This is a genomic window from Streptomyces showdoensis, assembly GCF_039535475.1.
In the GTDB taxonomy this organism is placed as follows: domain Bacteria; phylum Actinomycetota; class Actinomycetes; order Streptomycetales; family Streptomycetaceae; genus Streptomyces; species Streptomyces showdoensis.
This window is the reverse complement of the sequence record NZ_BAAAXG010000026.1, coordinates 2,084,552-2,141,405: the sequence shown is the minus strand read 5'-3', so window position 1 is coordinate 2,141,405 and position 56,854 is coordinate 2,084,552. Positions and strand designations below refer to the sequence as shown.

The following is a 56,854-nucleotide window of genomic DNA, read 5'->3' as shown; positions in this document are numbered from 1 at the left end:
TGTACCCACACGTCGGGGTTGACGCCTCGGGCCTGGCTACGCTGCGCGCAACGGTCCTCGACCACTTGCGCGGCTTCGTCCCCACCGCGTACGCCGGCCTCGCACCCGCCTTCGCCGGACCGGCACCCGTCGGTCCCTGCTATGCCCTGGCCGAGAGCGGTGCCGCTGTCGGCAGACGCGGCACCCGGGGCGGCGCCGGAACCTCGACCGCCGCCCGCCGGCCCACCGCCGACAGCGACAGCGCCCGCATGATGGACCTGGTCGAACGCGCCCAGGCCGGCGAGGCCGACGCCTTCGGACGGCTGTACGACCAGTACAGCGACACCGTCTACCGCTACATCTACTACCGCGTCGGCGGCAAGGCGACGGCGGAGGACCTCACCAGCGAGACGTTCCTGCGCGCCCTGCGCCGGATCTCCACCTTCACCTGGCAGGGCCGCGACTTCGGCGCCTGGCTCGTGACCATCGCCCGCAACCTCGTCGCCGACCACTTCAAGTCGAGCCGGTTCCGCCTCGAGGTGACCACCGGCGAGATGCTCGACGCCAACGAGGTGGAGCGCAGCCCGGAGGACTCGGTCCTCGAGTCGCTCTCCAACGCCGCCCTGCTGGACGCGGTCCGCCGCCTCAACCCCCAGCAGCAGGAGTGCGTGACCCTGCGCTTCCTCCAGGGGCTGTCGGTCGCCGAGACCGCCCGGGTCATGGGCAAGAACGAGGGCGCCATCAAGACCCTCCAGTACCGGGCCGTCCGCACCCTGGCCCGGCTCCTCCCGGAAGACGCCCGCTGAGCGCTGCGCGCCCCCCACACGCGCAGCGCCGCCCCGGCGGAACCCCTCCCCCCACGTCCCCACTACCCGAGACCAACTCACAGTCGGTGACACATCGATGACGCACTGGTCCGATCATCTTTCGCGCGTAACCCAAGTGCCGCGCCGCTCGTTGTGCGAAATGCAGACTCCCTGTGGTCACGCCGTGTCCGCTTCCACTCACTCTTTCGTGTGGATGCGCTCAAGGCGTGCAACCTCCCGAACCCCTCGGGGAGTCGACCGTCATGACGAGAGGAGGTGCCGCCAGTGATCGCGAACGTATCGGCGCACCGGCGGGCGAACGCCTTCGCCCAGGCCCTGCAGGACCGGACGTCCGAGGGCGCGGCGGCCGAGCAGTCCGAAGCTACGGCCGAACCGGCCGAGCAGGGACGGCTTTTGGCCCTGGCGAACGGCCTCGGCGAGCTGCCGAAGCCGGAGATGGACCCCGAGGTCAAGGTGGTGCAGCGGGCCCAGCTCGTCGCCGCCATGGAGGCGATGTTCGCGGAAGGGAGCGCGTCCGCGGGCCCTACCGTGCCCGAGCAGCGGACGGCCGGCGGCAAGGGGGCCCACCGGGCCTCCCCGCTCCGGAAGCTGCGCCCACGTTCCCGCTGGACCAAGGGCCTCGCGGCCGGCGGGCTCACCGTCGGTGTCGCCGCGGGAGCCTTCAGCGGAGTGGCCGCCGCCAGCTCCGACGCCCTCCCCGGTGACTCCCTGTACGGGCTGAAGCGCGGCATGGAGGACATCAAGCTGGGGATGGCCGACGACGACGCAGACCGCGGCGGGATCTACCTCGACCAGGCCTCCACCCGCCTGAGCGAGGCCCGCAGACTCATGGAGCGGGGCCGCGCCGGCGACCTCGACCACGAGTCGCTCGGCGAGATCCGCCGGGTGCTGAGCGGCATGGAGCACGACGCCTCCGAAGGGCACCGGCTGCTCCGCCAGGCCTACGAGCGGGACGGCGAGATCGGCCCGATGGCCCGGCTGAACTCCTTCGCCCAGTCCCACCGCGCCACCTGGGACGGACTGCGCGACCGGCTCCCCGTCCAGCTGGCCGACGTGGGCAACCAGGTCAACGACGTCTTCGACGCCATAGACGAAGAGGTCGAACCGCTCCAGTCCGTCCTCCCGCGCACCCCCGAGCGCGGGGGCCATCGGTTCCGGCGGCCCGAGCACGCCGCGACACACCCAGCCGGCCGACCCCCAGCACCCGCGGACCACACCCGCCACGCCCTCCACCGCGGGCGACGCCACCCAGCCCCACCCCTCGGGCTCCAGCACCGGCACCGGCGCGCCCAAGGACGACGGCCTCCTCGGCGGCAACACGGGCGGCCTGCTCAACCCGCCCCAGGGCGGTCAGAGCACCACCCCGTCCGGCGACGCCACGCCCCGCCCCCCGGACGTCACGATCCCGCCGATCCTCCCGGGCCTGCTGCCCGGCCTCGGCATCGACAGCGAGGACGTGAAGTAGCCCCGGCGGTACGGAGACGGGGGCGCCACCCGGTCCGGGTGGCGCCCCCGTCCTCGTACCCACGGCTCAGAAGAACACCGACCTCCGCTGCACCAGCAGCTTGTACAGCGTGTGCTGGATCTGCTCCCGCACCTGGTCGGTCAGGTTGAACATCAGCATCGGGTCCTCCGCCGCCTCCAACGGATATCCGTCCGTCGGGATCGGCTCGCCGAACTGGATGGTCCACTTCGTCGGCAGCGGCAGCGCCCCCACCGGCCCCAGCCAGGGGAAGGTCGGGGTCAGCGGGAAGTACGGCAGGCCGAGCACCCGCGCCAGCGTCTTGGCGTTGCCGACCATCGGGTATATCTCCTCGGCGCCCACGATCGAGCACGGCACGATCGGCACGCCCGCCCGCAGCGCCGTCGACACGAAGCCGCCCCGCCCGAAGCGCTGCAGCTTGTACCGCTCGGAGAACGGCTTCCCGATCCCCTTGAAGCCCTCCGGCATCACGCCGACGATCTCCCCGGCCCGCAACAGCCGCTCCGCGTCCTCCGCACAGGCCAGCGTGTGCCCGGCCTTGCGGGCCAGCTCGTTCACCACCGGCAGCATGAACACCAGGTCCGCGGCGAGCAGCCGCAGATGCCGCCCGGCCGGGTGGTGGTCGTGGACCGCCACCTGCATCATCAGGCCGTCCAGCGGCAGCGTCCCGGAGTGGTTGGACACCACCAGGGCCCCGCCGTCCTTCGGGATGTTCTCGACGCCCTTCACCTCCACCCGGAAGTACTTCTCGTACACCGGGCGCAGCAGCGACATCAGGACCTGGTCGGTGAGCTCCTGGTCGTAGCCGAACTCGTCGACCTCGTACTCCCCGGTCACCCGCCGCCGCAGGAACGCCAGGCCGCCCGCCAGCCGCCGCTCCCAGCCGCCCCCGGACCCGACGGCGGGCTCCGCGGCCCCGGACGGGGGCTGCTGCGCCGGCAGGGCCCGTACGGCCGCCTCGCCGCCGCTGCGGGCGGGGGGCCTGCGGCGGGCCCGCGACCGGTCGTCGTCGAACGGAATGACCTTGGCGTCCGCCATCGCGATCTGGGCTCCTATTCCGCGGGCTGGGAGGTCGAGGTGGGGGCGAGCCGCCCGGCGAGCCGGTCCACGGCCCCCGCGAGCAGCTCCGGCGGCAGCAGGCCGGGCCCCCGGGCGGCGGCGAAGTCCGCGAAGGCCTCCGCCGTCGAGTACTGGGGAGTGAAGCCGAGCGTCTCGCGCATCTGCACGGTGGAGACCACCCGGCCGTGGGTGAGCAGCCGGATCTGCTCCGGCGAGAAGTCGGTGATGCCGACCGTGCGCAGCGCCTGCCCGACCCAGGTGACCGCCGGCAGCAGCACCGGCACGGTCGGCCGGCCGAGCCGCCGCGCGCACTGGGAGAGCAACAGCACCCCGTCGCCGGCCACGTTGAACGTGCCGCTGTTGAGGGTGGCCCGGCGCGGCTCGCGCGCCGCGAGCTCCAGGACGTCCATGACGTCGTCCTCGTGGACGAACTGCAGCCGCGGGTCGTAGCCCAGGACGGTCGGCAGGACCGGCAGGTCCAGGTACTCGGCCAGCGGGGAGTCCACCCGCGGCCCGAGGATGTTCGCGAACCGCAGCACGCACACCGCGACGTCCGGGCGGCGCCGGGCGAAGCCCCGTACGTACCCCTCGACCTCGACCGCGTCCTTGGCGAAGCCCCCGCTCGGCAGGGACTTCGCCGGCGTCGTCTCGGTGAACACCGCCGGGTCGCGGGGCGCGGCCCCGTACACGCTGGTGCTGGACTTCACCACGAGCCGCTTGACCCGCGGCGACTTCTGGCAGGCGCCGAGCAGCTGCATGGTGCCGATGACGTTGGTCTCCTTGACCGACGTCCGGCCGCCGGAGCCGAGCGCCGTCCCGGTGACGTCCATGTGGACGACCGTGTCCACGTCGTGCTGGGCCAGCACCTTGGCGATCGCGGGCTGCCGGATGTCCGCGCGGACGAACTCGGCACCGCCGAGGGGATGCGGGGAGTCGACCGCGTCGACGGCGATCACCCGCCCGACCTCCGGGTCCCGCTGGACGCGCCGTACGAAACGGGCGCCGAGGTGCCGGGCCGCACCGGTGACGAGCACGACCTTGCCCAAGAGGAGCGCCTTCCGTCGGTCTTCCATCGGTGTTCCGCTGACCGCCACCGTAGCGCCTCCACATTTCGGCGCAATAAAAGCGTGGCCCCCCACCGGAAAACCGGTGGGGGGCCACGCCGACGCGAAACGCCGTCGTTACAGCGGTCGCTTACTTCTTGTTGCGACGCTGAACACGGGTGCGCTTGAGCAGCTTGCGGTGCTTCTTCTTAGCCATCCGCTTACGCCGCTTCTTGATAACAGAGCCCACGACTACCCTCGCTCACTACTCGGAACATCCCCGCGCCAGCGGGGATCGGTGCGGGGCGTCTGGGCCCACACGACCTACGAGGGGCTAGCCTACCGCCCCGAACGACCCGCTCGTAATCCGAGGGCGGAACCGGGCTCCGGCCGCGCGCTCGCTACGCGGTCGCCACCCCCACGAAGGACTCCCTGAGGTACTCGTGAACCGCCTGTTCCGGCACCCGGAAAGACCTCCCCACCCGGATCGCCGGCAGATGACCGCTGTGCACCAAGCGGTACACGGTCATCTTCGAGACGCGCATCACCGAGGCGACCTCCGCCACGGTCAGAAACTTCACCTCGTTGAGAGGCCTGTCGCCAGCAGCCATGACCCACCTGTACCTTCCGCACACGACGCACACCGGCTTCCCCTCCGGTGACTCTTCGTCGCTGAGCGCTCACGCCCAGACTAGGGGCGGGTGGTACGAGTGGGGAAGAGGAGCTACCACTGGCCGTTTACCGTGACAGACACGCTCGATTGAGTACATAGCGAGTGAGTGGACGGTAGTAGTCCGAGCGCACCGCGTCATCAAGCGGAACGGCCACGGACACCTGCCCCTCGGCCTCCCCGACGAACAGCGCGGGATCATCCGTATCGGCGAGACCGATGGCCTCGATACCCAGCTGACCTGCCCCGCAGACCCAGCCGTGATCCCCCACCACCAGCTCCGGCAGCGGCCAGCCACCCTCGACCGCGCCTTCCAGGACGGCCCTAACCGGCAGCGGCGAGTGGGTGTGCGCCCCGGTCTCACGCCCTGCGGCGGACAGGTCCCGTTCTCGCACCAGCGCGACACCCCGTACGTAGTCCACGAGGTACGTACGTACGCCGAACCGGGTCGTTATGTCGACACATCTCCCCTGCGCTGGGGTGAGAACAAGACATCCCGCCGCCGACAAAGCGTCTGCGAGCGTGGCGTAGAAACCGAGCAGTCGGTGCGGATGCCCGGTACCGAACAGCACCGGAGCCCGCCGCCCCGCCGCCTCCCCCAGGCGCGCCGCGAACGCCTCCAGGCCCCCCAGCGTCCGCTCCGGATCGATCACGTCCGGCCCCGAACGGTGCGCCGGATCCCCCGACACCCCGCACCGGTCCGCCATCAGCCGCAGCAGCTCGGCCTCGCCCCACCCGCACAGCGGATCGATCCCCAAGGTCACCCGAGGATCGCGCGCCGCGAAGAGCCGGTAGCTGCGCAGGCTCGTCTCCCGCGGCGTCGCCACCGTCCCCGCCAACCCCGCCGCCAACAGATGCGCCCGCAGCGCCCCGGTACTCAACACCCTCCCGATGCTGCCGGAACGCTCCTGCCAAAGAGCGAAAACCCCCCGCACACCGCACAGTCGGCGTAACAGCCACGCACCTGTGCGCGACCTGTTCAGGCCAGGTCCAGGCCAGGCTCAGACCAACAGCCCGCGCAGCGGGAACACCGCCCTGCGGGTCGCCAGGATCGCCTGGTCCAGCCGGTCCGCCGGGTCGTAACCCGCCGCCCAGTCCCGCAGGTCCACCGGCCACCGGCCGTCCGTCATCCGCGCCGGCCCCAACTGCCGGGTCCGCGCGTACACCTCGTCCCGCCACGAGGACGGGATCACCGACTCCGGCTCCACCGGAGCGTGCGCCGCGATCCCCACCAGATGCGTCCACGACCGCGGTACGACGTCCACCACCGCGTAACCACCCCCGCCGAGCGCCACCCACCGGCCCCCGTCCACATGAGCGTGCGCCAGCTCGTGGCAGGCCTCCTGCACCGCCCGCTGCGCGTCCAGCGACACCGCCAGGTGCGCCAGCGGATCCTCGAAGTGCGTGTCCGCCCCGTGCTGCGTCACCAGCACCTGCGGCCGGAAATCGGCGATCAGCTCCGGCACCACCGCGTGGAAGGCCCGCAGCCAGCCCGCGTCCCCGGTCCCCGCGGGCAGCGCCAGATTCACCGCCCCGCCCTCAGCCGCACCGGACGCGCCCGTCTCCTCCGGCCAGCCCGTCTGCGGGAACAGCGTCCGCGGATGCTCGTGCAGGGAGATCGTCAGGACCCGCGGATCGTCCCAGAACGCCGCCTGCACCCCGTCGCCGTGATGCACGTCCACATCCACGTACGCGACCCGCTCCGCGCCCAGTTCGAGCAGCCGGGCGATCGCCAGCGAGGCGTCGTTGTAGATGCAGAACCCCGAGGCCGCCCCGGGCATCGCGTGGTGCAGACCGCCCGCGAAGTTCACCGCGTGCGCCGCCTCCCCGCGCCACACCGCCTCCGCCGCGGCCACCGACTGCCCGGCGATCAGCGCCGACACCTCGTGCATGCCCGCGAACGCCGGATCGTCCACCGTCCCCAGCCCGTACGCCTGGTCGGCCGCCCTCGGATCCGCCGACGCCGCCCGCACCGCGGCGACGTAGTCCTCGCGGTGCACGAGCCGCAGCGTCGACTCCCCGGCCGGCTTCGCCGCCACCACGTCCACGGCCCGGTCCAGGCCGTACGCCCGCACCAACCCCATGGTCAGTGCCAGCCGCACCGGGTCCATCGGGTGCTCGGGCCCGAAGTCGTACCCGGTGACAGCTTCATCCCACATCAACAGTGCGCGGCCGCTCATGCGAGCCACCGTATCGGGCCTTCTCCGAGCCGAACGACGTGGCGTACACCACCGTCACCAGGACCAGCACCATCGGCACCACCATCGCCCCGCGATAGCTCCACGCGTCGCCCAGCGCGCCCACCAGCGGCGAGCCGACCAGGAAGCCCACGTAGTTGAAGACGTTCAGCCGCGCCACCGCCGCGTCGCTCGCCGCCGGGAACATCCGCCCCGCCGCCGCGAAGGTCTGCGGCACGATCACGCTCAGCCCGAGCCCCAGCACCGTGAACCCGGCCATGCCCGCCCACGGCCCCGGCGCCACCGCCACCACGGCGAAGCCCAGCGCCCCCAGCACCGCCCCGCACCGCACGACGAGCACCGCACCGAACCGCCGCACCCCGAAGTCCCCCACGGCCCGCCCGAGCAGCGTCGTCACCATGTACGCGTTGTACGGCACGGTCGCCAGCTCCTCCGAGGAGCCGAGCACGTCCTGGAGGTACTTCGCCGACCAGTTGGAGACCGTCGAGTCCCCGATGTACGCGAAGGTCATCACCAGGCACAGGGGCAGCAGCATCCGGAACACCACGCCACCGCCCCCGGCGGCCGCCTGCGCGCCCTCCTCGCCGTCCGCGGCGGCCGGCTCCCCGGCCACATACCAGCGGCTCCCGACCAGCACCACCGGCAGCAGCACGGCCACCACCGGCAGGTAGGACACGAACAGCGACAGGTGCCAGTGCGCCCCCGCCCAGGCGAGCGAGGCCCCCGCGATGCCGCCGAGGCTGTACGCGGCGTGGAAGCCGAGCATGATGCTCCGCCCGTACGCCCGCTGGAGGCTCACCCCCAGCATGTTCATGGAGGCGTCCAGGGCCCCTACCGACAGCCCGAACACCCCGAGGGCGACCGCCGCCTGCCACAGCTCGGAGCCGGCCCCCACGCCGAGCAGCGCCAGCAGCACCACCGGCTGGGCCCAGCGCAGGACCATGGCCGGCCCGACCCGGGCCACCACCTTCTCCGTGAGCACGCTGGACACCCCGGCGAGCACCGGAACGGCCGCCAGGAAGAGGGGCAGCAGCCCGTCGGAGATCCCGTACCGGTCCTGGATCGCCGGTATTCGGGTCACGAGCAGGGCGAAGGTGACCCCCTGCACGAAGAAGCCGACCGCCAGGGATCCCCGCCCACGCCGCAAACGCGCATCTGTCATGGCGGCACAGCGTAGGGCCGGGACCTACTCAGCGGTAGATGGATCACATGCCCAATGTCGCCGGCAGCTCGTCCATCGCCCCGAAGTACCCCGTGGCCCCCACCAGCCGCTCCCGCGGCGTCATCGCGGTGTACCCGTAGACGTCCATCCCGGCGGCCACCGCGGCCTGGACCCCGAGCGCGCTGTCCTCGACCACCGCGCACCGCTCGGGGGCCACACCCATGCGCTCGGCGGCGTGGAGGAAGAGGTCCGGGGAGGGCTTGCCCCGCCCGACGTCCTCGGAGCTGAAGACGGTCCCGTCGCGGAACCAGACGTCGAGCCCGGTCTTCCGGTGCCCGACCCGGATCCGCTCGTGGCTCCCGGACGACGCCACGCAGTACGGCACGCCCGCGTCGGCGAGCCGCTTGAGCACCTCGGCGGCCCCGGCGACGGGCTCCAACTCCCGCTGGAACCCGTCGAACACGCGCTGGTGGAAGACCCGGTCGAACTCCGCGGGCAGCCGCTGCCCGGACCGCTCCTCGACGAGCTCGTGGATGCGGTGCATGGCCGACCCCATGTAGTCGCGGATCGACTCCTCGTACGAGGTGGGGTGACCGAGCTCCGTGAGGTAGCCGGCCAGGATGGTGTTGGAGATCGGCTCGCTGTCCACGAGCACCCCGTCGTTGTCGAAGATGATCAGGTCATAGCCCATGGAGATCACCCTAAACGCAGAAAAGCCCCGCACCATAAGGTGCGGGGCTTTCCCACAATGATTGTTCGGCGGCGTCCTACTCTCCCACAGGGTCCCCCCTGCAGTACCATCGGCGCTGAAAGGCTTAGCTTCCGGGTTCGGAATGTAACCGGGCGTTTCCCTAACGCTATGACCACCGAAACACTATGAAGTTGAACTCAAGCCGCACCCCCACAGGAGGGGCGAGTTCGTTACTTCAGAACTAACACAGTGGACGCGAGCAACTGAGGACAAGCCCTCGGCCTATTAGTACCGGTCAGCTCCACCCATTACTGGGCTTCCACATCCGACCTATCAACCCAGTCGTCTACTGGGAGCCTTACCCTCTCAAGGAGGTGGGAATACTCATCTCGAAGCAGGCTTCCCGCTTAGATGCTTTCAGCGGTTATCCCTCCCGAACGTAGCCAACCAGCCATGCCCTTGGCAGGACAACTGGCACACCAGAGGTTCGTCCGTCCCGGTCCTCTCGTACTAGGGACAGCCCTTCTCAATATTCCTACGCGCACAGCGGATAGGGACCGAACTGTCTCACGACGTTCTAAACCCAGCTCGCGTACCGCTTTAATGGGCGAACAGCCCAACCCTTGGGACCGACTCCAGCCCCAGGATGCGACGAGCCGACATCGAGGTGCCAAACCATCCCGTCGATATGGACTCTTGGGGAAGATCAGCCTGTTATCCCCGGGGTACCTTTTATCCGTTGAGCGACGGCGCTTCCACAAGCCACCGCCGGATCACTAGTCCCGACTTTCGTCCCTGCTCGACCCGTCGGTCTCACAGTCAAGCTCCCTTGTGCACTTACACTCAACACCTGATTGCCAACCAGGCTGAGGGAACCTTTGGGCGCCTCCGTTACCCTTTGGGAGGCAACCGCCCCAGTTAAACTACCCATCAGACACTGTCCCTGATCCGGATCACGGACCGAGGTTAGACATCCAGCACGACCAGAGTGGTATTTCAACGGCGACTCCACCATGACTGGCGTCACGGCTTCAAAGTCTCCCACCTATCCTACACAAGCCGAACCGAACACCAATATCAAACTGTAGTAAAGGTCCCGGGGTCTTTCCGTCCTGCTGCGCGAAACGAGCATCTTTACTCGTAGTGCAATTTCACCGGGCCTATGGTTGAGACAGTCGAGAAGTCGTTACGCCATTCGTGCAGGTCGGAACTTACCCGACAAGGAATTTCGCTACCTTAGGATGGTTATAGTTACCACCGCCGTTTACTGGCGCTTAAGTTCTCAGCTTCGCCCTGTCGAAACAGAGCTAACCGGTCCCCTTAACGTTCCAGCACCGGGCAGGCGTCAGTCCGTATACATCGCCTTACGGCTTCGCACGGACCTGTGTTTTTAGTAAACAGTCGCTTCTCGCTGGTCTCTGCGGCCACCCCCAGCTCACGGAGTAAATCCGATCACCAGTGATGGCCCCCCTTCTCCCGAAGTTACGGGGGCATTTTGCCGAGTTCCTTAACCATAGTTCACCCGAACGCCTCGGTATTCTCTACCTGACCACCTGAGTCGGTTTAGGGTACGGGCCGCCATGAAACTCGCTAGAGGCTTTTCTCGACAGCATAGGATCATCCACTTCACCACAATCGGCTCGGCATCAGGTCTCAGCCTTAATGTGTGACGGATTTGCCTATCACACGGCCTACACCCTTACCCCGGGACAACCACCGCCCGGGCTGGACTACCTTCCTGCGTCACCCCATCGCTTACCTACTACCACCTTGGGTCAGCGGCTCCACCACTCCCCTTTGCCCGAAGGCTCCGGGGCGGCTTCACGGCCTTAGCATTAATGGGCTCGATATTGGGCGTTTCAAAGCGGGTACCGGAATATCAACCGGTTGTCCATCGACTACGCCTGTCGGCCTCGCCTTAGGTCCCGACTTACCCTGGGCAGATCAGCTTGACCCAGGAACCCTTAGTCAATCGGCGCACACGTTTCTCACGTGTGTATCGCTACTCATGCCTGCATTCTCACTCGTGAACCGTCCACAACTCGCTTCCGCGGCTGCTTCACCCGGCACACGACGCTCCCCTACCCATCACAGCACCCGTTGGGGCTTATTGCTGCAATGACACGACTTCGGCGGTACGCTTGAGCCCCGCTACATTGTCGGCGCGGAATCACTTGACCAGTGAGCTATTACGCACTCTTTCAAGGGTGGCTGCTTCTAAGCCAACCTCCTGGTTGTCTCTGCGACTCCACATCCTTTCCCACTTAGCGTACGCTTAGGGGCCTTAGTCGATGCTCTGGGCTGTTTCCCTCTCGACCATGGAGCTTATCCCCCACAGTCTCACTGCCGTGCTCTCACTTACCGGCATTCGGAGTTTGGCTAAGGTCAGTAACCCGGTAGGGCCCATCGCCTATCCAGTGCTCTACCTCCGGCAAGAAACACACGACGCTGCACCTAAATGCATTTCGGGGAGAACCAGCTATCACGGAGTTTGATTGGCCTTTCACCCCTAACCACAGGTCATCCCCCAGGTTTTCAACCCTGGTGGGTTCGGTCCTCCACGAAGTCTTACCTCCGCTTCAACCTGCCCATGGCTAGATCACTCCGCTTCGGGTCTTGAGCGTGCTACTGAACCGCCCTATTCGGACTCGCTTTCGCTACGGCTTCCCCACACGGGTTAACCTCGCAACACACCGCAAACTCGCAGGCTCATTCTTCAAAAGGCACGCAGTCACGAGACATAGCAAGCTATGTCCGACGCTCCCACGGCTTGTAGGCACACGGTTTCAGGTACTATTTCACTCCGCTCCCGCGGTACTTTTCACCATTCCCTCACGGTACTATCCGCTATCGGTCACCAGGGAATATTTAGGCTTAGCGGGTGGTCCCGCCAGATTCACACGGGATTTCTCGGGCCCCGTGCTACTTGGGTGTCTCTTAAACGAGCCGCATGAATTTCAGCTACGGGGGTCTTACCCTCTACGCCGGACCTTTCGCATGTCCTTCGCCTATCCATACGGTTTCTGACTCGTCTCACAGCCGGCAGACTGTGAAAAAGAGATCCCACAACCCCGCATGCGCAACCCCTGCCGGGTCTCACACGCATACGGTTTGGCCTCATCCGGTTTCGCTCGCCACTACTCCCGGAATCACGGTTGTTTTCTCTTCCTGAGGGTACTGAGATGTTTCACTTCCCCTCGTTCCCTCCACATGCCCTATGTGTTCAGGCATGGGTGACAGCCCATGACGACTGCCGGGTTTCCCCATTCGGAAACCCCCGGATCAAAGCCTGGTTGACGGCTCCCCGGGGACTATCGTGGCCTCCCACGTCCTTCATCGGTTCCTGGTGCCAAGGCATCCACCGTGCGCCCTTAAAAACTTGGCCACAGATGCTCGCGTCCACTGTGTAGTTCTCAAGCAACGACCAGCCACCCATCACCCTGACCCATACGGATCAAGTTCACTGGGGCCGGCATCGCGAAGGTTCGACCAACCGGCCGTACCCTCAGATACCCAACAACGTGCCAAGCACGATCCGTTGAAATCTCGTCACGTTCCACGCCGAAGCAGTACTGGTGAAGGATCCTCAAGATCGTGCCAACTAATCAACGTTCCACCCATGAGCTGACCGTGCAGAACGTTTGCCTGCAATCGGTGCTGTGCTCCTTAGAAAGGAGGTGATCCAGCCGCACCTTCCGGTACGGCTACCTTGTTACGACTTCGTCCCAATCGCCAGTCCCACCTTCGACAGCTCCCTCCCACAAGGGGTTGGGCCACCGGCTTCGGGTGTTACCGACTTTCGTGACGTGACGGGCGGTGTGTACAAGGCCCGGGAACGTATTCACCGCAGCAATGCTGATCTGCGATTACTAGCAACTCCGACTTCATGGGGTCGAGTTGCAGACCCCAATCCGAACTGAGACCGGCTTTTTGAGATTCGCTCCGCCTCGCGGCATCGCAGCTCTTTGTACCGGCCATTGTAGCACGTGTGCAGCCCAAGACATAAGGGGCATGATGACTTGACGTCGTCCCCACCTTCCTCCGAGTTGACCCCGGCGGTCTCCTGTGAGTCCCCATCACCCCGAAGGGCATGCTGGCAACACAGGACAAGGGTTGCGCTCGTTGCGGGACTTAACCCAACATCTCACGACACGAGCTGACGACAGCCATGCACCACCTGTATACCGACCACAAGGGGGGGCACTATCTCTAATGCTTTCCGGTATATGTCAAGCCTTGGTAAGGTTCTTCGCGTTGCGTCGAATTAAGCCACATGCTCCGCTGCTTGTGCGGGCCCCCGTCAATTCCTTTGAGTTTTAGCCTTGCGGCCGTACTCCCCAGGCGGGGAACTTAATGCGTTAGCTGCGGCACCGACGACGTGGAATGTCGCCAACACCTAGTTCCCAACGTTTACGGCGTGGACTACCAGGGTATCTAATCCTGTTCGCTCCCCACGCTTTCGCTCCTCAGCGTCAGTAATGGCCCAGAGATCCGCCTTCGCCACCGGTGTTCCTCCTGATATCTGCGCATTTCACCGCTACACCAGGAATTCCGATCTCCCCTACCACACTCTAGCCTGCCCGTATCGGATGCAGACCCGGGGTTAAGCCCCGGGCTTTCACACCCGACGTGACAAGCCGCCTACGAGCTCTTTACGCCCAATAATTCCGGACAACGCTTGCGCCCTACGTATTACCGCGGCTGCTGGCACGTAGTTAGCCGGCGCTTCTTCTGCAGGTACCGTCACTTTCGCTTCTTCCCTGCTGAAAGAGGTTTACAACCCGAAGGCCGTCATCCCTCACGCGGCGTCGCTGCATCAGGCTTTCGCCCATTGTGCAATATTCCCCACTGCTGCCTCCCGTAGGAGTCTGGGCCGTGTCTCAGTCCCAGTGTGGCCGGTCGCCCTCTCAGGCCGGCTACCCGTCGTCGCCTTGGTGAGCCGTTACCTCACCAACAAGCTGATAGGCCGCGGGCTCATCCTTCACCGCCGGAGCTTTCCACCCGCCGAGATGCCTCGGCAGGTCGTATCCGGTATTAGACCCCGTTTCCAGGGCTTGTCCCAGAGTGAAGGGCAGATTGCCCACGTGTTACTCACCCGTTCGCCACTAATCCACCCCGAAGGGCTTCATCGTTCGACTTGCATGTGTTAAGCACGCCGCCAGCGTTCGTCCTGAGCCAGGATCAAACTCTCCGTGAATGTTTGCCGGTAATCCGGCTAGACACTCGCGTTGAGCGGGACAGACAAGCCGGAATATGGCCTGCTGTCCACAGCGTCCTCGCTGTGTGCCACCCCGGAGGGTGGACTTTTTCAAAGGAACCTCGACCATCCGAAGATGGACGGGGTATCAACTAATCTGGCGTTGATTTTTGGCACGCTGTTGAGTTCTCAAGGTGCGGACGCTTCCTTTGTACTTACCCTCTCGGGCTTTCCTCCGGGCGCTTCCTTCGTTCTTGCGTTTCCGACTCTATCAGATCTTTCCGATCCGATTTCCTCGGTGCTTTCCGGTCCCTTTCGCTTTCGCTCCGGGCCCTTCCGGCGGTTCCGACTCTATCAGATCCTTTCGGGCCTGATTCCCAGTCAGCGGGAGTTGTCTTCGCGGCTGTTGGGCCGTTCCGACGAGTGAGACTTTAGCGGATTCCTTGCCCCCGAAGCCAATCGGGCGGCTCGCGTTCAATCCTTCGAACGCGGATTCCTCATTTCGCAAAAGCGCACGGAAAGCAATGACGGCGTCGACGAATCGACACCGTCTGGTGCTCATGTGGTTCTTGCGGAATGGCTGTCCGGGGCCGACCGGGGTCGGTGCTCACGTCGGACAACTCGGAGAACACTACGGACCGGGTAATCCCGTGTCAACCCCGGTCCTCGGGCGTACCCTCTGGGTATGACGACGCATGCGCACACCACCCAGTGGTGGGCCGCCTGACCCGGCGGCCCTGACCTGACGCATGCAGACAAACGGCCGCCGCCTCGGCGGCCGTTCGCGTATCCCCCTCCGGGAGCCCGGCCGACGGGTCGGCGGCGTTCCGGAGAGAGGGAGACGGACGCGATGACGCGGATCTTCAGTGGGGTCAAGCCGACCGGGCATCTGACGCTGGGCAACTACCTCGGGGCCGTGCGGCGGTGGGTCGAGGTGGACCAGCACCGGGCCGACGCGCTGTTCAGCGTGGTGGACCTGCACGCGCTGACCGTGGAGCACGACCCGGCGCGGGTGCGGCGGCTCAGCCGGCAGGCGGCGACGCTGCTGCTCGCCTCGGGGCTCGATCCCGAGCGCTGCACCCTCTTCGTACAGAGCCATGTGGACGAGCACGCGCGCCTGTCGTTCCTGATGGAGTGCACGGCCACGGACGGCGAGCTGCGGCGGATGATCCAGTACAAGGAGAAGAGCGTGCTGGCCCGGGAGGCCGGGCACGGGGTGCGGCTGTCCCTGCTGACGTATCCGGTGCTGATGGCGGCGGACATCCTGGCCTACGGGACGGACGAGGTGCCGGTGGGTGAGGACCAGACGCAGCACGTGGAGCTGACCCGGGACCTGGCGGTGCGGTTCAACCAGCGGTACGGGCAGGTGTTCACCGTGCCGAGGGCGACGCATCCGGAGGTGGCGGCGCGGGTCATGGACCTGCAGGACCCCACGTCGAAGATGGGGAAGTCGCACGAGAACGGGGCCGGGATCGTCTATCTGCTCGACGAGGCGGAGACGGTGCGGCGGAAGGTCATGCGGGCGGTGACGGACAGCGGGCGGGAGGTCGTGTACGACCGGGAGGCCGGTCCGGGGGTGGCCAATCTGCTCGATCTGCTGGCCGCGGCGACGGGCGGGGACCCGGTCGCGCTGGCCGGCGGGTACGACTCGTACGGCGCGCTGAAGAAGGACACGGCGGAGGCGGTCGTCGAGCTGTTGCGGCCGGTGCGGGAGCGGCATGCCGATCTGGCGGCGGATCCGGGGTACGTCGACGGGGTGCTGCGGGCGGGGGCCGAGCGGGCGCGGGGGATGGCGCGGCCGCTGGTGGACCGGGCCTACCGGGCGATCGGGCTGCTGCCGGCGGTGTGACGGAAGGCGTTGCGGTAGTCGCGCGGGCTGGTGCCGAGGTGCGAGGCGAAGTGCTGGCGCATCGTGACCTCGCTGCCGAAGCCCGCGCGGCGGGCCACCTCGGGGAGGGGGTGGTCGGTGCGTTCGAGGAGCTTCTGGGCGGCGGCCACCCGGCGGCCGATGAGCCAGTGGAGCGGGGTGGTGCCGGTGGTGGCCTGGAAGTGGCGGGCGAAGGAGCGCGGGGACATGCCGGCGCGGGCGGCGAGGCTCGTGACGGTGTGGGGCTGGTCGAGGTGGGCGAGGGCGTGGGCCCGGACGGCGGCGAGGGCGTCGGCGTCGCGGTCGGCGCGCGGGGTGGGGTGCTCGATGAACTGGGCCTGGGTGCCGGTGCGGAAGGGGGCGGTGACCATGGAGCGGGCGATGGTCGCGGCGGCTTCGGCGCCGTGGACGGTGCGGACGAGGTGGAGGCAGAGGTCGATGCCGGCGGCGGTGCCGGCCGAGGTCCAGATGCCGGTGTCCTCGACGTAGAGGGCCTCGGGTTCGACCCGGACGGCCGGGTGGCGGGCGGCCAGTTCGGGGGCGAGCTGCCAGTGGGTGACGGCCCGGCGGCCGTCGAGGAGGCCGGCCCGGGCGAGGACGAAGGCCCCGGCGCAGAGGGCGGCGACGGGGATGCCGCCGGTGTGGGCGGCGCGCAGGGCGTCGAGGACGGGGGCGGGGAGTTCGGCGTGCGGGTCCTCGATGCCGGGGACGACGACGAGGTCGGCGGGGGTGAGCCCGGTCAGCCAGTCGAGGGGGCGGTCGGGGGTGAGGGTGAGGCCGCCGCGCAGGGGGACGGGGGCGGCCGGGTCGGCGGCGGCGCGGTGGAGGGCGAAGGGCGGGACGCCGCGGGTGGTGCGGTCGGTGCCCCAGACCTCGGTGATGACGGAGACGTCGAAGGCCCGGATGCCGGGGAAGGCGAGGAGGGCGATGCGCTGGGGCGGCGACGCGGGCTGCGCGGGCGACGTGGGCGGCATGCCTGGCAGTTAACCATCGATCGCTGGCTTTTCTCCCTCTGGGGCGGGGAACGGGGGTGGGCCAGGATCGTGGGCATGGAGAGCTTGCAGATCGAAGAGAACGCGGCGCTGGTCGTCATCGACGTACAGAAGGGGTTCGAGGACGAGGGTTTCTGGGGGCGGCGGGACAACCCGGACGCGGAGGGGAACATCGCGGCCCTGATCGACCGGTGGCAGGAGACCGGGCGGCCGGTCGTGTTCGTGCGGCACGACTCGGTGCGGGACGGGTCGCCGCTGAAGGCGGGGACGGAGGGCAACGCCTTCAAGGACTTCGTCGAGGAGCGGCGGGGGAAGGGGCGGGGGCGCGAGCTGCTGGTGACGAAGCACGTGAACTCGGCGTTCTACGGGCAGCCCTCGCTGGACGTCTGGCTGACCGGGGAGGACGTCGCGCAGATCGTGGTCGTCGGGATCCAGACGAACATGTGCAATGAGACGACCGCGCGGATGGGCGGCAACCTGGGGTTCGACGTGGTGTTCGCGCTGGACGCGATGCACACCTTCGACCTGGCCGGGCCGTTCGGGTGGACGCAGACGGCGGAGGAGCTGACCCGGGCGACGGCGGTGTCGCTGCACGGCGGGCAGTTCGCCCGGGTCGTGAGCACGGAGGACGTGCTGAAGGGCACGTCGGCGGGGTAGCTCAGCCGTTGCCGGAGGCGAGCTCGCGGCTGCGGTCGCGGGCGGCCTCCAGGGCGGCGATGAGGGCGGCCCGTACGCCGTGGTTCTCCAGCTCGCGGATGGCGCTGATGGTGGTGCCGGCCGGGGAGGTGACGGCCTCGCGGAGCTTGACGGGGTGTTCGCCGCTGTCGCGGAGCATCACGGCGGCGCCGATCGCGGCCTGGACGATCAGGTCGTGGGCCTGGGCGCGGGGCAGGCCGAGGAGGATGCCGGCGTCGGTCATGGCCTCGACGAGGTAGTAGAAGTACGCCGGGCCGGAGCCGGAGAGCGCGGTGGCGGCGTCCTGCTGGGACTCCGGGACGCGCAGGGTCTTCCCGACGCCGCCGAAGATCTCCTCGGTGTGGACGAGGTGGGCGTGGGTGGCGTGGCTGCCGGCGGAGATCACGGACATGCCCTCGTCGACGAGGACGGGCGTGTTGGGCATGACCCGGACGACGGGGGTGCCGGTGGCCAGGCGCTCCTCGATGAAGGCGGTGGGGATGCCGGCCGCGGCGCTGATGACCAGGCGGTCGGCGGCGACGTGGGGGGGCGAGCTCGTCGAGGAGGCGGCCCATGTCCTGGGGCTTCACGGCGAGGATGAGGATGTCGGCGCGCTTGGCGGCGTCGGCGTTGCTGACGGCCTCGACGCCGTAGCGGGCGTGCAGTTCCTCGGCCCGTTCGGTGCGGCGGGCGGTGACGAGGAGGTGGGCGGGGCGCCAGCCGGCGCGGATCATGCCGCTGAGGAGTGCCTCGCCGATCTTGCCGGTGCCGAGGACTGCGACGGTCTGGGTCATGGGTCTTTCACCTCGCCGGAGGGGCCTGTGCGTGCGTCTGCGGGACATCCTCGCACCGGGGCGGGGGTCGGTGCGGTGCTTGTCCGAGGGGCGGTCACGCGGTGCGGCGGCGGAGGGTGGCGGCGCCGAGTCCGAGGACGAGCACGGCGCAGCCGGCGACGATCAGGGCGTCGCGGACGAAGGGGGCGGTGACGTCGGTGTGGTGCAGGACCTGGTTCATGCCGTCGACGGCGTACGACATGGGGAGCACGTCGGAGAGGGCTTCGAGGGCGGGGGCCATGCGGTCGCGCGGGGTGAACAGGCCGCAGAGCAGCAGCTGGGGGAAGATCACGGCCGGCATGAACTGGACGGCCTGGAACTCGGAGGCGGCGAAGGCCGAGACGAAGAGGCCGAGGGCGGTGCCCAGGAGGGCGTCGAGCAGGGCGACCAGGAGCAGCAGCCAGGGGGAGCCGACGACGTCGAGGCCGAGGAACCGGACGGCGAGGCCGGTGGCGAGGACGGACTGGACGACGGCGACCAGGCCGAAGGCGAGGGCGTAGCCGGCGATGAGGTCGCCCTTGCCGAGGGGCATGGCGAGGAGGCGTTCGAGGGTGCCGGAGGTGCGTTCGCGCAGGGTGGCGATGGAGGTCACCAGGAACATGGTGATGAGCGGGAAGATGCCGAGCAGCGAGGCGCCGATCCCGTCGAAGGTCCGTGGGCTGCCGTCGAAGACGTAACGCAGCAGGAAGAGCATCACGCACGGCACGAGGAGCATCAGGGCGATCGAGCGCGGGTCGTGGCGCAGCTGGCGCAGGACGCGGGCGGCGGTGGCGAGGGTGCGGGCGCTGCTCATGGGCGGGGCTCCTCGGCGGGGACGGCGGAGCCGTCGGGGGAGGTGGTCTCGGCGGAGGCGCTGGGGGCCGCGTTGGTGCCGGGGGCGGCGGGGGCCACGGAGGTGGCCGAGGCCACCGCCACCGCGGGGGCCGTCGCCACCCCGGGGGCCGCCGCCACCCCGGGGGCCGCCGCGCGGGCCGTTGCGGCGTCGACGAGGCGGAGGAAGGCGTCCTCGACGGTGGCGGTGTCGTTGCGGTGGCGGAGTGCTTCCGGGGTGTCCTCGGCGAGGAGTTCGCCGGCGCGGAGCAGGAGCAGCCGGTGGCAGCGCTCGGCCTCGTCCATGACGTGGGAGGAGACCAGGATCGTGGTGCCCCGGTCGGCGGCGATGCGGTGGAAGAGGTCCCACAGGTCGCGGCGGAGGACGGGGTCGAGGCCGACGGTGGGTTCGTCGAGGACGAGCAGCTCGGGCGTGCCGAGGAGGGCGACGGCGAGCGAGACGCGGCTGCGCTGGCCGCCGGAGAGGCGGCCGGCGAGCGAGTCGGCGTGGCTCGTCAGGTCGACGTCGGCGAGGGTGCGCTCGACGGCGGCGCGGCGGTCGGCGCGGCGGGCGCGGCCGGGCAGCAGGACGGCGGCGAAGTAGTCGAGGTTCTGGCGGACGGTGAGGTCGTCGTAGACGGACGGGGCCTGGGTGACGTAGCCGATGCGGGGGCGCAGGGCGGGGTCTCCGGCGGGGCGGCCGAGGACGTCGAGGGTGCCGGTGACCTTGGCCTGGGTGCCGACGATCGCGCGCATGAGCGTGGTCTTGCCGCAGCCGGAGGGGCCGAGGAGGCCGGTGATCCGGCCGGGCGGGACGGTGAAGTCGAGGCCGCGCAGGACGGTGCGGTCGCCTCGGACGACGGTGAGGCCGGAGGCGACGATGGCACCGGTGCCGGTGGGGTCGCCGGCACCACCCGTCTTATTCATCATGTGATGAATAATGCTCCGGGCCGATCCCTTTGGCTAGTCCCCGGGCGGTCAGCCCTTCTTCTTGCGCCCGCTCGGGTTGCCCGTGCTGCGCGCGCGGCGCTTCTCGAACCGGGCGAGGTCCGCCTCGTACTCCGTGCGGCGGAGCTTCTCGCCGGGGGCCTCGGTCAGGCAGCGGACGGCGTACGCGAGGAGGCTGCCGATGAAGCCGATGGCCTTCAGGCTGCGCAGCGAGTCCTCGCGGGCCTGGTCGGCGGGGCGGCGGCCGAAGCCCTCCCAGGTCTTGCGGAAGGCGATCGCGCTGCAGACCGCGAACATCACGACGACCAGCGTGTTGACGAAGCCGCCGACCTCCGCGATCACCAGTCCCTGGTACGCGAAGCGCAGCACGAAGCAGCCCGCGACGGCGGCGAGCAGCGCGCCGGCGGCGAGGCCGGCGCGGCGCAGCCCGTAGCCGTCGCTGTGGTCGACCCAGCTCGTGCCGAAGAAACGGATCTCCTCGGGCTGGGGTCCGGCGGGGGTGCGGTTCTCGTCGCTCACGGAATCGATTATCCCCGGCGGGTGACGGAAAGGGGTGAGCCCTTATGCCCCTCTTGTCCCGGGAGGGGCCGGGCCCGATCCGGACCGCACGGCCTAGCCGCAGCGGCGGGTCACGTAGCCGTCGCTGCCGGTGTGGATGTACGCGTCGGAGGCGTACTCGCCCGGCGCGATGTTGTCCCAGACGTTGGTGGTGCCGTACGGGCCGGTGACCCAGGTGCCGGGGCACTGGCAGTAGATCGCCACGGTGCTGCCCACCGCCAGCGAACGGACGACCGGGTACTGGGTGCCCGGGCCCGAACGGACGTTGAGCCGGGTGCCCGGGGCGACCGCGTACCGGACGGTGGTGGCCGAGGCCGATTCGGTGCTCATCGCAAACTCCCCCGTTGACGCAAAAGCGCTCCGCCGAGATTCACTCTCCGCGACGCGCAGGCTAGCAAGCCCCACCGACTTCGGCGCCACCATCGACTAGGCTCCGTGCGTCGCGCACGCGCGCGATTCGGACGGGGAACCCACGGGGGTCGGCGATGCCGCCGTTGCGCAGTACCGGTGCGGACCGGGAAGCGGAAGGGCCCGAGTACGCGGGCGAGTACCGGCTCCAAGCCACTCTCGGCGCCGGTGGAATGGGCGTGGTCCACCTCGCCACCTCCGCCTCCGGGCTGCGGCTCGCGGTCAAGGTGGTGCACGCACAGTACGCGGAGGACCCCGAGTTCAGAGCGCGTTTCCGCCAGGAGGTCGCCGCCGCGCGCCGGGTCAGCGGCGCCTTCACCGCCCCCGTCGTGGACGCCGACCCCGACGCCGTACGCCCCTGGATGGCGACCCTCTACGTCCCCGGGCCCACGCTCGCCGACCAGGTGAAGCGGAGCGGCCCGCTGTCCCCCGCCGAGCTGCGCCGGCTGACGGCCGGGCTCGCCGAGGCGCTGCGCGACATCCACCGGGCCGGGGTGGTGCACCGGGACCTGAAGCCGAGCAACGTCCTGCTCACCGACTCCGGCCCCAAGGTCATCGACTTCGGCATCTCGCGGCCCGTCGACAGCGACCTGCACACGGAGACCGGCAAGCTGATCGGCTCACCGCCCTTCATGGCGCCCGAGCAGTTCCAGCGCCCCCGCGAGGTCGGGCCCGCGGCGGACGTCTTCGCCCTCGGGTCGGTCCTCGTGCACGCGGCCACCGGCCACGGGCCCTTCGACTCGGACAGCCCGTACATCGTGGCGTACCAGGTCGTCCACGACGAGCCCGACCTGAGCGGCGTCCCCGAGGAGCTCGCGCCGCTGGTGGCCCGCTGCCTCGCCAAGGAGCCGGCCGAGCGGCCGGGACCCGCCGAGATCATGGCGGCGCTCAAGCCCCCCTCCTACGACGCCGCCGCCTTCATACCGGCCCAGCGCAGGCCCGCCGCCGCACCCGTGCCGTCCGGACCGGCCCCCTCCTGGGACGCCGCGACGCCCGTGCGGGCCCCCGCTCCCCCGCGCCGCCGGCGCAGGCGGCTGCCGCTCGCCCTCGGCGTCGCGCTGCTGCTCGCGACGGGCGGCACCGTCGCCGTCCTCGCCCAGCGGGAAGCGCCCGCGCCCCGGCCCCCGGCCGAGGCCACCGACACCTTCAGCGGCTGGCGGACCGTGCTGACGAAGGACGCCGACCCCGCGGCGCCGTCCTGCACCCACAGCGGCGGCGCCCTGTACTGCGCGGGCCGCGGCGTCGGCGCCGCCCGGCTCGACCCCGCCACCGGCAAGGTCGCCTGGTCGCACCCCGGACCGGCCGACCTGATCGGCCCGCAGGCCCCGGCGCCGCTCACCGGCGGCCCGCTCGCCGCCGCCACCGCCACCGGCGAGCTGCGCACCTACGCGCCCGCCGACGGCACTCCGGGCTGGCGCCGCAAGGCCGCCGCCCGTCCCGAACGGTTCACCGCCGCCGGCGACGCCCTGGTGCTCTCCGACGGCAGCCCGACCCTGCGCGGCCTCGACGGCATCACCGGACGCGAGCTGTGGCACCGCTCGCTGCCCGGCCACCACTTCCCCGTACCGGGCCCGTACGACCCCGCCACCGGCCTGCTCACCGTCTCCGAGGCGCTCACCGACGGCACCCACACCCGCGTCACCGCCGTCCGGCCGCGCTCCGGCGAGGTCGTCTGGCAGAAGCGCCTGACCGGGATGCTCACCGCCGTCGGCACCGCCCCCGGCGGCACCGTCGTGCTGCTCTCCGCCGACCGGACCGGACGCGCCGACGCCCTGGTGCGCTACGACCCCTCGGCCCGTGCCGTACGGCGGGTGCCGCTGGCGTACGTCGTCAACGAGCCGTACCTCGTCCTGCACGGCGACACCGCCTACGTGCTGACGCCCGCCGGACGGCTCACCGCCATGGACACCTCGGCCGCGCGCGGGCGGGTGCTGTGGGAACTGGAGACGGGCACCTCCAACGTCTCCCCGCCCGTCCTCGACACCGCGGCGCACCGGCTGTACCTGTCCTCCTCCGACGGGCGGCTGCTCGCCGTCGACACCGCGCGCGGCACCCTGCTCGGCGCCACCGCGCCCCGGCTGCGCGACGGGCGGCTCACCTACGCCCCGTCGGTGCCCGCGCCGGTCGCCGCCGAAGGCCGGGTCTTCGGGACGGCGCCCGACGGGTCGGTCTTCGCGGTCGACGCGAAGGACCCCGCGGCCTGGTGACCCGGTGCCGGGCACGAGGAAGGGCGGGACCCCGAGGGGTCCCGCCCTTCCTCATCCGGCCGTTCAGCCCAGCTTCGACACGTCCCGGACCGCGCCCTTGTCGGCGCTCGTCGCCATCGCCGCGTACGCGCGCAGCGCCGCGGAGACCTTGCGCTCGCGGTTCTTCGGCGCGTACACGCCGTTCATCGCCTCGCGGCGGGCGGCCAGGGTGGCCTCGTCGACGAGCAGGTCGATCGAACGGTTCGGGATGTCGATGCGGATCCGGTCGCCGTCCTCGACCAGGGCGATCGTGCCGCCCGAGGCCGCCTCCGGGGAGGCGTGGCCGATGGACAGGCCCGAGGTGCCGCCGGAGAAGCGCCCGTCGGTCACCAGGGCGCAGGTCTTGCCCAGGCCGCGGCCCTTGAGGAAGGAGGTCGGGTAGAGCATCTCCTGCATGCCGGGGCCGCCCTTGGGGCCCTCGTAGCGGATGACGACCACGTCGCCGTCCTTGACCCGCTTGTTCAGGATCTTCTCGACGGCCTCCTCCTGCGACTCGCAGACGACCGCGGGGCCCTCGAAGGTCCAGATCGACTCGTCGACGCCGGCCGTCTTCACCACGCAGCCGTCGACGGCGATGTTGCCGCGCAGCACGGCGAGGCCGCCGTCCTTGGAGTACGCGTGGGCCGCGTCGCGGATGCAGCCGGCGGCCGCGTCCACGTCGAGCGAGTCCCAGCGCTCGGACTGCGAGAAGGCCTCGGCGGAGCGCACGCAGCCGGGGGCGGCGTGGAAGAGCTCGACGGCCTCCTCGGAGGCGGCACCGCCGCGCACGTCCCAGGCGTCCAGCCACTCCTTGATGGAGCGGGAGTGGACCGCGTGGACGTCCTCGTTCAGCAGCCCGGCGCGGTAGAGCTCGCCCAGGATCGCGGGGATGCCGCCGGCGCGGTGCACGTCCTCCATGTAGTACGTGCCGCGGGGGGCGACGTTCGGGGCGACCTTGGCCAGGCAGGGCACCCGGCGCGAGACCTCGTTCATGTCGCTCAGGCCGTAGTCCAGCTCGGCCTCCTGGGCGGCGGCGAGCAGGTGCAGGATCGTGTTGGTGGAGCCGCCCATGGCGATGTCGAGGGCCATGGCGTTCTCGAAGGCCGCACGGGTGGCGATGTTGCGCGGCAGGACCGACGCGTCGTCCTCGTCGTAGTAGCGACGGGTGATGTCGACGACCGTGCGGGCCGCGTTCTCGTAGAGGGCGCGGCGGGCGGTGTGGGTGGCGAGGACGGAGCCGTTGCCGGGGAGGGAGAGGCCGATCGCCTCGGTCAGGCAGTTCATCGAGTTGGCGGTGAACATGCCGGAACAGGACCCGCAGGTCGGGCAGGCGTTCTCCTCGATGCGGAGGATGTCCTCGTCGGAGACCTTGTCGTTGACGGCCTCGGAGATCGCGTCGACCAGGTCGAGGGTGCGGACCGTGCCGTCGACGAGGGTCGCCCGGCCGGACTCCATCGGGCCGCCGGAGACGAAGACGGTCGGGATGTTGAGGCGCAGGGCGGCCATCAGCATGCCCGGGGTGATCTTGTCGCAGTTGGAGATGCAGATCAGGGCGTCGGCGCAGTGCGCCTCGACCATGTACTCCACGCTGTCGGCGATCAGGTCGCGGGAGGGCAGGCTGTAGAGCATGCCGCCGTGGCCCATGGCGATGCCGTCGTCGACGGCGATCGTGTTGAACTCGCGGGCGATGCCGCCGGCGGCGGTGATGGCCTCGGAGACGATCCGGCCCACCGGCTGGAGGTGGGTGTGGCCGGGGACGAACTCGGTGAAGGAGTTGGCCACGGCGATGATCGGCTTCCGGCCGATGTCGGCGCCCGGTACACCGGAGGCACGCATAAGGGCGCGGGCGCCCGCCATGTTGCGGCCGTGGGTGACAGTGCGGGACCTCAGCTCGGGCATCGTCGCTCGCTCCTCCGGTGACGGGTGTGCTTGCAGTCGAGCGTACGCCCCGACTCCAAGATCTGGACATGCTGTCCGCCATGCGGGACGGCTGTTCAGTGTTCGGTCAGGTACCGCTGGAGCGTCGGGGACACCTGGGCGACGATCTCCTCGGGGTCCACGGAGGCCAGCGGCTCGACCTGGATCACGTACCGCAGGATCGCGATCCCGATCATGTGCGAGGCCGCGAGCTCCGCCCGCAGCTTCGGGTCCGGCACGTCCAGCTCGGCGGCGATCCGCTCCAGCAGCCGCCGCAGCACGAAGCCGCGCAGCACCTTCGCCGCCGCCTCGTGGGTCAGCGCGGACCGCACCACGGCGAGCAGCGGGGCCCGGGTCGCCGGGTTCTCCCACACCGAGATGAAGAAGCGGGCCAGCCGCTCGCCGATCGCGTCGCGCGGGCCGCCGACGATCTGCGGGATCGCCGTCGCCGGCTCGAAGGAGACCTCGATCGCCGCCGCGAAGACCTCGTCCTTCGTCCCGAAGTAGTGGTGCACCAGCGCCGGGTCGACCGCCGCCGCCTTCGCGATCCCGCGCACCGACGTCTTGTCGTAGCCCCGCTCGGCGAACTGCGTCCGGGCCGCCTCCAGGATCCGCTCGCGCGCGCCCGGCGCGGAGTCGGCGGACGCACGGGAGGGGCGGCCGCGCCGCCGGGGGGACGGTTCCGTCACGGGCGGGGGGCCTTGCCGGACCGGGCGGCGGCCAGGTGGAGCCGGGTGAAGGCCAGCGCCTCGGCGAGGTCGGCCTCGCGTTCGGCGGAGGACATCGCCCGGCGGGTGTTGACCTCGATGACGACGTGCCCGTCGTAGCCGCTGTGGGCCAGGCCCTCCAGCAGCTCCGCGCACGGCTGGGTGCCGCGCCCCGGGACCAGGTGCTCGTCCTTGGCCGAACCCCGGCCGTCCGCGAGGTGCACGTGGCCCAGCCGGTCGCCCATGCGGTCGACCATGGCGAGGGCGTCGGTGCGGGCGGTCGCCGTGTGCGAGAGGTCCACGGTGAAGTGCCGGTAGTCGTCCTTGGTGACGTCCCACTCGGGGGCGTACGCGAGCATCTCGCGGTCCTTGTACCGCCACGGGTACATGTTCTCGACGGCGAAGCGGACGTCCGTCTCGTCGGCCATCCGCCAGATGCCGGTCACGAAGTCGCGCGCGTACTGGCGCTGCCAGCGGAACGGCGGGTGGACGACGACCGTCGACGCGCCCAGCTTCTCCGCCGCCGCCCGGGCGCGCTGCAGCTTGACCCACGGATCGGTGGACCAGACCCGCTGGGTGATGAGCAGACAGGGGGCGTGGACGGCGAGGACCGGGACCTGGTGATAGTCCGACAGGCGCCGCAGCGCCTCGATGTCCTGGCTGACCGGATCGGTCCACACCATGACCTCGACCCCGTCGTACCCGAGGCGCGCGGCGACCTCGAAGGCCGTCGCCGTCGACTCCGGATACACCGAGGCCGTCGACAGGGCGACCTTCGCATCCGGGACGCGCACCGCTGGTTCTGCCACGGAGACAGGGTACGGGGCGGGCCGGAGGACCGGGAGGTGGTTCCGGTCACCCCGCCGGCGCCCCGCGCCCGTGCTTCCGGTCACCCCGCCGGCGCCCCGCGCCCGGCCCTCCTACAGCTCGTCCGGCAGGTGGTCCAGGCGGCGCAGGATCACGCCCTCGCGCAGGGCCCAGGGGCAGATCTCCAGCTCCTCGACGCCGAACAGGTCCATCGCGCCCTCCGCGACCAGGGCGCCCGCCAGGAGCTGCGCGGCGCGGCCCTCGGAGACGCCGGGCAGCGCGGAACGCTCGGCGACGGTCATGGCGGCCAGCCGCGGGACCCACTCCTCCAGGGCCTTGCGGGACAGCGTCCGCTGGACGTACAGGCCGAAGCCCGAACCGGGGGCGCCGGCGATCCGGGCCAGCTGCTTGAAGGTCTTGGAGGTGGCCACGACGTGGTCGGGGCGGCCGAAGCGGCTGAACTCGCCGACCGTCCGCGCGATCTGCGCCCGCACGTGGCGGCGCAGCGCCTTCACGTCGGCCGTGTCCGCCGGATCGCCCGGCAGCCAGCCCGCGGTGAGGCGGCCCGCGCCGAGCGGCAGGGACACCGCAGTGTCGGGCTCCTCGTCGATGCCGGAGGCGACCTCCAGCGAGCCGCCGCCGATGTCCAGGAGGAACAGCTTGCCCGCGGACCAGCCGAACCAGCGGCGGGCGGCGAGGAAGGTGAGCCGGGCCTCCTCCTCGCCGGTGAGGACCTGGAGCGCGATCCCGGTCTCCGCCTCGACCCGGGCGAGGACCTCGTCGGCGTTACTGGCCTCGCGCACCGCCGAGGTCGCGAACGGCAGCACCTCCTCGCAGCCCTTGTCCTCGGCGGCCGTGAGCGCGTCGCGGACCGTGGCGATGAGCCGCTCGACCCCCGCGTCCGCGATGGCGCCGTGCTCGTCGAGGAGCTCGGCGAGGCGCAGCTCGGCCTTGTGGGAGTGGGCGGGCAGCGGACGGGCGCCGGGATGGGCGTCCACCACCAGCAGGTGCACTGTGTTCGAACCGACGTCGAGGACTCCGAGTCTCATGGACGGAACGCTACTGCGCGCGCCCGCATACGCTTGGCGTTGTGCCAAAGACGAAAAAGGCGAAGCCGGGCAAAGACAGTGCCGACGAGAGCGCCGCGAAGGCCGTGCGGGCCGCGCACGCGGCCAAGTCCGTGAAGGTCGGGAAGAAGGGCGCCAGGAACGGCGGGAGCGCCGAGCCCGACGAGAAGGGGCTCGACTTCCCGCGCGCCTGGGTGGAGTTCCCCGACCCGGACGACGAGGAGCAGGTCTACCGCTGCGACCTGACCTGGCTCACCTCCCGCTGGACCTGCATCTTCGGCAACGGCTGCCAGGGCATCCAGGAGGGCCGGGCGGACGACGGCTGCTGCACGCTCGGCGCGCACTTCTCCGACGAGGACGACGAGAAGCGGGTCGCCGGGTACGTGGACCGGCTGACGCCGGAGCTGTGGCAGTTCCACGGCGTGGGCACGGAGACGGGCTGGGTCCAGCTCGACGAGGACGGCGACCGGCAGACCCGCCGCTGGCAGGGCTCCTGCATCTTCCAGAACCGTCCCGGCTTCGCCGGCGGCGCGGGCTGCTCGCTGCACATCCTGGCGGTGCAGGAGGGCCGGGAGCCGCTGGAGACCAAGCCGGACGTCTGCTGGCAGCTGCCGGTGCGCCGGACGTACGACTGGATCGACCGCCCCGACGACACCAAGGTCCTCCAGGTGTCGATCGGCGAGTACGACCGGCGCGGCTGGGGTCCCGGCGGCCACGACCTGCACTGGTACTGCACGACGGCCACCTCGGCGCACGTGGGCGGCGAGCCGGTCTACGTCTCGTACCGGCCCGAGCTGGTCGAGATGATGGGCGAGGCCGCGTACGAGGTCCTCGTCGGCCTGTGCGAGGCGCGGCTGGCCTCCCAGCTGCCGCTGGTGGCGCCGCACCCGGCCGACCCGAAGTAGCCGGCGCGGCCGGCGGGGTTCACTGCGGGGCGGACGGCCCCGGGTCCTGGCTCGGGGTCCCGCCGTCCGAGGCGGTGGGTTCGGGCGTCGGCTCCGTCGTCGGCTCCGTGGTGGGGGGCTCGGTGGTCGGCTCCGTGGTGGGCTCCGTGGTCGGCGGCTGGCTCGTCGGCCCGGTCGTCGGCTCCGTGGTCGGCTCGGGCGTCCCCGGGGTGCCGGGCCGGGTCGTGGCGGGCGGCGGCGTCGCCCCGTAGCCGTCGATGCGCAGCACCGCGCCCGAGGGGTCGACGCCGACCCGGGCGCTCCAGGCGCCGGCCGGTTCGCGGGAGCGGTCGACGGAGATCCGGACCGTGACCGACTCGCCCGGGCGCAGCGTGCCGGAGGCCTGGCTCACGTACAGCCACGGGGCGTCCGACCACAGCGACCAGACGCCGGGAGCGCCGCCCTCGTTGGTGAGGGTCAGCAGGGTCGTCGCCCCGCTGCCGCGCGCGTCGACCGTGATCCGCGCGGGTGCCGGCCGCCCGGGCAGCGTCGGGGTGGCGGGCGCGCCGGGGCTGATCACCTCGACCGAGACGTCCGGCGAACGGCTGCCGCGGGTGAACCGGGGGTCGGGGGTGGTGCGGGCGTTGCCCGCGTTCTCGTAGCGCTCGTACGGACGGCCGCCGGTGCCCGCGCCCTGCGCGCCGCCCGGCTCGTCCGCCTCCCGCGCGCTGACCCGGGACCCGTCCTGCCCCTCCCCCACCTCCGGCGTGCCGCGGTACGAGCCCCACAGCGCGAGCACCGGGGCGGCGACGACCGCGGCGACCACCGTGGTGGTGACGGCCCGGGCGCGCATCCGGTCGCGGCGGGCCGCGTGGTCCTTGGGGTCCAGGGGGAAGCCGGTCGGCCCGAAGCGCGGGGCGCCGGCCCGGGCCCGCGGCACGTGCAGCATCGCCACGTAGGCGGCGGCCCGCGGCGCCTCCACCAGCGGCAGCCGTCCCGGCCGGCCCGCCGCCGCGCCCGCCGCGCCCGGCCAGGGCCCGCCCGCGCCCGCCCGCTCGGCCGCCTTGCGGCAGCGGGGGCAGTCGTCGACGTGCCGGACCAGTTCGGCCCGCAGCGCCGCGGAGAGCAGCACCTGGTGGTCGCCGGTGAGCCCGGCCACGGTCGGGCAGTCGCCCGTCTCGACGACCGCCAGGGCGGCCCGGGTGCGCTCCACCTCGCAGGCGGCGGAGGAGAGCAGCTCGCGGGCGGCGAGCGGGTCCAGGGAGAGCACCACGGCCAGCTCCCGGTGCCCGAGCCCGTGCCGGACGGCCAGCTCCAGGGCCTCGCGCTGCTCCGGGGTGGTGCCGGCGGCCTCGGGCCAGGCGAGCGCGGCCAGTTCGAGCCGGCGGCGCTCGGCGAGCTGCGGCGACACCCGGGGCGGCGCGGGCGCGGCGACCGCGGGCCGCCCGGTGTGGGCGCCCTGCCTCCTGCGGCGCTGCTCGCCGAGGCTGCGCAGACAGGCCCAGCGGGCGAGGGCGTAGAGCCAGGCCCGGCGGCCGCCCTCGTCGGAGGGGCAGCGGCCGTGGTGGCGCTCGGCGATGGCGAGGACGTCGCCGAGGACGGCGGTGGCCGTGTCGTGGTCGCACAGCACCGAGAGGCAGTAGGTGAACAGGCCGTCCAGATACTCCTCGTAGCGCGCGGGCGGCCGCTGACCGAGGGTGCGGGGGCCATCGGTGGTTCGGGTGGGGGAATCCAGCCTGCTGCTCGTCACTGGGCGACCGTAGGCAGCGGGGCGGGGGGTCTTCGTACCGCTTGCACACTTTTAATCCGTACGGGTGAAGCTATCGCTCGAAGGGGTACAGGAACCAAGGAGTCCGCCCGGTTTTCGGCGGCCAGGCCGCCGGGCCGGCCGCCGCCCGACCGCGCTCCGCCCGCGCTGTCAGTGGCGGCCGCTACGGTGTGGCGCATGGCTGCCCGTACGAAAACCGCCAAGGACCGGCCGTCCTACCGCTGCACCGAGTGCGGCTGGCAGACCGCCAAGTGGCTCGGCCGCTGCCCCGAATGCCAGGCATGGGGGACGGTCGAGGAGTACGGCGCGCCCGCCGTGCGGACCACCGCCGCCGGGCGGGTGTCCACCGCCGCGCTGCCCATCGCCCAGGTCGACGGGCGGCAGGCGACCGCCCGGACCACCGGCGTCGACGAGCTGGACCGGGTGCTCGGCGGCGGCCTCGTGCCCGGGGCGGTCGTGCTGCTCGCCGGGGAGCCGGGCGTCGGCAAGTCCACGCTGCTGCTCGACGTCGCCGCGAAGGCCGCCAGCGACCAGCACCGCACGCTGTACGTGACGGGCGAGGAGTCCGCGAGCCAGGTCCGGCTCCGCGCGGACCGGATCAACGCGCTCAGCGACCACCTCTACCTGGCGGCCGAGACCGACCTCTCCGCCGTCCTGGGACACCTGGACGAGGTCAAGCCCTCGCTGCTGATCCTGGACTCGGTGCAGACCGTCGCCTCCCCCGAGATCGACGGCGCCCCCGGCGGCATGGCCCAGGTCCGCGAGGTCGCCGGCGCGCTGATCCGGGCCTCGAAGGAGCGGGGCATGTCCACCCTGCTGGTCGGCCACGTCACCAAGGACGGCGCCATCGCCGGCCCCCGGCTCCTGGAGCACCTGGTCGACGTGGTGCTGCACTTCGAGGGCGACCGGCACGCCCGGCTCCGCCTGGTCCGCGGCGTGAAGAACCGGTACGGGGCGACCGACGAGGTCGGCTGCTTCGAGCTGCACGACGAGGGCATCACCGGACTCGCCGACCCCTCGGGGCTCTTCCTGACCCGCCGCGACACGGCCGTGCCCGGCACCTGTCTGACCGTCACCCTGGAGGGCCGCCGGCCGCTGGTCGCCGAGGTCCAGGCGCTGACCGTGGACTCCCAGATCCCCTCGCCGCGCCGCACCACCTCGGGCCTGGAGACCTCCCGGGTCTCGATGATGCTGGCCGTCCTGGAGCAGCGGGGCCGGATCAGCGCGCTGGGCAAGCGGGACATCTACAGCGCGACCGTGGGCGGCGTGAAGCTCTCCGAGCCCGCCGCCGACCTCGCCATCGCCCTCGCGCTGGCCTCCGCCGCCAGCGACACCCCGCTGCCGAAGAACCTGGTCGCGATCGGCGAGGTCGGCCTCGCGGGCGAGGTCCGCCGGGTCACCGGCGTCCAGCGCCGGCTCGCCGAGGCGCACCGGCTGGGCTTCACCCACGCGCTGGTCCCGGCCGACCCCGGCAAGGTCCCCGCGGGCATGAAGGTGACCGAGGTCGCCGACATGGGAGACGCGCTGCGGGTGCTGCCGCGCGGCCGCCGGACCCGTACGCCCGAGGAGGGGTAAGCGGACCCTCGCGGGGAGAGGTAAGGGGCAGGCGTGGGGCCCGCCCCGGGCCTCCCCCTCGGCGCGCGGGGGAGGGCGGCGGGGTGGTGTCGCTAGACTTTGCCCTGGTCTCGCCCATCCGTACGAGCCGGAGGAGTGCAGTGGCAGCCAAGGACAACGAGGCACTGATGCGTGCGTCGCTCAGCGCCGTCGCCCCCGGCACCGCCCTCCGCGACGGTCTGGAGCGCATCCTCCGCGGCAACACCGGCGGCCTGATCGTCCTCGGCATGGACAGGACCGTCGAGTCGATGTGCACCGGCGGATTCGTCATCGACGTCGACTTCACGGCGACCCGGCTGCGCGAGCTGTGCAAGCTGGACGGGGCGATCGTCCTCGACAAGGACATCAGCAAGATCCTCCGGGCCGGCGTGCAGCTGGTCCCGGACGCGTCCATCCACACCGAGGAGACCGGCACCCGGCACCGCACCGCGGACCGGGTCTCCAAGCAGTGCGGCTTCCCTGTGGTCTCGGTCTCCCAGTCGATGCGGCTGATCGCGCTGTACGTCAACGGCGAGCGGCGCGTCCTGGAGGAGTCGGCGGCGATCCTGTCCCGCGCGAACCAGGCGCTCGCCACCCTGGAGCGGTACAAGCTCCGGCTCGACGAGGTGGCCGGCACGCTCTCCGCCCTGGAGATCGAGGACCTGGTCACCGTCCGGGACGTCACCGCCGTCGCCCAGCGCCTGGAGATGGTCCGCCGGATCGCCACCGAGATCGCCGAGTACGTGGTGGAGCTCGGCACCGACGGCCGGCTGCTCTCCCTCCAGCTCGACGAGCTGATCGCGGGCGTGGAGCCGGAGCGCGAGCTGGTCATCCGGGACTACGTGCCCGAGCCCACCGCCAAGCGCTCCCGCACGGTCGCCGAGGCGCTCACCGAGCTGGACGCGCTGACCCACGCCGAGCTCCTCGAACTGCCCATAGTGGCGCGGGCGCTCGGCTACAGCGGCTCCCCCGAGACGCTGGACTCCGCGGTCTCGCCGCGCGGCTACCGGCTGCTCGCCAAGGTGCCGCGGCTGCCGGGCGCGATCATCGAGCGGCTCGTGGAGCACTTCGGCGGGCTGCAGAAGCTGCTCGCGGCGAGCGTGGACGACCTCCAGACCGTGGACGGCGTCGGCGAGGCCCGGGCGCGCAGCGTCCGCGAGGGACTCTCGCGGCTCGCGGAGTCCTCGATCCTGGAGCGGTACGTCTAGCGGTACGGCTCCTCCGGCCGGCGCCTGCGCCCCGCGTGTGCGGCAGGCGTGTGCGGCCCGTGCGTGCGGCCCGTGCGTGCGGTCGGCGCCTGCGGTCGGCGCCTGCGGTCGGCGCGTGCGGCAGGCGTGTGCGGCCGGCGCCTGCGGCAGGCGGCAGGCGTTCCCCGTCAGTCCTTGGCCAGCGTGAACGACGCCGGCAGCACCTTCACGCCCGGCATCGCCGCCTCCACCAGGTAGGTGCCCGGGCCGACCTGGCCCGCCGGGGCGGTCGCGCAGTTCGGGGCGCTCCGCCTGCGGTCCCACTCCACGGTGTGCGTGATCGTCGACTGCGCGGGGAGCTTCAGGAGCAGCGGGCCGGCCGGGCGGGGGCAGTCCTTCGACGACCAGAGGTCGGCGCTCTTGGTGTCACTGATCGTCAACACCGCGTTCGCCGGGCCGAGATCGGCCTTGCAGGCGGTCGCGGAGGTGTTCTTGACGACCAGGTGGAAGCGCGGCTTCTCGCCCGGCTCGTAGCTGACCTTCGTGCTCCGCAGGCTCAACTGCAGTGCCCCGGGAGCGCAGTTCGGCAGCGGAGAATTGGCCGGAACCCGCTGTCCCGCACCCGTCCCCGCGCCGCCGTCGCCGCCGGATCCGTCGGTGTCCCCGTTCTTGCCGGCGGTCGTGGTCCCCGCGTCCGTGCCCGCGTCCGCACCCGTCCCGGGGTCCGTACCCGCGTCGCCGCCGGTACCGTCGCCGCCCGCGCCGTCACCGCCGGTGGCCGACTCGTCGCGTCCGCCCGGCTTTTGACTGATCGCCGGACCGGTGCCGGAGGGCCCGGGGGTGATCGAGGGCGCGGGAGAAGAGCCGTTGGCGGAGTCGTTCGGCTTCTTCCCTTGCCCACCACCGGAAGTGACGGCCCAGAGGGCGATCAGCGCGAGGAGGGCAACCAGGCACAGCGCCACGGCCCTCCGACGCCAGTAGATGGAGGAGGGAAGCGGCCCGACCGGATTGCGCAGAGATCCCACGCCACGAACCTTACGAGAGATCGCGGCCGACTCCCGCCCCACCCGCCGCCCCAGGCACCAAGTTTTGCCGATGATCACATCCCGGCCGGGCCGGGAACCACCGGACGGGACCGCTCGTACCGGGGCCTGTCGCCCCACCCCCTACTTTCGTCGAGGGCGGTCCTGGCCCTTGGTGTGGAGCGCAGCACTCCGTATGCCGGTTAACGTCGACGACCATGGACAACCTCCCTGCCCTCTCCGACGGCCTGTATCTCGACATCACGGATTTCGCCCACTCCACCCCGCACTGGTTCCAGCAACTGGCGGAGGTGTGGACGGAACTCGGGCTGCTGCTCTTCGGGGTGCTGTTCGCGGCCGGCTGGTGGCGGGCCCGCCGGGGCTCGGGCGACGCGATGGCGCTGGCGCTGCTCGCGCCGCTCGCGACGGCCTTCGGCTATGTGGTGAGCGAGGGCCTGAAGTCGCTGGTGGACGAGGAGCGCCCGTGCCGCGCGGTCGCCGGGGCACCCGCCTCGCTGGTCGCCTGCCCGCCGCACGGGGACTGGTCCTTCCCCAGCAACCACTCGGCCATCGCGGGCGCCGCGGCCGTCGCGCTCGCCCTGTCCTGGCGCGGGATCGTCTGGCTGACCGCTCCGATGGCGCTGCTCATGGCCTTCTCCCGGGTCTTCGTCGGCGTCCACTACCCGCACGACGTCACGGTCGGCCTGCTGCTCGGCGGCGCGGTCGCGTTCGTCGTCGTGAAGGCGGCGAAGCGGCCTGTCCGCTCCGTCGTCGAGGCGGCCCGGTCCAGCCGGAACGGCGCGGTGGTGTGGTGTGTGGGGCGCGGGCTCCCTGCGCACGCCTCCGCGCGCCCCGCGGGCGTGCGCCACGGCGCGTACTGATCGTCCGACCGACGTGCCAGGATCGGGGGTGCCATGACTTCGACTTTCCACGGTTCCCCCGCGTCCCCCGAGTCCCCCGAAACCTCCCCCGACGCCCCCGCCGGCGGCTCCGAGCTGCACGGGCCCGTCCTCGCCTGGTTCGACCGGCACGCCCGCGACCTGCCCTGGCGCCGCCCCGAGGCGGGGGCGTGGGGCGTGATGGTCAGCGAGTTCATGCTCCAGCAGACGCCCGTCGTGCGGGTGCTGCCCGTCTACGAACAGTGGCTGGCGCGCTGGCCGCGCCCCGCCGACCTGGCCGCCGACGCGCCCGGCGAAGCCGTCCGCGCCTGGGGCCGGCTCGGCTATCCGCGCCGCGCGCTCCGGCTGCACGCGGCGGCCGTGGCCATAACGGAACGGCACGGCGGCGACGTGCCCAGCGACCACGGCCAGCTGCTCGCGCTCCCCGGGATCGGGGAGTACACGGCCGCCGCGGTCGCCTCGTTCGCGTACGGGCAGCGGCACGCCGTCCTCGACACCAATGTGCGCCGGGTCTTCGCGCGGGCGGCGACCGGCGTGCAGTACCCGCCGAACGCCACCACCGCCGCCGAGCGCCGGCTGGCCCGCGCCCTGCTGCCGGACGAGGAGGCGACGGCGGCCCGCTGGGCGGCTGCCTCCATGGAGCTGGGCGCCCTCGTCTGCACCGCGAAGAACGAGGACTGCGGGCGCTGCCCACTGGCCGACCGGTGCGCCTGGCTGCTCTCCGGGAAGCCGGCCCACGACGGTCCGCCGCGCCGCGGCCAGACCTACGCGGGCACCGACCGGCAGGTGCGGGGCAAGCTGCTCGCCGTGCTGCGGGAGGCCGCGGACCCGGTGGAACAGGCCGACCTGGACGCGGTCTGGGACGAGCCCGTGCAGCGGGCCCGCGCCCTGGACGGGCTGGTCGCCGACGGCCTGGTCGAACCCCTGGAGGACGGCCGCTACCGGCTGCCGCTCTCCTGACCGGCGCGTCCCGCCCGGTACGCCCGGCCCCGCACGCCCGCCCGGCGGACGGGGCCCGTCCCCGCCCCGTACCCCCTCCGAAACCTCGGCCCGGACCCCGTACCGCCGCTGTTACACAACCGATGGGCAGCCGTGCGTCCGCCGACGGCTGCCACGCACAGCCCCGTGACAAGCGCTCCGTAGCGTCATCGACGTAAGCAGACAGGGCTGGTCACGGGGATCGGAGGCGGTTCGGCATGGCGCACGGCGAGGTGCTCGACTTCGAGGAGTACGTACGCACTCGGCAGGACGCGCTGCTGCGCAGCGCCCGTCGCCTCGTGCCCGACCCGGTGGACGCGCAGGACCTGCTGCAGACCGCGCTGGTCCGTACGTACGGCCGCTGGGACGGCATCGCCGACAAGTCGCTGGCCGACGCCTACCTCCGCCGGGTGATGATCAACACCCGCACCGAGTGGTGGCGGGCCCGCAAGCTGGAAGAGGTGCCCACCGAGCAGCTGCCCGACGCCCGCGTCGAGGACGCCACCGAGCAGCACGCCGACCGGGCTCTGCTCATGGACATCCTGAAGGTGCTCGCGCCGAAGCAGCGCAGCGTGGTCGTGCTGCGCCACTGGGAGCAGATGAGCACGGAGGAGACCGCTGCCGCGCTCGGCATGTCGACCGGTACCGTGAAGAGCACGCTCCACCGCGCGCTGGCCCGGCTGCGGCAGGAACTGGAGAGCCGGGCCGCCGAGGGCGACACCCGCGCCCTCCGGGCGGGGGTGCTGGAGCGGACCACGACCGTACGAGGCGAACGGGAGCAGGAGCGGTGCGCGGCCTGAGTGCCAGAGAACGGGCGGCGAGCATCACGGCGGTGGCCGGGCTCGCCGCCGTCGGCGTGCTCGTGGCCGGCTGCTCGACCGGTGGGACGGGCTCCCGCGACGAGGGCGCGGCCCGCTCCGACGAGGTCGCCTCGACGGCCCCGGCCACCTCGCCGCCCGCCGCCGCCGACGTGGAGAGCGGTGCGGCCCCGGCCGCCGAGCGGGTGGATCCGATCGCGCTGCTCAAGGCCGACCCGAAGATCGGCGAGCGGACGAAGGCCGACCTGAAGCCGTGCACGGCGAACGCCTACCCGGTGGACACCTCGTACGGGAACCTCACCAACTCGACCGCGCCCGACGTCGTCGTCAACGTGATGACCTGCGGTGACGCCGTCGGCATCGGCACGTACGTGTACCGCGAGGAGAACAACAGGTACACGAACGTCTTCATGGCCGAGGACGCCGCCGTCTACGGCACGATCGACCGCGGCGACCTGATCGTCACCAAGCAGGTGTACGCGAAGGGCGACCCGGTGGCGTACCCCTCGGGCGAGGACGTGATCACCTACCGCTGGTCGGGGAACAGGTTCACCCAGCACGACTGGGTGCACAACGACTACAGCAAGGCCGTCGGCGACGGTGGTATCGACGGTACCGAGCCCTCGCCGAGCGAGCCCGCGAACTGAAGGGCGGCGAGGCGCACCATGGCCGAGACCCATGTCCTGTTCGTCGAGGACGACGACGTCATCCGTGAGGCCACCCAGCTCGCGCTGGAGCGGGACGGCTTCACGGTGACCGCCATGCCCGACGGGCTGTCCGGACTGGAGGCCTTCCGCGCCGACCGCCCCGACATCGCGCTCCTGGACGTGATGCTGCCGGGCATGGACGGCGTCAGCCTGTGCCGGCGGATCCGGGACGAGTCGACCGTGCCGGTGATCATGCTCTCGGCGCGGGCCGACTCCATCGACGTCGTCCTCGGCCTGGAGGCCGGGGCCGACGACTACGTCACCAAGCCCTTCGACGGCTCCGTGCTGATGGCCCGGATCCGGGCGGTGCTGCGCCGCTTCGGCCACGCCGGCGGCCCGGGCGCCGGGGACGGCGGCCGTGAGGAGCCCGCCGAGGGCGGCCTGCTCGCCTTCGGCGACCTGGAGGTCGACACCGAGGGCATGGAGGTGCGCAAGGGCGGGGTGACGGTCGCGCTCACCCCGACCGAGATGCGGCTGCTCCTGGAGTTCTCCACGGCGCCCGGCACGGTGCTGTCCCGCGACAAGCTCCTGGAGCGGGTCTGGGACTACGGCTGGGGCGGCGACACCCGCGTGGTGGACGTCCATGTGCAGCGGCTGCGCACGAAGATCGGCCAGGACCGGATCGAGACGGTCCGCGGTTTCGGATACAAGCTCAAGGGGTGACCCGGCCGGGTCACCGAGGACGCAGAGGATGAAGCAGGTCAGCAGGTGGTGAAGGGGCTCGCCCTCCGTACGGGGGTCCGCTGGAAGATCGCCGTCGCCATCGCGGCGGTCGGCGCTCTCATCGCGGTCACGCTCAGCCTGGTCGTCCACAACGCGGCCCGCGTCTCGATGCTCGACAACGCGCGCGACGTGCAGATGTGGCGACTGCTCTTCGCCCAGCGCGTGTACGAGACCTCCAAGCCGAAGGAACCGCGCTTCGGCACCAAGATCAACGACCCGGCGCTGCCGCCCCAGCTCGACCAGCTGATGCGCGACAAGCGGCGCGGCACCTACGTGCAGGAGCACCGCGAGGGGCCGCCGGACGTGTGGGCGGCCGTGCCGCTCGCCAACGGCGACGTCCTCTCGCTGCACGTGCCCTTCGCCGACCGCAGCGCCACGATCATGAAGGACCTGGACCGGGCCCTGATCATCGGCTCGGTGTCGGTGGTCTTCGGCGGCTGCGCGCTCGGCGTCCTCATCGGCGGCCAGCTCTCCCGGCGGCTGCGCAAGGCGGCCGCGGCGGCCGGGCGGGTCGCCCAGGGCAACACCGACGTCCGGGTCCGGGACGCCATCGGCGGCGTCGTACGGGACGAGACCGACGAACTGGCCCGCGCCGTCGACGCCCTCACGGACGCCCTGAACGAGCGGATCGAGGCCGAGCGGCGGGTCACCGCGGACATCGCGCACGAGCTGCGCACCCCGGTCACCGGGCTGCTCACGGCGGCCGAGCTGCTGCCGCCCGGGCGGCCGAGCGAACTCGTGCGGGACCGGGCGCAGGCCATGCGGACCCTGGTCGAGGACGTCCTGGAGGTGGCCCGGCTGGACAGCGCGTCCGAGCGGGCCGAGCTCCAGGAGCTCGCGCTGGGCGAGTTCGTGGCGCGCCGGGTGCGGGTGCTCGACCCGGAGGCGGCGGTCCGGGTCGTCCACGAGTCGTGGGTGAACACCGATCCGCGCCGCCTGGAGCGCATCCTCGGCAACCTCCTCGCCAACGCCGCCAAGCACGGCAAGGGCCCGGTGGAGGTCACCGTCGAGGGCCGGGTGGTCCGGGTCAGGGACCACGGCCCCGGCTTCCCCGAGGCGCTCCTCCAGGACGGCCCGAGCCGCTTCCGTACGGGCAGCAGCGACCGCGCGGGCCAGGGCCACGGCCTGGGCCTGACCATCGCGGCCGGCCAGGCCCGGGTCCTCGGCGCCCGGCTGACCTTCCGCAACGCGGCCCCCGAGGGCACCCCGGAGGGCTCCGGCGGCGCCATCGCGGTGCTGTGGCTGCCGGAGCACGCCCCGACGGCCACGGGCAGCTTCCCCGTGCTGCGGCTGGCCGACTAGTCCCCCAGGACTCCTCGTAGTCCCGCCGGCAGTCGTCGGTGCGGAAGGCGCCACTGACGACGGCCCCCTCGCCGGTGGGCGAGGGGGCCGTCGTGGGGTGCGGTCCGGGTCGGACGGGGGTCGGACGGGGTCAGACGGCCTCGGCGACCGCGGCGTCCTTCGCCGTCCCGGCGGCTTCCGGCTTGGCGGCCGGTCCGGTCCCGCGGAGCGCCACCTCCTTGACGAAGAAGGCGAGGGCGAAGCCGAGGACGGCGACGGCCGAGCCGACCAGGAAGGCGGAGTGGGTGCCGGAGGCGACGGCGTGCTGGTACGCCTCGCGCACCGCCTCGGGGAGCCGGGCGAGGCTGGCGGCGTCGAGCTGGGCCGAGTGCGCGGTCGCGGCGCCGCCGCCGCGGGCCGCCATCTCGTCCTGGACCTTGTTGGTGAACAGGGCGCCCATGATCGCGACGCCGAAGGAGGAGCCGAGGGTGCGGAAGAGCGTGGTCGAGGAGGAGGCGACGCCCATGTCCTTCATCTCGACGCTGTTCTGCGCGACGAGCATCGTGATCTGCATCAGGAAGCCCATACCGGCGCCGAGGACCGCCATGTAGACACCGGAGAGGAAGCGGGTGGTGTCGGTGTCCATGGTGGAGAGCAGGTACAGGCCGGTGACCATGAGCGCGCCGCCGATGATCGGGAAGACCTTGTACTTGCCGCTGTTGGTGGTGACGCGGCCGACGACCAGCGAGACGACCATCATCGACAGCAGCATCGGCAGGAGCAGCAGGCCCGAGTTGGTGGCCGAGGCGCCCTGGACGGACTGCTGGAACAGCGGCAGGAAGAGCACCGCGCCGAACATCACGAAGCCGGTGATGAAGCCGATCAGGGACATCAGGGTGAAGTTGCGGCTGCGGAAGATGTGCAGCGGCATGATCGGGTCGCTCGCGCGGGTCTCGACGAAGAGGAAGGCCGCCAGGGCCAGGACGCCGCCGACCGCGAGGCCGACGATGGTGGCCGAGCCCCAGGCGTACTCCGTGCCGCCCCAGGTGGTGACCAGCACGATCGCGGTGATGCCGAGGGTCAGCAGGCCGGCGCCGAGGAAGTCGATCCGGGTGCCGTCGGCACGCTGCTTCTTCGGCAGGTGCAGCACGGTGGTGATCATGGCGAGGGCCACGACGCCGAGCGGCAGGTTGATGTAGAAGGACCAGCGCCAGCCCCAGTGGTCGGTGATGGAGCCGCCGACCAGCGGTCCGCCGATCATGGCGAGGGCCATCACGCCGGCCATCATGCCCTGGTACTTGCCGCGCTCACGGGGCGGGATCAGATCGCCGATGATCGCCATCACGCCGACCATCAGACCGCCGGCGCCCAGGCCCTGGACGGCGCGGAAGCCGATGAGCTGGCCCATGTCCTGCGCCATGCCGCTGAGGGCGGAGCCGATCAGGAAGATCACGATCGAGGTGAGGAAGACGCCCTTGCGGCCGAACATGTCGCCGAGCTTGCCCCAGATCGGGGTGGAGGCGGCGGTGGCCAGGGTGTAGGCGGTGACGACCCAGGAGAGGTGCTCCAGGCCGCCGAGCTCGCCGACGATGGTCGGCATCGCGGTGCCGACGATCATGTTGTCCAGCATCGCGAGCAGCATCGCGATCATGAGGGCGAGCAGGACGACACGGACGCTGCGCGGCTGCCGGGCCTCCCCCTCGGCCGATTCCCGAACCGTTTGTTGCGTCGCCATGTCGCGCTCCCCGTTTCCTTACTTGCCGCCCGGCTAGTTACTACAATGGGGACGGTAGACCCCGAACTTGCCGGTCGTCAAGTAAGTATCTGTGGAAGCGAGAGACCATGGCCCAGGCCCGAGGCAACACCCGCCAGCGCATCCAGGACGTGGCCCTCGAACTCTTCGCCGAGCAGGGGTACGAGAAGACCTCACTGCGCGAGATCGCGGAACGCCTCGACGTCACCAAGGCCGCGCTCTACTACCACTTCAAGACCAAGGAAGACATCCTGATCGGCATCTTCGAGGACCTCACCCGTCCCATGGACGAGCTGATCGCCTGGGGCCACGACCAGCCCCGCACCCTGGAGACCAAGCAGGAGATCCTGCGCCGCTACCAGGAGGCACTGCTCGCCGCGGCCCCCCTCTTCCGCTTCATGCAGGAGAACCAGGCCACCGTGCGCGAGCTGAGCATCGGCCTCACGTTCAAGGAGCGCATGATCGCGGTGATCGGGCTGATCCAGGAGCCGGAGTTCTCCATGACGGACAAGGTCCGCTCGGTCAGCGCGATCTTCACGATGCACGCCGGCACGTTCTTCATGGAGAACATCGAGGGCGACGCCGAGGAGAAGCACGAAGCCGTCCTCGAGGTCGCCCTCGATCTGATCGGTCAGGCCCACCAGGGGGCCTGACCGGCGTCCATCCTCGCGTCAGATGGAGACGCCGTGGGACCGCAGGAAGGCGGCCGGGTTCACGGCGGAGCCGTAGTTCGGGGTGGTGCGGATCTCGAAGTGCAGGTGCGGGCCGGAGCTGTTGCCGGTGTTGCCCGAGAGGGCGATCCGCTGACCGGCGGCGACCGACTGGCCGACGTTCACCTGGATCTTCGAGAGGTGGGCGTACTGCGAGTACGTGCCGTTGGCGTGCTTCACGACGATCGCGTTGCCGTACGCCGGGCCGTCGCCGCCACCGTTGGGGCCGGCCTTCACGACGGTGCCGGCCGCGGCGGCCTTGACCGGGGTGCCGACCGGGACGGCGAAGTCCTGGCCGGAGTGCTTGTGGGCCCACATGGCGCCGCCCTGGTTGTAGCTGGCGGACAGCGTGTAGGCGCTGACGGGCTTGACCCAGGCGGCGGACTTCTTGGCGGCCACGGTCTTGGCCTGCGCCTTGACGGCGGCGGCCTTCACCTGGGCGGCGGCCTTGGCCTGGACGGCGGCCTGGTTCGCGATCGCGGTGGACGTGGCGCTCACGGGGGACGCGACGGCGGCCGTGCCCTCGGCGGCGAAGGCGGACCCGGCCCCGGCCACCAGCGACGCTCCCAGGCCGGCGGTGGCGAGGGTGGCGACGGCGGCGATACGGATGCTGGGCTTCATGACGCGCTTCGACATACGGGGGTGAACCTCCGGACAGAACGGGACCCGACGCGACAGCGGTCTGCGCCGGGCTTGCTCATCCTTGGTAACCCGGACCCCCAGCCAGCCCAAAACACCTCATCTACGACATCCCGTCGTAGCGATCTCCGGAGAAGATCGACCCTTGACGACCCGGAAGCGGGTCCACGAAATCGGACATAACCTCCCTGATCGATCGGTTTAACCCCACGTCGCGAGCGTCCCGAACCGCCCGAAAGGCTGCGCGATGTCCCCTTCGGGCCCTCCGGGACCAAAGTCCCGGAGGTTGAGCCGCATACGTCCCGGTTTCTGATGAGAACAAACGACTATTCCACTTAGTACCCTCCGAAACGCCTGTGCGGCTTGTCACCACGGCCGCACCCCGAATGGGACCTGGGTCACGCGACCGAACCCTCCGGAACCCCCTCCACGACCCTCCGCACGGCACTAACTTCCGAGCCATGACCCAGGACATCTCCACGATCGAACTCGCCGACGCGATCGCCGCCGTGCGCGACCAGCTCGTCGACGCCGCCGCCCGCGCCACCGGACAGCCCGTCGGCTTCGAGGTCGGCGACATCCAGATGGAGTTCACGATCGAACTCCGCAAGGAGCTCAAGGGCGGCACCAAGGTCAAGGCCTGGGTCGTCGAAGCCGGAGCCGACGCCTCCCGCACCCGCGGCGAGACCCACCGCGTCTCCTTCACCCTGAAGCCGCGGAACACGGCGACCGGCGGGGCGTGGCTGGTGGGGAACGAGGAGGAGGCGGACCTGTCCGGGTTCGGGCGGGCCGGGGACCAGGGCGACGGGGCTGAGGGACGGTGACGGCGGACCTCGTCTTCGCGGTCCTGGGACGGCAGCAGGGCAGCGGGGTGCTCGTGGCCCCGGGGACGGTACTGACCAGCGCCCATGTCCTCGCCGGGGCCCACAGCGCCATGGTGGTGGCGCCGGGGCAGGACCCGACCCGGTTACGGGTGGTGTGGTCGGACGACACGCTCGACGCGGCGCTCCTGCAGGGCGACACGGGCGGCACCCCGGCCCCGCCGCTCGGCACGGTCATCACCGCCCGCCCGATACCCGGCTGCGAAATCATCGGCTATCCCAGGATCCAGCGGTACGACGGACGGAAGCCGGACCTCGACCAGTACACCGGCACCGTGCTGCCCATGGCCGGCCTGCTCCGCCGCACCCTGACCGTCGAACTGGACCACCCGCCCGTCACCGCCGACGAGGACGGCCCCTCCCCGCTCGCGGGCCTCTCCGGCGCACCCGTCTTCGCCGGCGAGAAGCTCCTCGGCATCGTCCGCGCCGTCCCTCGCGGCCGGGGCCACCAGCGCCTGGAATGCGTCTCCCTCACCGCCGTCCTCGCCGACGACGAGGCACGCCAGTGGCTCCCCGCCGTCACCGTGGCGACCACCGGCGCCCACCCCCGTGACGACTTCTACGAGGAGGAGTACGGCGAAGCCCTCGGCGCCGCCTACCGCCGCACCAAGATCTTCGGGCTCGACGAGCTGGGCAAGCGCGCCTCCGAATGGGACCTCGACACCGCCTACCTCTCCCTGGAGGCCACCTCCCGCGACCGGGAGGCCGTCCCCGCCCCCCGCCGCATCGACGACCTGCTCGCCGCCCGCCCCCGCGTGCTGCTCCGCGGCGACGCGGGCGCCGGGAAGACCACCCTCATGTGGTGGCTGGCCGCCCACGCCGCCGCCGGCACCCTCGGCCCGGAGCTCGCCGAGCTCAACGGCCTCGTCCCCTTCGTCGTACCGCTGCGGTCGTTGCGGGCCCGGGGCAACGGCTTCCCGTCCCCCGCCGAGCTGCCCGGCGTGGCCGGGCTCATGATCGACACGGCGCCCGAGGGGTGGGCGGGGCGGGTGCTCGCCGCCGGGCGGGGGCTGCTGCTGGTGGACGGCCTGGACGAGGTCACCCAGGGCGACCGGGAGGACGCCCACGCCTGGCTCAGCGGGCTCCTGGCCCGCTACCCCGCCACCCGCTGCGTGGCGACCGTACGCCCGCACGCCGTGGCCGCGGACTGGCTGGGCGCCGAGGACTTCGAGGAGCTGACCCTCCTCCCCCTCCGGGGCGACGACATCCAGGCCTTCGTCGCCGCGTGGCACCAGGCCGCCCGGCTCGACGCGGGCTCCGGGGAGAACCTGGCCGACCTCGAACACGATCTGGCCCAGCAGTTCCGCCACAATCCGAACCTCGCCGACCTGGCCCGCACCCCGCTCCTCTGCGCGGTGATCTGCGCCCTGCACCGCCAGCGGGAGGGCTTCCTGCCCGAGAACCGCTGGGAGCTCTACGACTCCGCGCTCAGGATGCTGCTCGGCGCCCGCGACGAACGGCGCCGCATCGACGCCCCCGACGGCATCCGCATGACGGTGGAGGAACACACCCAGCTCCTCCAGCGCCTGGCTGCGTGGCTGGTCCGCGTCGGCCAGACCGAGTTCACCCGGGAACAGGCCGAGCAACGCCTCGAGCGCGACCTGCCGGGCATGCCCCGCGTCCGGGAACAGGGGAGCACCACCGAGATCCTCACCCACCTCGTCAACCGCAGCGGTCTCCTCCAGGAGCGCACGGACGAGGTCTTCCAGTTCGCCCACCGCACCTTCCAGGACTTCCTGGCCGCGAAGGAGTTCGTCGAGGACGACGTCCTCCCGGAACTCCTCCGCCACGCCCACGACCAGCAGTGGCACGACGTCCTCCTGCTGGCCGCCGGTCACTGCAAGCGCCGCGACCTTCCGGTGCTGGTGGCGGGCCTCCTGGAGGCGGGCTCCGCGACGCGCAAGCGGGACCTGAAGACGACTCTGTACGTCCTGGCCGCGCTGGCCGCCCAGCACGCGGCGTGGCTGGACGATTCACTGAGGTGGCGCGTGCAGAGGGCGGTGAAGTCGGTGGTGCCTCCACGGAACCCGGAACAGGTGACGCAGCTGGCCCGGCTGGGCGAGTACGTGCTGCCGTTGTTGCCAGGGCCCCAAGAGGCGTCCAAGGACAACATGGACATGATCACCGGGCTGATCTCCGCGATCGGCGGGACGACCGCACTCCCCTACGCCCGCGCGTTCGCCGAGGCCGGTGAGGCACACCGGTTCGCGTCGAACTGGGACACCTTCCCGCCGGAGGCCTTCGCCCGGGAGGTCCTCATCCACCTGCAGGACCAGGACCTGGTCAGCGCCTACGGCTCACGGCAACTGCGCTTCCTGCGGGAGCTGCCCCACCTCAAGCAGGTCCTCGTCATGGGCGACCTGCCCGCGGACGAGATCGTCGAAGCACTCGGCAACCGCCCGCTCCGTCATCTCAGCATCGCCATCAACGGGCGTCTGGACACACTCGACCTTCTGTCCTCCCTCGACTGCTCCCAGCTCCGCGGTCTGCTCGTCAGCAACTGCCCGCTCATCACACGCCTGGATGCGATAGGAGAACTGCGCAATCTCAGGTTGCTCACGCTCGGCAACGTACGGGACACCGACGGAACACTCGATCTGACGCCGCTCCACGGCTTGCCCGAAGCCCTCGCGATCATGGTCTCCGGCGTCCCGGCCAAGAGCCTCCTCGGCGCCGCCGCCCTGGGCGACCGCCTGACCGTCAAATGACAAAGGGGCGGCCCCGGAACCCACAGGTTCCGGGGCCGCCCCTCACGGCATCAGCCGAGCGTCACGCTTCCTTGGACAGGTTCGGACCCGCCCCGCCCGCCGCCTCGATCGGAGGGACGTCCGGCAGGGCCGACTTCTCCTCGCCGCGGAAGGTGAAGGTGCGCTCCTCGCCCTCGCCCTCCGTGTCCACGACCACGATGTGACCGGGGCGCAGGTCGCCGAAGAGGATCTTCTCCGACAGCGTGTCCTCGATCTCGCGCTGGATCGTCCGGCGGAGCGGACGGGCGCCGAGCACCGGGTCGTAGCCCTTCTTGGCGAGCAGCTCCTTCGCGGACTGGGAGAGCTCGATGCCCATGTCCCGGTCCTTCAGGCGCTCGTCCACGCGGCCGATCATCAGGTCGACGATCTGGAGGATGTCGTCCTGGGTCAGCTGCGGGAAGACGATGATGTCGTCCACACGGTTGAGGAACTCCGGGCGGAAGTGCTGCTTCAGCTCGTCGCTGACCTTCGCCTTCATCCGCTCGTAGTTGGACTTCGTGTCGCCCTGGGCGGCGAAGCCCAGGTTGAAGCCCTTCGAGATGTCCCTGGTCCCGAGGTTGGTCGTCATGATGATGACCGTGTTCTTGAAGTCCACGACCCGGCCCTGGGAGTCGGTCAGGCGACCGTCCTCCAGGATCTGGAGAAGGGAATTGAAGATATCGGGGTGGGCCTTCTCGACCTCGTCGAAGAGGACCACGGAGAACGGCTTGCGGCGCACCTTCTCGGTGAGCTGGCCGCCCTCTTCGTAGCCGACGTATCCGGGCGGAGAACCGAAGAGCCGGGAAACCGTGTGCTTCTCGCTGAACTCCGACATGTCGAGGGAGATCATCGCGTCCTCGTCGCCGAAGAGGAATTCGGCGAGCGCCTTGGACAGCTCGGTCTTACCGACACCGGACGGACCGGCGAAGATGAACGAGCCACCGGGGCGCTTCGGGTCCTTCAGACCGGCCCGCGTACGGCGGATGGCCCGCGAGAGGCCGATGACGGCGTCCTTCTGGCCGATGACGCGCTTGTGGAGCTCGTCCTCCATGCGCAGCAGGCGGCTCGACTCCTCCTCGGTCAGCTTGAAGACCGGGATGCCGGTGGCGGTCGCGAGGACCTCGGCGATCAGCTCGCCGTCGACCTCGGCGACGACGTCCATGTCGCCGGCCTTCCACTCCTTCTCCCGCTTGGTCTTCGCGGCGAGGAGCTGCTTCTCCTTGTCGCGCAGGGAGGCGGCCTTCTCGAAGTCCTGCGAGTCGATCGCGGACTCCTTGTCCCGGCGGACGGAGGCGATCTTCTCGTCGAACTCGCGGAGGTCCGGCGGCGCGGTCATCCGGCGGATGCGCATCCGGGAGCCGGCCTCGTCGATCAGGTCGATCGCCTTGTCCGGGAGGAAGCGGTCCGAGATGTAGCGGTCGGCCAGGGTCGCGGCCTGGACCAGCGCCTCGTCCGTGATGGAGACGCGGTGGTGGGCCTCGTACCGGTCGCGCAGACCCTTGAGGATCTCGATCGTGTGCGGCAGCGACGGCTCCGCGACCTGGATGGGCTGGAAGCGGCGCTCGAGGGCGGCGTCCTTCTCCAGGTACTTGCGGTACTCGTCGAGCGTGGTGGCACCGATGGTCTGGAGCTCACCGCGGGCCAGCATCGGCTTGAGGATGCTGGCGGCGTCGATCGCGCCCTCGGCGGCGCCCGCACCCACCAGGGTGTGGAGCTCGTCGATGAACAGGATGATGTCGCCGCGGGTGCGGATCTCCTTGAGGACCTTCTTCAGGCGCTCCTCGAAGTCACCGCGGTAGCGGGAGCCGGCGACCAGCGCGCCGAGGTCCAGGGTGTAGAGGTGCTTGTCCTTGAGGGTCTCGGGCACCTCGCCCTTGACGATGGCCTGCGCCAGGCCCTCGACGACGGCGGTCTTGCCGACGCCGGGCTCGCCGATGAGGACCGGGTTGTTCTTGGTGCGGCGGGACAGCACCTGCATGACCCGCTCGATCTCCTTCTCGCGCCCGATGACCGGGTCGAGCTTGGACTCGCGGGCCGCCTGGGTGAGGTTGCGGCCGAACTGGTCGAGGACCAGGGACGTCGAGGGCGTGCCCTCGGCAGGACCGCCGGCGGTGGCGGCTTCCTTGCCCTGGTAGCCGGAGAGCAGCTGGATGACCTGCTGCCGCACCCGGTTGAGATCGGCGCCCAGCTTCACGAGGACCTGGGCGGCGACGCCCTCGCCCTCGCGGATCAGGCCGAGCAGGATGTGCTCGGTGCCGATGTAGTTGTGGCCGAGCTGGAGGGCCTCCCGGAGCGACAGCTCCAGGACCTTCTTGGCACGAGGGGTGAAGGGGATGTGGCCGGACGGGGCCTGCTGGCCCTGACCGATGATCTCCTCCACCTGCTGGCGGACCGCCTCGAGCGAAATCCCGAGGCTCTCCAGGGCCTTAGCGGCGACACCCTCACCCTCGTGGATAAGGCCCAGGAGGATGTGCTCGGTGCCGATGTAGTTGTGGTTGAGCATCCGGGCTTCTTCCTGAGCCAGGACGACAACCCGCCGCGCGCGGTCGGTGAACCTCTCGAACATCGTTAATCGCTCCTCAGAGCGGTCAGTCAGTTAGGGGTCGATCCCCTCCCTGTCCTTCCGCAGCTTAGTCCCGCAAGCGGGGACCGCTCATTCCAACTGCCGACATCCGTCCGGATCACCCCCTTACTTCTTGGGGAGACCTGCTGCCGAACAGCCGACAAATGCTCCAACTCGATGGTGCGAGACGATGTTCCCGCAGGCCAAGTAGTTACCCGCACCTCCAGTACGCCGATGGCGAACGTGAGACGCGGCGGCCCGCGAGGCACCCCTCCTCACATGGAATGTCTTACCCGTAAGGACCGACACTCCATGCGGCACACCCCGGTTCCCTCCGCTACGGGCGAACACCCTTGCGCTCTCGAATGCACCCGTACGCCCCCATCATGGACACTCCGCGCATCGGATCAAGGACCTTCCGCCACCGGGTGCGTCCACCGACGTAACCAAGAAGCCCCCGAAGGCGTTCCTCCGGTATGGCCCTCACCGTCCCGCTCCCCCGCTCGCCGCTCGACGGCGGCACGGCCGGGTGGTACGAGACCGAGCTCGGCTGGGCGACCGTGGCCGGACCTCCGGTGCAGCTCGTGACGGGGCTGCGCTTCGACGTGCTCGAAATGCCCGCCGCGGCCGGTCGCGGGGTGCTGCGCCGGATGGGCGCCGGCACCGGACCCGTGGCCCTCATGGGGCGGCGGATGCGGCTGCTCGTGGCAGCGGGGAGCGCGGAGGAGCTGCCCGGACTGCTCGAGTGGCTGGAGTGGGGCGGGATCTCGCTGGATCTCGCGGCGCTGGGCACCGACGGCCGGATGACCGCGCCCGTTCCCCCTGGCTGGAGCCGTTCCGGTGCTCCCGGCGCCCCGGTGTGGCTGCGGGCCCCGGAGCCGGGACGCGAGGTGGAGTCCTCGCTGCCGGCCCTGCGGCCCACGGTGCGCGGGCGCGCCGCGGCCGAGGGGTCCGCCCCCTGTCTGGCGCGGCTCGTGGCCGCCGCCGCCGCGGAGTGCCACCGGGTGCGGCTGCTGAGTGCCGCCCGGAACCACCCGCGGGGGGCGGGCCCGGCGACTCGGCAGCCGGCGCCTCAGCGGTTGGCGTCCTCGTAGGCAGCCTTGATCTCCGCGGGCACGCGGCCGCGGTCGTTCACGTTGTAACCGTTCTCCTTGGCCCACGCGCGGATCTTCGCGGTGTCCGGGCTGCCGCCGGAGGCGACGACACGGCCCTTGCCCCGGGCGCCGGCGCTGCGGCCACCGGTGCGACGACCGCTCTTGGTGTACGGCTCGAGCAGGTCGCGGAGCTTGTCCGCGTTGGCGGTGGTGAGGTCGATCTCGTAGGACTTGCCGTCCAGAGCGAACGTCACGGTCTCGTCCGCCTCGCCGCCGTCGAGGTCATCGACAAGAAGGACCTGAACCTTCTGTGCCACCGGATTTCCTTTCATCGAAAATGCAGTACGCGGAAAGGAAACCGCTTTTCCCGGAAAAACACAAACCCCTGGCAGAGGTTCAGAACCCCGGCAACGCGGGAAACGTGCGCGATTCGGACATAGGCACCGGCTCACAGGTGCAGAAGCATCCGGCTGTTGCCCAAGGTGTTCGGCTTCACTCGTTCGAGACCGAGGAACTCCGCGACGCCCTCGTCATAGGAACGCAGGAGCTCGCTGTAGACATCTCCGTCGACCGGAGTCTCACCGATCTCGACGAAGCCGTGCTTCGCGAAGAAGTCGACTTCGAAGGTGAGGCAGAAAACCCTGCGGACACCGAGCCATCGGGCGGTGTGGAGCAACTTGTCCAGCACCTGATGTCCCACTCCGGAGCCCTTGAAGCCGGGATCGACGGCGAGAGTACGGACTTCGGCGAGGTCTTCCCACATCACGTGGAGCGCGCCGCAGCCGACGACCGTCGCGTCGTCGTCGCGTTCGGCGACCCAGAACTCCTGGATGGACTCGTAAAGCGTCACGGTCGCTTTGTCGAGCAGGATGCCGCGTCGCACGAAGGGGTCGACGAGACGGCGCACGGCGGCGACATCGGAGGTGCGGGCCCGGCGTACGGTGACGGCATTGGCGGAAGGCATGGGGGGACGTTATCGCCCCCGGCCCCCCGGCTCGGCGCCGCCCTGCTCAGGGGCCGCGGCCGGCTCGGGACTGTCCCGCTGGACCATACGCACGGCGTCGTTCAGGGCCTCGCGCTGTTCGGGCGACATCATGCCGAAGAAGGCGACCAGGGCGGCGGCGGGGTTGTCGCTCTGCGCCCAGGCTTCGTTCATCAGTGCGGCCGAGTAGGCGGCTCGGGTGGAGACCGCCGTATATCGATAGGCGCGGCCTTCGACTTCCCTGCGGACCCAGCCCTTCTGATGGAGATTGTCCAATACGGTCATGACGGTGGTGTAGGCGATGGACCGTTCCTGCTGGAGATCCTCCAGGACTTCCCGGACGGTCACCGGGCGGTTCCATTGCCAGACGCGGGTCATGACGGCGTCTTCCAGCTCTCCCAATTGGCGGGGCACAGCGTCACCATAGTGCGCGGCGACCGGATAATCCCCCATCGGCGCACATTCGCGAAGAAAACGCCCTGCAAGAGCGCAAAAAGGACGTACGGCCTGACGGCGGTCGTACGTCCTCGGGGCTTGCGGTCCCGTTACGGGGTGGCGTCGCCCTGCTGCCGGGTGGACTCGGCGCGGGCCAGCGCGGCGTCCACGATCGCGTCCTCCTTGGCCTTGTTCGGGCCGCCCTGGCTCTTCACGATCGTGACGACCAGGCCGATGAAGAAGACGGCCATCACGACGGGGGGCAGGAGCGCGGATACGTAGTCCATGGCATCCAGACTAGCTAGCCCGCGACGCGTTCCTCGGGCGGGGGCGGGGGTACCGGCCGCCGGCGTGGCGGGAAGACCTCGGAGGGCTTGGGCACCGGGCGCTCGCCGGGCGCCGGCGGCTTGGGCGCGGGCTTCCCGGGCGTGCCCGGCCCGGATCCGCCGTCGGCGGCGGCGCGACCGCCGGGCAGGGCGAGCAGCCGGGCGCGGGGGGCTCCGGAGACGGCGCGGACCGGGGCCTGCGCCTGGGCCACGCGGGCCAGCCGGGCGCGGACGGATCGTTCCGCCAGCACCTGGCAGCGGGCGAGCAGCGCACCGGCGGCGGGGTTGGCCCGCAGCGCCCGCAGGGCCGCGAGGTCGTCGGCGCCGGGGTCGTAGCCGGCCGCCAGGGCGTCCTGGAGAAGCTCCAGGTAGCCCGTCAGGGAGCCGGGCAGGGCCTGCCGGTAGCGGACCAGGTCGGCGAGGAGGAAGGCGCGCAGCCGGCCGGCCTCGGCCACCGTCTCGTCCACGGATTCGGCCAGGCGCAGGCAGTCCTGGACGTCGTCGTCCTGAAGGGGGGCGGGGTTGAGGGCAGTGGCGAGGGCGCGGCGGAGGACACGCAGCTCGTCCGCGCTGAACGCCATGCCGCCGCGGGATCCGTAGGGCGTGGGCATGGACCGACGATACGCGCTAATCGGACAAATCTCCCGCTTTTCGATCTTCCCGGCGGGTCGGCCCCGCCGGGAGGATCACAGCCGCGAGACGTTGCGTTCGTACACCAGCCGCAGGCCGATCAGGGTCAGCCACGGCTCATGGGCGGCGATCTCCTTGGAGTCGGCCAGCACCATCGGCGCCAGGCCGCCGGTGGCGATCACCGTCACCTGCGAGGGGTCCCCGTTCGGGCCGGCCAGCTCGCGCTTCATCCGCCCGACCACGCCGTCGACCTGCCCGGCGTAACCGAAGACGATGCCCGACTGCATGGCCTCGACCGTGTTCTTGCCGATCACGCTGCGCGGCCGGGCCAGCTCGATCTTGCGGAGCATGGCGCCCTTGACGCCCAGCGCCTCCACCGAGATCTCTATGCCCGGGGCGATCGCGCCGCCCGCGTACTCGCCGCGCGCGGTGACCGCGTCGTACGTCGTCGCCGTGCCGAAGTCGACGACGATCGCCGGACCGCCGTACAGCTCGACGGCCGCGACCGCGTTGATGACCCGGTCGGCGCCGACCTCCTTCGGGTTGTCCGTGAGGACCGGGACGCCCGTCTTGACGCCCGGCTCCACCAGGACCGCCGGGACGTCCCCGTAGTAGCGGCGCGTCACCTCGCGCAGCTCGTGCAGCACCGAGGGGACCGTCGCGCAGATGGCGATCCCCCCGATGCCGTCGCTCAGCTCGACGCCGAGCAGCGGATGCATGCCCATCAGGCCCTGCAGCAGCACCGCCCACTCGTCGGCGGTGCGGCGCGGGTCCGTGGAGATGCGCCAGTGCTCCACGATCTCGTCGCCGTCGAAGAGGCCGAGGACCGTCTGGGTGTTGCCGACGTCGATCGTGAGCAGCATCAGACGGCCGCCTCGCGCAGGTCGAGCCCGATGTCCAGGATCGGGGACGAGTGGGTGAGCCCGCCCACCGCCAGGTAGTCCACGCCGGTGGCCGCGTACGCCGCCGCGTTCTCCAGGGTGAGCCGGCCGGAGGACTCCAGGACCGCCCGGCCCGCGACCAGCGCCACGGCCTCCTCGGTCTCGCCCGGGGTGAAGTTGTCCAGCAGGATCAGGTCGGCGCCCGCGTCCAGGACCTCGCGGACCTGGTGCATCGTGTCGACCTCGACCTCGATCGGGACCTCCGGGAACAGCTCCCGCACGGCCTTGAAGGCCTCCGCGACGCCACCGGCGGCCACCACGTGGTTGTCCTTCACCAGCGCCGCGTCCGACAGCGACATGCGGTGGTTCACGCCGCCGCCGCAGCGCACCGCGTACTTCTCCAGGGCGCGCAGGCCCGGAGTCGTCTTCCGGGTGTCACGGACCTTCGCCCGGGTGCCCTCCAGGGCGTCCGCCCAGGCGCGGGTGGCGGTGGCGATGCCGGACAGGCGGCACAGGATGTTCAGGGCGCTGCGCTCGCCGGTGAGCAGGTCACGGGTGCGGGCGGTGACGCTCAGCAGCTTGTCGCCGGCCTCGACCCGCTCGCCGTCCTCGACGTGCCGCTCGACCTCGAACTCGTCGGTGCAGACGATCGACAGCACCGCCTCGGCGACCCGCAGACCCGCCACCACACCGGCCTCACGGGCGGTGAAGTCGGCGGTCGCGACGGCGTCCTCGGGGACGGTCGCCACGGTCGTCACGTCCACGCCGCCGTCGAGGTCCTCGGCGATGGCCAGGTGCGCGATGTCCTCGACCTGCACCGGGTCGAGCCCCGCGTCGGCGAGCAGCTGGGCGAGCGCCGGGTCGAGCCCGCACTCGAACTCCTCCGCGCCGCCACAGCCGCAGCCGTCGCCGCAGCCGCCGCCCTCGGCGGGCGCGTTGATCTGGATGAGGGGGACGTCCACGGGCTGCGGACGTGCTTCTTCGGGCGTGCTCACGACTGCGGCTCCATGGATGCGTCGGGGGTTACGGGAGGAAAGTCTGCGGTGGCGGTGCGGCGGACCACCAGTCGGCGGTCGGACGTCAGCCGGACGACCAGGTGGCGGCGCCAGTGCGCGTCGTCCCGGTCGGGCCGGTCCTCGCGCCAGTGGCAGCCGCGGGTCTCCTCGCGCTCCTGCGCGGCGGCCACCAGGACCCGGGCGACGCACAGCAGATTGGTGGTCTCCCAGGAGTCGACCCCCGGCTCGGCCGCCTTGCGCTCGCCCTCGGCGTCCAGCCGGAGCGCCTCCAGGGCGTCGGCCGCGTCGGACAGGCTCCCGGCCGACCGCAGCACGCCGGCGCCCTCGGTCATGGTCCGTTGGATGTCCCGGCGGACCTCGGGGCCGAGCAGCGTCAGCACCGTGGACCCGTCCTCGGCGACCGGCAGCCCCTCGCGGTGCGGGCCGTGCGCCGTGATGTCGTCGGCGATCCGCTCGGCGAAGACCAGGCCCTCCAGGAGCGAGTTCGAGGCGAGCCGGTTGGCACCGTGCACGCCCGTGCAGGCGACCTCGCCGCACGCGTACAGGCCCGGCACCGTCGCCCGGCCGCGCAGGTCGGTGCGGACGCCGCCGGAGGCGTAGTGGGCCGCCGGGGCGACCGGGATCGGCTCCGTGACCGGGTCGATGCCGTGCGCCCGGCAGGCCGCCAGGATCGTCGGGAAGCGCTGCTCCCACATCTCGGCGCCGAAGTGGCGGCCGTCGAGGTACATGTGCTCGGCGCCCTGCTCCTGCATCCGGCGCGTGATCGCCTTGGCGACGATGTCCCGGGGCGCCAGCTCGGCCAGCTCGTGCTGCCCCAGCATGAAGCGGACCCCGTCGGCGTCGACGAGGTGGGCGCCCTCGCCCCGTACCGCCTCGGAGACCAGCGGCTGCTGGCCCTCCGAGCCGGCGCCGAGGAACAGCACCGTCGGGTGGAACTGCACGAACTCCAGGTCCGAGATCTCCGCCCCCGCGCGCAGCGCCAGCGCCACGCCGTCGCCGGTGGAGACCGCGGGGTTGGTGGTGGCCGAGAAGACCTGCCCCATCCCGCCCGTGGCGAGGATCACGGCCGGCGCGCGGACGGCACCGACGCCGTCGTGCTGACCCTCGCCCATCACGTGCAGGGTCACGCCCGCCGTACGGCCCTCGGCGTCCTTCAGGAGGTCCAGGACGAGCGCGTGCTCGATGGTGTGCACACCCCGGTCGCGTATCGCCTCGACCAGCGCGCGGGAGATCTCCGCGCCGGTCGCGTCGCCGCCGGCGTGCGCGATCCGGCGGCGGTGGTGGCCGCCCTCGCGGGTCAGCGCGATCTCGCCCCCGTCCGTACGGTCGAAGTCGGCGCCCGTCGCGATCAGCCGGCGCACCGCGTCCGGCCCCTCGGTGACCAGCGCCCGCACGGCCTGCTCGTCGCAGAGCCCGGCGCCCGCCACCAGGGTGTCGTCCAGGTGCTGCTCGGGGGTGTCGCCCTCGCCGAGCGCGGCGGCGATGCCGCCCTGTGCCCAGCGGGTCGAGCCGTCGTCGAGCAGGGCCTTGGTGACGACGACCGTGCGCAGCCCCGCGGCGGTGCAGCGCAGGGCCGCGGTCAGCCCGGCGACACCGGAGCCGACCACGACGACGTCGGCGTCGATGGACCAGCCCGGGGCGGGCGCCTGCAGCCGTATTCCGGTCACTTCACGGCTCCGAAGGTCAGGGGGATGTTGTCGATGAGCCGCGTGCTCCCCACGCGCGCGGCGACGGCGAGGATCGCCTCTCCGTCGTGCCCGTCCTCGACCTCGGTGAAGTCGGCCGGGTCGACCAGGGCGAGATAGTCCAGGGTGAGCGGCGGCTCGGCGCGCGCCGCGTCCTCGAGCACGCCGCGGGCGGTCGCCCGCACCGCCTCGGCGCCCCTGCCCTCGGCCGCCTGGGCGACCGCGTGCGCGTCGGCGGCGGCCCGGGCCTCGCCGAGCCGCGACAGCGCCTCCGCGCGGGCGTCGGCCCGTCCCTGGGCACCCGGCAGCGCGGCCGCGCGGGCGCGCAGCGCCTCCTGGGCGGCCAGCCGGTCGCGGGCGGCGAACAGCGCGCGGGACAGCGCCAGCGCCGTACGCCGCTCCTCGGCCGACAGGTAGCGGTTGCGGCTGGACAGGGCGAGGCCGTCGGACTCGCGGACGGTCGGCACGCCGACGATCTCGACCGGGAAGTTCAGGTCGCGGACCATGCGGCGGATCAGGGCCAGCTGCTGGGCGTCCTTCTGACCGAAGA

Annotated in this window: 49 protein-coding genes, 3 rRNA genes and 2 pseudogenes (2 of these 54 cut by a window edge); 19 read left to right on the top strand and 35 right to left on the bottom strand. The window is 71.2% G+C overall.

All coding sequences use genetic code 11. From position 1 onward, the window contains the following. Positions 1-785, top strand: the 3' portion of a protein-coding gene (locus ABD981_RS22790; protein WP_046910001.1) for an ECF subfamily RNA polymerase sigma factor, BldN family. Its footprint begins 1 nt before the window's first position; 785 of the gene's 786 nt are visible here — the last part of the coding sequence; the start codon is cut by the window's left edge — 2 of its three bases fall inside, at positions 1-2; its stop codon occupies positions 783-785. A 285-nt stretch (positions 786-1,070) separates the two neighbouring features. Beyond that, a pseudogene (locus ABD981_RS22785) lies at positions 1,071-2,271 on the top strand (DUF5667 domain-containing protein). A gap of 66 nt (positions 2,272-2,337) precedes the next feature. On the opposite strand, the gene ABD981_RS22780 reads toward ABD981_RS22785, so the two are convergent. From ABD981_RS22780 to ABD981_RS22730, 11 genes are all read right to left on the bottom strand, one after another. Next, on the bottom strand, positions 2,338-3,327 hold the full coding sequence (locus ABD981_RS22780; RefSeq protein WP_046910003.1) for a lysophospholipid acyltransferase family protein: 990 nt from the start codon (positions 3,325-3,327) through the stop codon (positions 2,338-2,340). Positions 3,328-3,341: 14 nt separating this feature from the next. Beyond that, the gene (locus ABD981_RS22775; RefSeq protein WP_046910021.1) at positions 3,342-4,394 is read right to left on the bottom strand and encodes an NAD-dependent epimerase/dehydratase family protein; all 1,053 of its coding nucleotides are present in this window, start codon (positions 4,392-4,394) and stop codon (positions 3,342-3,344) included. Between the two features lie 148 nt (positions 4,395-4,542). Next, the gene (locus tag ABD981_RS22770; protein ID WP_003948845.1) at positions 4,543-4,641 is read right to left on the bottom strand and encodes a 30S ribosomal protein bS22; all 99 of its coding nucleotides are present in this window, start codon (positions 4,639-4,641) and stop codon (positions 4,543-4,545) included. A 151-nt stretch (positions 4,642-4,792) separates the two neighbouring features. Beyond that, the gene (locus tag ABD981_RS22765) at positions 4,793-5,002 is read right to left on the bottom strand and encodes a helix-turn-helix domain-containing protein (protein ID WP_046910004.1); all 210 of its coding nucleotides are present in this window, start codon (positions 5,000-5,002) and stop codon (positions 4,793-4,795) included. A 127-nt stretch (positions 5,003-5,129) separates the two neighbouring features. Further along, positions 5,130-5,945 (bottom strand): phosphatase, encoded by an 816-nt coding sequence (locus ABD981_RS22760; RefSeq protein WP_046910022.1) that lies wholly within the window; start codon positions 5,943-5,945, stop codon positions 5,130-5,132. A gap of 117 nt (positions 5,946-6,062) precedes the next feature. Then, a complete protein-coding gene (locus ABD981_RS22755; protein ID WP_046910005.1) occupies positions 6,063-7,241 on the bottom strand; it encodes an acetoin utilization protein AcuC in 1,179 nt (392 codons plus the stop codon). Continuing rightward, complete coding sequence (locus tag ABD981_RS22750) at positions 7,210-8,421, bottom strand: MFS transporter (protein ID WP_046910006.1); 1,212 nt, start codon at positions 8,419-8,421, stop codon at positions 7,210-7,212. The genes ABD981_RS22755 and ABD981_RS22750 overlap by 32 nt, the downstream gene beginning before the upstream one ends. Before the next feature lie 43 nt (positions 8,422-8,464). Then, positions 8,465-9,112, bottom strand: a complete 648-nt coding sequence (locus ABD981_RS22745) for an HAD family hydrolase (protein WP_046910023.1) — start codon at positions 9,110-9,112, stop codon at positions 8,465-8,467. 63 nt (positions 9,113-9,175) lie between these two features. Next, positions 9,176-9,292: ribosomal RNA gene (gene rrf / locus ABD981_RS22740) — 5S ribosomal RNA — on the bottom strand. An 85-nt stretch (positions 9,293-9,377) separates the two neighbouring features. After that, positions 9,378-12,497: ribosomal RNA gene (locus ABD981_RS22735) — 23S ribosomal RNA — on the bottom strand. 285 nt (positions 12,498-12,782) lie between these two features. Further along, positions 12,783-14,309: ribosomal RNA gene (locus ABD981_RS22730) — 16S ribosomal RNA — on the bottom strand. Together the 16S, 23S and 5S rRNA genes form the textbook arrangement of a ribosomal RNA operon. 31 nt (positions 14,310-14,340) lie before the next feature. Here ABD981_RS22730 and ABD981_RS22725 point away from each other — a divergent pair. Together ABD981_RS22725 and trpS are read left to right on the top strand one after the other, a co-directional pair. Continuing rightward, on the top strand, positions 14,341-14,736 hold the full coding sequence (locus ABD981_RS22725; RefSeq protein ID WP_345530373.1) for a hypothetical protein: 396 nt from the start codon (positions 14,341-14,343) through the stop codon (positions 14,734-14,736). Positions 14,737-15,159: 423 nt separating this feature from the next. Next, complete coding sequence (gene trpS, locus ABD981_RS22720; protein ID WP_345530372.1) at positions 15,160-16,158, top strand: tryptophan--tRNA ligase; 999 nt, start codon at positions 15,160-15,162, stop codon at positions 16,156-16,158. Here the strand turns inward: trpS and ABD981_RS22715 are convergent. Then, a complete protein-coding gene (locus tag ABD981_RS22715) occupies positions 16,125-17,150 on the bottom strand; it encodes a GlxA family transcriptional regulator (RefSeq protein ID WP_345530371.1) in 1,026 nt (341 codons plus the stop codon). The genes trpS and ABD981_RS22715 overlap by 34 nt on opposite strands. An 84-nt stretch (positions 17,151-17,234) precedes the next feature. On the opposite strand from ABD981_RS22715, the gene ABD981_RS22710 reads away from it, so the two are divergent. Next, positions 17,235-17,825, top strand: coding sequence for a cysteine hydrolase family protein (locus ABD981_RS22710; RefSeq protein WP_345530468.1), 591 nt, complete (start codon positions 17,235-17,237; stop codon positions 17,823-17,825). 1 nt (position 17,826) lies between these two features. Here ABD981_RS22710 and proC read toward each other — a convergent pair. From proC to ABD981_RS22685, 5 genes and pseudogenes are all read right to left on the bottom strand, one after another. Further along, positions 17,827-18,637 (bottom strand): annotated as a pseudogene (proC, locus tag ABD981_RS22705) (pyrroline-5-carboxylate reductase). Positions 18,638-18,731: 94 nt separating this feature from the next. Beyond that, on the bottom strand, positions 18,732-19,469 hold the full coding sequence (locus ABD981_RS22700; protein WP_345530370.1) for an ABC transporter permease: 738 nt from the start codon (positions 19,467-19,469) through the stop codon (positions 18,732-18,734). Continuing rightward, entirely contained in the window at positions 19,466-20,416 is a 951-nt protein-coding gene (locus tag ABD981_RS22695) for an ABC transporter ATP-binding protein (RefSeq protein WP_382748753.1), read from the bottom strand. The genes ABD981_RS22700 and ABD981_RS22695 overlap by 4 nt, the downstream gene beginning before the upstream one ends. Positions 20,417-20,464: 48 nt before the next feature. After that, entirely contained in the window at positions 20,465-20,953 is a 489-nt protein-coding gene (locus ABD981_RS22690; protein WP_345530369.1) for a hypothetical protein, read from the bottom strand. Positions 20,954-21,046: 93 nt separating this feature from the next. Beyond that, on the bottom strand, positions 21,047-21,322 hold the full coding sequence (locus ABD981_RS22685; protein ID WP_345530368.1) for an SH3 domain-containing protein: 276 nt from the start codon (positions 21,320-21,322) through the stop codon (positions 21,047-21,049). A gap of 155 nt (positions 21,323-21,477) precedes the next feature. On the opposite strand from ABD981_RS22685, the gene ABD981_RS22680 reads away from it, so the two are divergent. Continuing rightward, positions 21,478-23,607: a serine/threonine-protein kinase gene (locus ABD981_RS22680; RefSeq protein ID WP_345530367.1), complete on the top strand. Its 2,130-nt coding sequence runs from the start codon at positions 21,478-21,480 to the stop codon at positions 23,605-23,607. Between the two features lie 63 nt (positions 23,608-23,670). Here ABD981_RS22680 and ilvD read toward each other — a convergent pair whose 3' ends face one another. The 4 genes from ilvD to ABD981_RS22660 form a co-directional block, all read right to left on the bottom strand. Next, a complete protein-coding gene (gene ilvD, locus ABD981_RS22675) occupies positions 23,671-25,524 on the bottom strand; it encodes a dihydroxy-acid dehydratase (protein WP_345530366.1) in 1,854 nt (617 codons plus the stop codon). A 95-nt stretch (positions 25,525-25,619) separates the two neighbouring features. Then, positions 25,620-26,231, bottom strand: a complete 612-nt coding sequence (locus ABD981_RS22670; protein ID WP_345530364.1) for a TetR/AcrR family transcriptional regulator — start codon at positions 26,229-26,231, stop codon at positions 25,620-25,622. Then, complete coding sequence (locus ABD981_RS22665; protein ID WP_345530362.1) at positions 26,228-27,058, bottom strand: sugar phosphate isomerase/epimerase family protein; 831 nt, start codon at positions 27,056-27,058, stop codon at positions 26,228-26,230. Before ABD981_RS22665 ends, ABD981_RS22670 begins: the two co-directional genes overlap by 4 nt. Positions 27,059-27,169: 111 nt before the next feature. Further along, positions 27,170-28,105, bottom strand: coding sequence for a Ppx/GppA family phosphatase (locus ABD981_RS22660; RefSeq protein ID WP_345530360.1), 936 nt, complete (start codon positions 28,103-28,105; stop codon positions 27,170-27,172). Between the two features lie 41 nt (positions 28,106-28,146). Between ABD981_RS22660 and ABD981_RS22655 the strand changes: the two genes are divergently transcribed. Beyond that, positions 28,147-29,028, top strand: coding sequence for a DUF3109 family protein (locus ABD981_RS22655; RefSeq protein WP_345530358.1), 882 nt, complete (start codon positions 28,147-28,149; stop codon positions 29,026-29,028). 19 nt (positions 29,029-29,047) lie between these two features. Here the strand turns inward: ABD981_RS22655 and ABD981_RS22650 are convergent, their stop codons facing one another. Further along, positions 29,048-30,757, bottom strand: a complete 1,710-nt coding sequence (locus ABD981_RS22650) for a BACON domain-containing protein (RefSeq protein WP_345530356.1) — start codon at positions 30,755-30,757, stop codon at positions 29,048-29,050. 195 nt (positions 30,758-30,952) lie between these two features. Between ABD981_RS22650 and radA the strand changes: the two genes are divergently transcribed. Together radA and disA are read left to right on the top strand one after the other, a co-directional pair. Beyond that, positions 30,953-32,350 carry a DNA repair protein RadA gene (radA, locus tag ABD981_RS22645; RefSeq protein ID WP_046911911.1) on the top strand — a complete coding sequence of 466 codons (1,398 nt, stop codon included), beginning with the start codon at positions 30,953-30,955 and terminating at the stop codon, positions 32,348-32,350. A gap of 167 nt (positions 32,351-32,517) precedes the next feature. Further along, a complete protein-coding gene (disA, locus tag ABD981_RS22640) occupies positions 32,518-33,576 on the top strand; it encodes a DNA integrity scanning diadenylate cyclase DisA (protein WP_046911931.1) in 1,059 nt (352 codons plus the stop codon). Between the two features lie 167 nt (positions 33,577-33,743). Here the strand turns inward: disA and ABD981_RS22635 are convergent, their stop codons facing one another. After that, a complete protein-coding gene (locus ABD981_RS22635) occupies positions 33,744-34,580 on the bottom strand; it encodes a hypothetical protein (RefSeq protein WP_046911912.1) in 837 nt (278 codons plus the stop codon). Positions 34,581-34,795: 215 nt separating this feature from the next. Here ABD981_RS22635 and ABD981_RS22630 point away from each other — a divergent pair, with 215 nt between their 5' ends. The 6 genes from ABD981_RS22630 to cseC all read left to right on the top strand — a co-directional run bounded on the left by ABD981_RS22630 (position 34,796) and on the right by cseC (position 40,004). Beyond that, positions 34,796-35,458 (top strand): phosphatase PAP2 family protein, encoded by a 663-nt coding sequence (locus ABD981_RS22630; RefSeq protein WP_046911913.1) that lies wholly within the window; start codon positions 34,796-34,798, stop codon positions 35,456-35,458. 33 nt (positions 35,459-35,491) lie between these two features. Next, positions 35,492-36,436 carry an HhH-GPD family protein gene (locus ABD981_RS22625; RefSeq protein WP_046911914.1) on the top strand — a complete coding sequence of 315 codons (945 nt, stop codon included), beginning with the start codon at positions 35,492-35,494 and terminating at the stop codon, positions 36,434-36,436. A 236-nt stretch (positions 36,437-36,672) separates the two neighbouring features. Continuing rightward, a complete protein-coding gene (locus ABD981_RS22620; protein WP_046911915.1) occupies positions 36,673-37,254 on the top strand; it encodes a SigE family RNA polymerase sigma factor in 582 nt (193 codons plus the stop codon). Further along, a complete protein-coding gene (locus tag ABD981_RS22615; RefSeq protein ID WP_240495480.1) occupies positions 37,242-37,919 on the top strand; it encodes a hypothetical protein in 678 nt (225 codons plus the stop codon). The genes ABD981_RS22620 and ABD981_RS22615 overlap by 13 nt, the downstream gene beginning before the upstream one ends. A gap of 18 nt (positions 37,920-37,937) precedes the next feature. Continuing rightward, positions 37,938-38,642, top strand: a complete 705-nt coding sequence (cseB, locus tag ABD981_RS22610) for a two-component system response regulator CseB (protein WP_046911916.1) — start codon at positions 37,938-37,940, stop codon at positions 38,640-38,642. A 48-nt stretch (positions 38,643-38,690) separates the two neighbouring features. Next, positions 38,691-40,004: a two-component system sensor histidine kinase CseC gene (gene cseC / locus ABD981_RS22605; RefSeq protein WP_046911933.1), complete on the top strand. Its 1,314-nt coding sequence runs from the start codon at positions 38,691-38,693 to the stop codon at positions 40,002-40,004. Between the two features lie 130 nt (positions 40,005-40,134). On the opposite strand, the gene ABD981_RS22600 is transcribed toward cseC, so the two are convergent. Further along, positions 40,135-41,718, bottom strand: coding sequence for an MDR family MFS transporter (locus ABD981_RS22600; RefSeq protein WP_046911917.1), 1,584 nt, complete (start codon positions 41,716-41,718; stop codon positions 40,135-40,137). A 107-nt stretch (positions 41,719-41,825) separates the two neighbouring features. On the opposite strand from ABD981_RS22600, the gene ABD981_RS22595 reads away from it, so the two are divergent. Beyond that, entirely contained in the window at positions 41,826-42,389 is a 564-nt protein-coding gene (locus tag ABD981_RS22595; RefSeq protein ID WP_046911918.1) for a TetR/AcrR family transcriptional regulator, read from the top strand. 18 nt (positions 42,390-42,407) lie between these two features. On the opposite strand, the gene ABD981_RS22590 is transcribed toward ABD981_RS22595, so the two are convergent. Then, positions 42,408-43,082: a M23 family metallopeptidase gene (locus ABD981_RS22590; RefSeq protein ID WP_123955195.1), complete on the bottom strand. Its 675-nt coding sequence runs from the start codon at positions 43,080-43,082 to the stop codon at positions 42,408-42,410. Positions 43,083-43,546: 464 nt separating this feature from the next. Here ABD981_RS22590 and ABD981_RS22585 point away from each other — a divergent pair, with 464 nt between their 5' ends. Beyond that, positions 43,547-43,909: a trypco2 family protein gene (locus ABD981_RS22585; protein WP_046911919.1), complete on the top strand. Its 363-nt coding sequence runs from the start codon at positions 43,547-43,549 to the stop codon at positions 43,907-43,909. Continuing rightward, on the top strand, positions 43,906-46,674 hold the full coding sequence (locus ABD981_RS22580; protein ID WP_046911920.1) for a serine protease: 2,769 nt from the start codon (positions 43,906-43,908) through the stop codon (positions 46,672-46,674). The genes ABD981_RS22585 and ABD981_RS22580 overlap by 4 nt, the downstream gene beginning before the upstream one ends. A 61-nt stretch (positions 46,675-46,735) precedes the next feature. On the opposite strand, the gene ABD981_RS22575 is transcribed toward ABD981_RS22580, so the two are convergent. Then, on the bottom strand, positions 46,736-49,258 hold the full coding sequence (locus ABD981_RS22575) for an ATP-dependent Clp protease ATP-binding subunit (protein WP_046911921.1): 2,523 nt from the start codon (positions 49,256-49,258) through the stop codon (positions 46,736-46,738). 473 nt (positions 49,259-49,731) lie between these two features. On the opposite strand from ABD981_RS22575, the gene ABD981_RS22570 reads away from it, so the two are divergent. Beyond that, positions 49,732-50,349, top strand: coding sequence for an SCO3374 family protein (locus tag ABD981_RS22570; RefSeq protein ID WP_046911922.1), 618 nt, complete (start codon positions 49,732-49,734; stop codon positions 50,347-50,349). Here ABD981_RS22570 and ABD981_RS22565 read toward each other — a convergent pair. The 9 genes from ABD981_RS22565 to panC form a co-directional block, all read right to left on the bottom strand. Continuing rightward, entirely contained in the window at positions 50,328-50,666 is a 339-nt protein-coding gene (locus ABD981_RS22565; RefSeq protein ID WP_046911923.1) for a histone-like nucleoid-structuring protein Lsr2, read from the bottom strand. The two genes, ABD981_RS22570 and ABD981_RS22565, sit on opposite strands and share 22 nt — an antisense overlap. A 131-nt stretch (positions 50,667-50,797) precedes the next feature. Continuing rightward, a complete protein-coding gene (locus ABD981_RS22560; protein ID WP_046911924.1) occupies positions 50,798-51,313 on the bottom strand; it encodes an amino-acid N-acetyltransferase in 516 nt (171 codons plus the stop codon). Positions 51,314-51,322: 9 nt separating this feature from the next. Then, the gene (locus tag ABD981_RS22555) at positions 51,323-51,745 is read right to left on the bottom strand and encodes a BlaI/MecI/CopY family transcriptional regulator (RefSeq protein WP_046911935.1); all 423 of its coding nucleotides are present in this window, start codon (positions 51,743-51,745) and stop codon (positions 51,323-51,325) included. Between the two features lie 131 nt (positions 51,746-51,876). Further along, entirely contained in the window at positions 51,877-52,053 is a 177-nt protein-coding gene (locus ABD981_RS22550; protein WP_046911925.1) for a hypothetical protein, read from the bottom strand. Positions 52,054-52,067: 14 nt separating this feature from the next. Next, positions 52,068-52,673 (bottom strand): hypothetical protein, encoded by a 606-nt coding sequence (locus ABD981_RS22545; protein WP_046911926.1) that lies wholly within the window; start codon positions 52,671-52,673, stop codon positions 52,068-52,070. A 105-nt stretch (positions 52,674-52,778) separates the two neighbouring features. Further along, positions 52,779-53,585: a type III pantothenate kinase gene (locus ABD981_RS22540; RefSeq protein WP_046911927.1), complete on the bottom strand. Its 807-nt coding sequence runs from the start codon at positions 53,583-53,585 to the stop codon at positions 52,779-52,781. Then, positions 53,585-54,598 (bottom strand): carboxylating nicotinate-nucleotide diphosphorylase, encoded by a 1,014-nt coding sequence (gene nadC, locus ABD981_RS22535; RefSeq protein ID WP_046911928.1) that lies wholly within the window; start codon positions 54,596-54,598, stop codon positions 53,585-53,587. The genes ABD981_RS22540 and nadC overlap by 1 nt, the downstream gene beginning before the upstream one ends. Continuing rightward, the gene (locus tag ABD981_RS22530; protein WP_046911929.1) at positions 54,595-56,286 is read right to left on the bottom strand and encodes an L-aspartate oxidase; all 1,692 of its coding nucleotides are present in this window, start codon (positions 56,284-56,286) and stop codon (positions 54,595-54,597) included. The genes nadC and ABD981_RS22530 overlap by 4 nt, the downstream gene beginning before the upstream one ends. Further along, a protein-coding gene (gene panC, locus ABD981_RS22525) for a pantoate--beta-alanine ligase (protein ID WP_345530340.1) crosses the window boundary here: on the bottom strand, positions 56,283-56,854 show its 3' portion. Its footprint extends 436 nt past the window's final position; only the last 572 of its 1,008 coding nucleotides appear in the window; its start codon lies off the right edge, out of view; the stop codon is at positions 56,283-56,285. Before panC ends, ABD981_RS22530 begins: the two co-directional genes overlap by 4 nt.

What these genes read in the sequence shown, in the direction of transcription:
- ABD981_RS22590 (WP_123955195.1), bottom strand. Translation starts at nt 43,082, where the DNA reads ATGTCGAAGCGCGTCATGAAGCCCAGCATCCGTATCGCCGCCGTCGCC.
- trpS (WP_345530372.1), top strand. Translation starts at nt 15,160, where the DNA reads ATGACGCGGATCTTCAGTGGGGTCAAGCCGACCGGGCATCTGACGCTG.
- ABD981_RS22575 (WP_046911921.1), bottom strand. Translation starts at nt 49,258, where the DNA reads ATGTTCGAGAGGTTCACCGACCGCGCGCGGCGGGTTGTCGTCCTGGCT.
- ABD981_RS22600 (WP_046911917.1), bottom strand. Translation starts at nt 41,718, where the DNA reads ATGGCGACGCAACAAACGGTTCGGGAATCGGCCGAGGGGGAGGCCCGG.
- ABD981_RS22695 (WP_382748753.1), bottom strand. Translation starts at nt 20,416, where the DNA reads ATGATGAATAAGACGGGTGGTGCCGGCGACCCCACCGGCACCGGTGCC.
- ABD981_RS22745 (WP_046910023.1), bottom strand. Translation starts at nt 9,112, where the DNA reads ATGGGCTATGACCTGATCATCTTCGACAACGACGGGGTGCTCGTGGAC.
- ABD981_RS22540 (WP_046911927.1), bottom strand. Translation starts at nt 53,585, where the DNA reads ATGCTGCTCACGATCGACGTCGGCAACACCCAGACGGTCCTCGGCCTC.
- radA (WP_046911911.1), top strand. Translation starts at nt 30,953, where the DNA reads ATGGCTGCCCGTACGAAAACCGCCAAGGACCGGCCGTCCTACCGCTGC.
- ABD981_RS22560 (WP_046911924.1), bottom strand. Translation starts at nt 51,313, where the DNA reads ATGCCTTCCGCCAATGCCGTCACCGTACGCCGGGCCCGCACCTCCGAT.
- ABD981_RS22715 (WP_345530371.1), bottom strand. Translation starts at nt 17,150, where the DNA reads ATGCCGCCCACGTCGCCCGCGCAGCCCGCGTCGCCGCCCCAGCGCATC.
- ABD981_RS22570 (WP_046911922.1), top strand. Translation starts at nt 49,732, where the DNA reads ATGGCCCTCACCGTCCCGCTCCCCCGCTCGCCGCTCGACGGCGGCACG.
- ABD981_RS22550 (WP_046911925.1), bottom strand. Translation starts at nt 52,053, where the DNA reads ATGGACTACGTATCCGCGCTCCTGCCCCCCGTCGTGATGGCCGTCTTC.
- ABD981_RS22780 (WP_046910003.1), bottom strand. Translation starts at nt 3,327, where the DNA reads ATGGCGGACGCCAAGGTCATTCCGTTCGACGACGACCGGTCGCGGGCC.
- ABD981_RS22595 (WP_046911918.1), top strand. Translation starts at nt 41,826, where the DNA reads ATGGCCCAGGCCCGAGGCAACACCCGCCAGCGCATCCAGGACGTGGCC.
- ABD981_RS22620 (WP_046911915.1), top strand. Translation starts at nt 36,673, where the DNA reads ATGGCGCACGGCGAGGTGCTCGACTTCGAGGAGTACGTACGCACTCGG.
- disA (WP_046911931.1), top strand. Translation starts at nt 32,518, where the DNA reads ATGCGTGCGTCGCTCAGCGCCGTCGCCCCCGGCACCGCCCTCCGCGAC.
- ABD981_RS22685 (WP_345530368.1), bottom strand. Translation starts at nt 21,322, where the DNA reads ATGAGCACCGAATCGGCCTCGGCCACCACCGTCCGGTACGCGGTCGCC.
- ABD981_RS22660 (WP_345530360.1), bottom strand. Translation starts at nt 28,105, where the DNA reads ATGAGACTCGGAGTCCTCGACGTCGGTTCGAACACAGTGCACCTGCTG.
- ABD981_RS22755 (WP_046910005.1), bottom strand. Translation starts at nt 7,241, where the DNA reads ATGAGCGGCCGCGCACTGTTGATGTGGGATGAAGCTGTCACCGGGTAC.
- ABD981_RS22680 (WP_345530367.1), top strand. Translation starts at nt 21,478, where the DNA reads ATGCCGCCGTTGCGCAGTACCGGTGCGGACCGGGAAGCGGAAGGGCCC.
- cseB (WP_046911916.1), top strand. Translation starts at nt 37,938, where the DNA reads ATGGCCGAGACCCATGTCCTGTTCGTCGAGGACGACGACGTCATCCGT.
- ABD981_RS22765 (WP_046910004.1), bottom strand. Translation starts at nt 5,002, where the DNA reads ATGGCTGCTGGCGACAGGCCTCTCAACGAGGTGAAGTTTCTGACCGTG.
- ABD981_RS22750 (WP_046910006.1), bottom strand. Translation starts at nt 8,421, where the DNA reads ATGACAGATGCGCGTTTGCGGCGTGGGCGGGGATCCCTGGCGGTCGGC.
- ABD981_RS22585 (WP_046911919.1), top strand. Translation starts at nt 43,547, where the DNA reads ATGACCCAGGACATCTCCACGATCGAACTCGCCGACGCGATCGCCGCC.
- ABD981_RS22625 (WP_046911914.1), top strand. Translation starts at nt 35,492, where the DNA reads ATGACTTCGACTTTCCACGGTTCCCCCGCGTCCCCCGAGTCCCCCGAA.
- ABD981_RS22700 (WP_345530370.1), bottom strand. Translation starts at nt 19,469, where the DNA reads ATGAGCAGCGCCCGCACCCTCGCCACCGCCGCCCGCGTCCTGCGCCAG.
- ABD981_RS22630 (WP_046911913.1), top strand. Translation starts at nt 34,796, where the DNA reads ATGGACAACCTCCCTGCCCTCTCCGACGGCCTGTATCTCGACATCACG.
- ilvD (WP_345530366.1), bottom strand. Translation starts at nt 25,524, where the DNA reads ATGCCCGAGCTGAGGTCCCGCACTGTCACCCACGGCCGCAACATGGCG.
- ABD981_RS22545 (WP_046911926.1), bottom strand. Translation starts at nt 52,673, where the DNA reads ATGGCGTTCAGCGCGGACGAGCTGCGTGTCCTCCGCCGCGCCCTCGCC.